The following is a 56,205-nucleotide window of genomic DNA, read 5'->3' on the forward strand; positions in this document are numbered from 1 at the left end:
CAGGGCCGCGTCCGACAGCGTCCCCAGGTCGTCGTCGTTCGTGGTCAGCTCGCTGATCCCGGTGACGAGCACGCTCATGCCCACAGCCCTTCGATCGCCTCGGCCAGCAGCCGGCCGACGTCTCCCAGAGTCTCGTGCCGGCCCTGGTGGGCCACCACCCGGCCGCCCACCACGACGGTGTCCACGTCGGACGCGCTGGCCGCGAGCAGCACCTGGTCCGGCAGCGCGCCCGCGGTGCGCGGGGTGTCCGTGCGGACGGCGACCAGGTCGCAGTGCGCGCCGACGGCGATCCGCCCGTCGCCGGTCCAGCCCAGGCTGTCGTGGCCGTGGGCGGTCGCGGCGGCGAGCAGCTCCTCGGGCCGGAACCGGCCGCGGTGGTTGCTGCGCAGCCGCTCGCCGTGCTCCAGCGCGCGCATCTCCAGCAGCGGGTCGACCACGGCGTGCTGGTCGCTGCCCAGCGAGAGGGGGCTCCCCGCGTCGGCGAGGTCGCGGGCCGGCCCGATGCCGTCCGCGAGGTCGCCCTCGGTGGTGGGGCAGAAGCAGGCCACGGTCCCGGTGTCGCCGAGGAGTTCGACGTCCCGCTCGGTGAGGTGGGTGGCGTGGACGGCGCTGGTGCGCGGGGACAGCGCGCCGGCCTCGTGCAACAGCTCGGTCGGAGTGCGGCCGTAGGCGGCCAGGCACGCCTCGTTCTCGGCCGGCTGCTCCGAGACGTGGACGTGCAGCGGCCGGTCCCGGCCCGCGCCCGCCACGACGTCGGCCAGCATCTGCCGGGGCACGGCGCGCACCGAGTGGATGGCCGCGCCGATCCGGGTCGTGGCGTCGTCGGAGAGCGCGGCGACCCGCTCGGCCCACGCGGCGGCCGTGCCGTCGCCGAACCGGAGCTGGGTCCCGGTCAGCTCGTGGCCGATCCCGCCGGCGAGGTAGCAGGTGTCGAGCAGGGTGAGGCGGATGCCGGCCTCGGCCGCGGCCTGCCGCAGGGCCTGCCCCATGGCGTTGGGGTCGGCGTAGCGGCGGCCCTCCCCCGCGTGGTGCAGGTAGTGGAACTCCCCGACGCAGGAGACGCCGGCGAGCGCCATCTCCGCGTACGCGGCCCTGGCCAGGGTGAGGTAGCTGTCCGGGTCGAGCCGGTCGGCGAGCGCGTACATGGCGTGCCGCCAGGTCCAGAACGTGCCGCCGTCACCGTGGGTCCGGCCGCGGAGCGCGCGGTGGAAGGCGTGCGAGTGCGCGTTGGCGAAACCCGGGAGGACCACCCCGGGCAGCCGCCGCACGCCCAGCGGCGCTGTGTCCACTGTGGACACACTGGCGATCCGGCCGGCGCCGTCGGTCCGGACGAGGACGCCCTCGGCGATCCCGGTCGGCAGCCAGGCCCGCTCGCACCAGAACCCGGAGCCGTTCACCGGCCGTCTCCCGCCAGGTGGGCCAGGACCGCGACCAGGGCGTCGACGCCGGCCTCGCAGTCGGCCGGCTCGGCGTGCTCGGCCGGGGCGTGGCTGATCCCGGTGGGGTTGCGCACGAACAGCATCGCCGTGGGCACCCGGGCGGCGAGGATGCCCGCGTCGTGGCCGGCGCCGGAGGGCAGCGCCGGCGCTCCGCCGAGGAGGCCGGCCAGCTCGTCCCGCAGCACCGGGTCGAAGAAGACCGTGTCGCCGTAGGACTCCTCGGTCACCTCGACCTGGCAGCCCTCGGCGGCCGCGGCCTCGCGCGCCGCGGCGGTGATGTCCGCGACCACCGCGCGCGTCGTGCCGTCGTCGGCCGCGCGCGCGTCCAGCCAGACGTCCACAGTGGAGGCGATCACGTTGGTGCCGCCGGGCACGGGCACCAGCCGGCCGACGGTGGCGCGGGCGCCGGGCAGCGCGCTCGCGGCGCTCCTGGCGGCGAGCACGAGCCGCGACGCGGGCAGCATCGGGTCGTGCCGGTCGGTGATCGGGGTGGCGCCCGCGTGGTTGCCCTCGCCGGTGAACCGGAACCGCCACCGGCCGTGCGCCAGGATCGTCGACGCCACGCCGACCGCCCGGCCCAGGTCGACCAGCCCCCGGCCCTGCTCGACGTGCAGCTCCACGAACTGGCCGATGCGGCCGAGCGCCTCGTCGTCCCGGCCCATGCGGTCCGGGTCCAGGCCGGCGGCGCGCGCCGCGTCGGCGACCGTCGTGCCGTCCCGGTCCCGCAGGCGGCGGGCCGCGTCCGGGTCGATGGTGCCGGCGAGCAGCCGCGAGCCCAGGCAGGGCACGCCGAACCGGCCGCCCTCCTCCTCGGCGAACACCACCACCGCGAGCGGCCGGGCCGGGACGAACCCGCGCGCCCGCAACCCGTCCACGGCGGCCAGCGCGGCGACCACGCCGAGCGGCCCGTCGAACGCCCCGCCGCCGGGCACCGAGTCCAGGTGGCTCCCGGTGACGACCGCGTCCGGGCCGGGCCGGCCCCACCACGCCCAGATGTTGCCGTTGCGGTCCACCTCGACGTCCAGGCCACGCGCGGTGGCCTCGCCGACGAACCACTCCCGCAGTGCCAGCTCGTCCCGGTCGAACCCGTGCCGGGAGTAGCCACCGCGCACGCGGTCGACGCCGACGTCCGCGATGGCGGCGAGCAGGCCGGTCGCCGTAGCCATCCCACCTCCTGCTGTCCGGCGCGGCCGGGACGCGCCCGGGGAGACCCCCGCGGTGCGTCCCGGCCACGTCATGGTCGTCGGGCGACCCGTCGGGTCAGCCCCGCATCGGAATGTGGACCCCGCGCTCGTCGGCCACCCGCTCCGCGCGGTCGTAGCCGGCGTCGACGTGCCGCAGCACGCCCATCGCCGGGTCGTTGGTGAGCACCCGCTCCACCTTCTGGGCCGCCAGCTCGGTGCCGTCGGCGACGGTGACCTGGCCGGCGTGGATCGAGCGGCCCATCCCCACGCCGCCGCCGTGGTGGATGGAGACCCACGTCGCGCCGGAGGCGGTGTTGACCAGCGCGTTGAGCAGCGGCCAGTCGGCGATCGCGTCCGAGCCGTCGAGCATGCCCTCGGTCTCCCGGTAGGGCGAGGCCACCGAGCCGCAGTCGAGGTGGTCGCGGCCGATGACGACCGGCGCCTTCAGCTCGCCGGAGGCGACCATCTCGTTGAACCGCAGGCCGGCCAGGTGCCGCTCGCCGTAGCCGAGCCAGCAGATCCGGGCGGGCAGGCCCTGGAACGCGACCCGCTCGCCGGCCATCCTGATCCACCGCGCCAGCGGCTCGTTGTCCGGGAACAGCTCCAGGATGGCGCGGTCGGTGGCGGCGATGTCGGCCGGGTCGCCGGACAGCGCGGCCCAGCGGAACGGGCCCTTGCCGTCGCAGAACAGCGGCCGGATGTAGGCCGGCACGAAGCCGGGGAAGTCGAACGCGCGGTCGAGGCCGCCCAGCTTGGCCTCGCCCCGGATCGAGTTGCCGTAGTCGAACACCTCGGCGCCCCGGTCCAGGAAGCCGACCATGGCCCCGACGTGGTCGGCCATCGACTCCCGGGACCGGTCGGTGAACTCGTCGGGCTTCTTGGCCGCGTAGTCGTGCCAGTCGGCGAGGTCCACGCCCTTGGGCAGGTAGGCCAGCGGGTCGTGGGCCGAGGTCTGGTCGGTGACGATGTCGATCTCGACCCCGCGCCGCAGCAGCTCCGGCAGCACCTCGGCGGCGTTGCCGATCACCGCGACGGACAGCGCGCGGCGCTCCCGCTTCGCGGTCTCCACCCGCCGCACCGCGTCGTCGAGGTCGTCAGCGATCTCGTCGAGGTAGCGGGTCTCCACCCGGCGGCGGGCCCGCTCCGGGTCGCACTCGACGACCAGCGCGACGCCCTCGTTCATGGTCACCGCGAGGGGCTGGGCGCCACCCATGCCGCCGAGGCCGGCGGTGACGGTCAGCGTGCCCCGCAGCGTGCCGCCGAAGCGCTTCTCCGCGACCGCGGCGAACGTCTCGTAGGTGCCCTGGAGGATGCCCTGGGTGCCGATGTAGATCCACGAGCCGGCGGTCATCTGGCCGTACATGGTCAGCCCGAGCGCGTCGAGCCGGCGGAACTCCGGCCAGTTCGCCCAGTCCGGCACCAGGTTGGAGTTGGCGATGAGCACCCGGGGCGCCCACTCGTGGGTGCGCAGCACGCCGACCGGCCGGCCGGACTGCACGAGCAGCGTCTCGTCCCCGCCGAGCGTGCTCAGCTCGCGGGAGATCGCGTCGAAGCTCGCCCAGTCCCTGGCGGCCTTGCCGGTGCCGCCGTAGACCACCAGGTCCTCGGGGCGCTCGGCGACCTCGGGGTCGAGGTTGTTGTGCAGCATCCGCAGCGGGGCCTCGGTGGCCCAGCTCCTGGCGGTCAGCTCGGTGCCGCGCGCGGCGCGCACGGTGCGTGGTCCCGGGGTCGTCACGGGTTCCTCCTGTCCAGAGTGGACTCGTCGGCCGGGGTGGCGGCGGCGAGGTGCGGTTCGACGGCGGCCAGCAGCGCGCCGGACCGGACCAGCTCCTCGGCGGCGGCGATCTCCGGCGCGAGGTGTCGGTCGGAGCCGGGGCCGGCGACGCGCTCGCGCAGGGCGGCGACGGCGGCCGCGGTGGCCGGCGCCGGCCGCAGCGGGGCCCGCAGGTCCAGCGCCCTGGCCGCGGTGAGCAGCTCGACGGCCAGGACGGTGGTCATGCCGTCCAGGGCCCTGCGCAGCTTGCGCGCGGCGGACCAGCCCATCGAGACGTGGTCCTCCTGCATCGCCGAGCTCGGGATCGAGTCGACCGACGCGGGCGCCGCCAGCCGCTTGAGCTCGGAGACGATCGCCGCCTGGGTGTACTGCGCGATCATGTGCCCGGAGTCGACGCCCGGGTCCTCGGCGAGGAAGGCCGGCAGGCCGTGCGAGCGGGCGACGTCGAGCATCCGGTCGGTGCGGCGCTCGGCCATGCTCGCCACGTCCGCGACCGGGATGGCCAGGAAGTCGAGCACGTAGGCGACGGGCGCGCCGTGGAAGTTGCCGTTGGACTCCACCCGGCCGTCCGGCAGCACCACCGGGTTGTCCACGGCGGACGCCAGCTCGCGGTCGGCCACCGTCTCGGCGTGCGCGAGGGTGTCCCGGGCCGCGCCGTGCACCTGCGGCGCGCACCGCAGCGAGTAGGCGTCCTGGACGCGGGTGCAGTCGGGGCCGCGGTGGCTGGCGACGATCCCGGAGCCGGCGAGCGCCGCGAACATCCGGGCCGCGGAGCGCGCCTGCCCGGGGTGCGGGCGCAGCGCATGGAGATCGGCCGCGAACGCGCGGTCGGTGCCCAGCAGCGCCTCGACGCTCATGGCGGCGGTGACGTCGGCGACGTCGAGCAGCGCGGCCAGGTCGGCGGCGGCCATCACGAGCATGCCCAGCATGCCGTCGGTGCCGTTGATGAGGGCCAGGCCCTCCTTCTCGGCCAGCCGGACGGGCTCGAGGCCGGCGGCGGCCAGCGCGTCGGCCGCCGGGACCCGCCGCCCCTCGGCGTCGACGACCTCGCCCTCGCCCATCAGCGCCAGCGCGATCGCCGACAGCGGGGCCAGGTCGCCGGAGCAGCCCAGCGAGCCGTACTCGTGCACCACCGGGACGATGCCGGCGTTGAGCATCCCGGCGAGGGCCAGCGCGGTCTCCGGTCGCACACCGGTGTGGCCGGTGGCCAACGTGCTCAGCCGGAGCAGCATGAGCGCCCGCACGACCTCGGGCTCGACGGCGGGACCGGCACCCGCGGCGTGCGAGCGCACGAGCGAGCGCTGCAGGGCGGCGCGCAGGTCCTGCGGGATGTGGCGGACGGCGAGCGCGCCGAACCCGGTGGAGACGCCGTAGGTGGGTCGTTCGCCCGCGGCCAGCGCCTCGACGTGCGCGCGGCTCGCGGCCAACGCCTCCAGCGCGGCGGGGGTGAGCTCGACCCGGGCGCCGCCGCGGGTTACCGCGAGCACCTGCTCGCGGCCCAGCGGCCCCGGACCGACGGGGACGGTCTGCTGCATGTCCCCATCCCAACCTGGGAGAGCCGCTGGCAGAAGCCCGGGTCGGGTGACACTGTCTGCGATATCAGACATCACCCGGGAGGCCCGACGATGTGCCAGCCCCAACCCCAGCCCCAACCCCAGTCCCAGTCCGGGTCCCAGTCCGGGTCCCGCGCGGCCGGGGAGCGAGCATGGGCCTGAGCAGCGACGTCCCGGCCCTGCGGCGCGGACTGGCGGTGTTGCGCCTGCTGGCGAGCAAGGCGGGGCCGGTGTCGGCCGGCGCGATCGCCCGGGAGCTGGACCTCCCCAGGTCGACCACCTACCACCTGCTGTCGGAGCTGGCCGAGGCCGGTTTCGTGACGCACCTGCCCGAGGAGCGGCGGTACGGGCTGGGCGTGGCCGCCTTCGAGCTGGGCTCGGCGTACCTGCGGCACGACCCGCTGGAACGGCTGGCGCGCCCGCTGCTGCGGCGCCTGGTGGACCGGGTGGAGCGGACCGCGCACCTGGGCGTGCTGCACGGCCCCGAGGCGCTCTACCTGGTGCGGGAGCAGCCGAGGCAGCCGCAGACGCTGGTGACCGACGTCGGCGTGCGCCTGCCGGCGCACCTGCCCGCCTCGGGCAGGGCGATGTTGGCGCACCTGCCGGCCGCGCAGGTGCGCGCCCTGTTCCCGGGCGCGGCGAGCTTCGTCGACCGGACCGGCCGCGGCCCCCGCGACCTCCCCGCCCTGCGCCGCCTGCTGACCGCGGAACGCCGCCGGGGGTGGGCGGTGGAGGACGGCTACGTCACGGCCGGCTTCGCCTCGGTGGCGGCCCCGGTGTTCGACCACGGCGGCCGTCCCGTCGCGGCGATCAGCGTGACCTTCCGGCACGCGTGCGACCCCACCGCGCCGCCGGGCGGTCCGGGACCGGAGTGCGGCGCCGAGTGGCCGGACCTGGCCACCGAGGTGCGCGCGGCGGCGACGGAGCTGACGGTTCGGATCGGGGGGAGTCCCGCGCCCTGAGCCGTGTTGGCGGCCGTGTTCCACGCCGTTCCTGGGCCGCGTTCTCGGCGGCTTTGGGGCCGTGTTCCTGCCGTTTTCCGGGCATGCCGGAGCCCGGCCGCACGGCGCGCCAGGGGCAGCGCACGTGACGCCGGTGACCGAAGACGGGACCAGGGGGGCGGGAGGCAGTGGCCGCCCCGCGGCTCACCGTCGCTGGCGCTGGTCCCGCACCATGAGGGAGACCCCGCTGCCCATCACGAGCACGTACATGCCGGCGGCGAGGAAGATCGCCAGCTCCGCCGACGCCGACAGCATGGAGCCCAGCAGCCCGACGCCGAGGCCGGGGATCACGCCGGCCATGGAGAGCTGCACCATGGCGGACGCGATGCTGCCGGGCGCGCGGACCGGCGCCTCGGACGTGGCGCGGACCCGACCGCCGCCGGGCAGTCGTACCTCCACCTCCTGCTTCTGCAGTTCGTAGAGGACGTCAGCGCGTCCTCCGGGGTCCCCCTCCGTCTGGGTGAGATCTGTTTCCACACCTTTGCTCATTGCGGCTGGTCACCTCTCGGGTAGGGCCGTGACACCGCGTGTCCAAGTACTCCCCCTACGTCACAATAGCGGGTGATGTACAACACCCGTATGCGTATCACTCGTATGTTCTATGGGCAATCACTTGACCAAGTGCGAACAACGGTGCGAACCTGTGGAGGTCGAGATCCGTAGGAGGCGCGATGGGAGCGAAGGCTGTCCACAGCGCCTGGGGACGTGAGTCGCCTCTAGTCCCAGTGGGTGGGGGTGGCTCGCACGAGGAAAGGCGAGCGCATGCCCAGGAACGCTGGAACGGTCACCGACAGGGACCGGACGACTGGCCGGGGACACGGATCTCTGGAGCGGGTGACCGTCAATCTGACGCCCCGGTCCTCCAAGGCGTTGGAGCAGACGGTGGCACTGACGGGCGACAGTAAGACGGACACGATCAACCGCGCGCTCCAGGTCTACGCGTTCCTGGAGGAGCTCATGCAGTCCGGTGGCTCCGTGCACGTGCGGCAGAGCCCCGACGGCGAGCTGCAGCTCCTGCGCATCTTCTAGGAGCGGGCCCGCCTCCGGCGGCCCGCCTTCCAGACCCGACGGAACGCGGTGCCGACGGAACGCTGAGTTCGGTGGAACGCGTGCTCGACCGAACACGTCGGCCCAGAGCCAGGACGGGGAGCGTCGCCGCGGCGCCCGCGGCGACAATCGGGGTCCGGTGCCGAAACGACGGCGGGCGCCCCGGGGCGCGTCCGGCGCTGACCTGATCGTCAGCCCGGCCGCCCGCAGGACGCCCACGCGTCTCGTCCCGCCGCTCCCCCCGGGTGGACGACCCCGCCTCCTCGGCCAGGTCCTCCGCCCCGGGCGGGAGTCGGCGTCAGAAGCCGTTCTCCTTCAGGAACCCGGACGCCACGTCCGCCACGGTGGCCTTGTCCACCTCGATCCGCCGCACCATCGCCGAGAGCTTCTCGGTCGTCAGGGCCGCGGAGACCCGGTTCACCGCCTGCCGGCCGCGGTCGTCGAGCGCGGACTGCCGCACCAGCGGCACCACGTTCTGCGCCGGGTACATCTGCTTCGGGTCGGCCAGCTCGACGAACCCGTTGACCCCGATCGCGGACGCCGTGGTGAACAGGTTCGCCACCTGCACCTGGCCGGACCGCAGCGCCTCCACGGTCACCGGCCCTGCCGGGTCGGTCGTGCGGATCTCCTTGAACACGCAGCCGTAGAGCTGCTTGATCCGCGCCTCCCAGCGACCCCGCCACTCACCGGCGGCGCCGAGCACGAGGTCGCCGCACTTCGGCCCGAGGTCGGCCATGGAGCGCAGCCCCTGCCGCTCCGCGGTCTCCTTTGACACCACCAGGACGTCCTTGTCCTCGGCCGCCGACTTCTCCAGCACCTGCAGCCCGGACGGCACCTTCTGCTGGAGCTGGGCGTAGACCTCGTCCGACTTCGCGGCGGTCGCGTCCTTGTCGAAGTAGTTCAACAGGTTGCCGGCGTACTCCGGCACCACCGCGAGCGAGCCGTCCTGCAACGCCCTGACCAGCACCTCCCGGCTGCCGATCCGAGGCCGGGTCTGCACCTGCGCCCCGGTGGAGCGCACCGCGCCCGCGTACAGCTCCATCAACAGCTCGCTCTCGGCGAAGTCGGCCGAGCCGATGGCCAGCGGGCCGCTGCCGCCACCGCCGCCGCCCTTCGTCGGGTCGCCGCCGCACCCGGCCACGACCACCGAGGCGAGCACCGCGAGCACCACCCACGCGCGCTTCATTCCGTCCCCTCCCTCATCGCGGCGTCCGCCGCGACCTCCGTTCGCCCGCGCTCGACCACCCGCGCGGGTCCCCGGCCCCGCCCGCGGGCGGCCAGCCGCAGCCCCCTCGGCACGACCGCGCGTTGCAGCAGCGCGAGCAGCAGGTCGAGAACCATCGCCAGCGCCGCGACCAGCACCGCGCCCGCGACCATCTTCGGGTAGTCGAAGGCGCGCAGCCCGTCGAGCAGGAACCGGCCGAGGCCGCCCAGCCCGACGTAGGCGGCCACCGCGGTGGTGGCCACCACCTGCAGGACGGCGTTGCGGACGCCGCCCAGCAACAGGGGCAGCGCGTTGGGCAGTTCGACCCGCCACAACCGCTGCCAGCCCGTCATCCCCATGCCGCGCGCCGCGTCGACCACGCCGGCGTCGGTGTCCTGGATGCCGGCGTAGGTGCCCGCCAGCACCGGGGGCACCGCGAGCACGGTCAGCGCGACCAGCGCCGACACCTCGCCGCTGCCGAGCACCAGGAACAGGAACGTCACCAGGCCCAGGGTCGGCAACGCGCGCATCGCGTTGCTCCCGCCCACGACCAGCACCCCGCCGCGCCCGGTGTGCCCGACGAACAGCCCGAGCGGGACGGCGACCGCCGTGGCCGCCAGCGCCGCGACCAGCGTGTACCGGAGGTGCTGGAGCAGCCGGACCGGAATCCCGTCGGTGCCGCTCCAGTGCGCGGGGTCGAACAGCCAGGAGAGGGTCACCGCGCGCCTCCCGCCCGCGCCCACGGCGTCAGCAGTCGGCGCAACCCGACCAGCACCAGGTCGACCACCAGCGCCAGCGCCAGGACGAGCACGATCCCGACGATGATCGGCGGCAGGTAGCTCGTCTGGAAGCCCGAGGTGAACAACGCGCCGAGGCCGCCGATGCCCAGCAACGCGCCCACGCTGGCGAGGCTGATGTTGCTCACCGACGCGACCCTGACCCCCGCGGTGAGCACCGGGACCGCCAGCGGCAGCTCCACCGCCAGGAACCGCCGCAGCGGGCGGTAGCCCATCGCGGTGGCGGCCGCGATCACGTGACCGGGCACGGCGTCGAGCGCGTCGACGACCGGGCGCACCAGCAGCGCCGCCGTGTACACGCTCAGCGCGGCGATCACGTTGACCGGGGCGAGGATCTGCGTCCCGATGACGCCCGGGATCACCACGAAGAACGCGAGCGACGGCACGGTGTAGACGACGTTGGCGACGCCGAGCAGGCTCGTGCGGAGAAGGGGGTGCCGTTGCGCCAGCCAGCCGAGCGGGATCGCCAGCGCCACACCGACGACCAGCGGGAGCAACGCGAGCTCGACGTGCTGGACGAGCTGGTCGACGATCAGCTGGCGGGTGCTCTCGCTGCCCAGGTAGCGGGACAGGTCGTCCAGCATCAGGCCGCGCCCCCGGCGCCCGCCCCGGCCTCGTCGCGGCGGCGTCGGATCGCGGCGAGGACCTCCTCCGCGCTCACCGCCCCGGCGTAGCGGCCGTCCTCGTCGACGACGACGCCGAGCCCGGAGGGCGAGGACAGCGCCGCGTCCAGCGCCCCGCGCAACGGCGTTCCCCGCGTGTAGAGCGACCCGCCGGGCCGCACGCCCCCACCGGGGGCCTCCTCGGCCGGGCCCGACCGGGGTGGCAGCCAGCCGCGGGGCCGGTCCTCCTCGTCCAGCACCAGGGTCCAGGCGTCCGGCGCGCGCTCCGCCGTCGCCAGCGCCGTTTCCCTGGTCGTCGGCACCTCGGCCGGCTCGATGCCCCCTCCGTCCACAAAGGACAGACGACGGTATCCCCGGTCGCGTCCGACGAAGGAGGAGACGAAGTCGTCGGCCGGCCGGGCGAGCAGCTCGTCCGGCCCGGCGTACTGCACCAGCCGACCGCCCTGGCGGAAGACCGCGACCCGCTCCCCGACCTTCACCGCCTCGTCGATGTCGTGGGTGACGAAGACGATCGTCTTGTCCAGTTCCGCCTGCAGGCGCAGCAACTCGTCCTGCAGGCCCTCCCGCACCACCGGGTCGACGGCGCTGAACGGCTCGTCCATCAGCAGCACCGGCGGGTCGGCGGCCAGCGCCCTGGCCACCCCAACGCGTTGCTGCTGCCCGCCGGAGAGCTGCACGGGGTACCGCGCGCCCAGCTCCGCGGGCAGGCCGACCAGTTCCAGCAACTCGGCCGCCCTGGCCCGCGCCCGACGCCGGGTCCACCCGGACAGCAACGGGACGGTGGCGACGTTGTCGAGCACGGTCCGGTGCGGGAACAGCCCGGCCTGCTGGATGACGTAGCCGATCCCCCTGCGCAGCTGGGCGGGGTTGACGCCGCGAACGTCCACGCCGTCCACCAGGATCGTGCCCGAGCTGGGCTCCACCATCCGGTTCACCATGCGCAGCGAGGTCGTCTTGCCGCACCCGGACGGGCCGACGAACACCGTGATCGTGCCCGCCGCCACCGACAGGTCGAGGTTGTCGACGGCGACCGTCCCGTCGTCGAACCGCTTGGTCACGGCCCGGAACTCGATCACCGAGCCCCCCTGAGGTCGTGACGGCCTCTCGCCGGCCGCCGCGGTCGGGTCGACCTTAGCCCGGATGGCTGACAACGGCACGCGCTTAGCCACCCCGCCCCGATCCGGCGCCCTGGCGGCCACCCCGTAGGGTCAAGTGCTTGTGAGCAGCGCTGATTCGCTTGAGAACGTGGCAACGCACATCGCTGCCGCCCGGGTCCACGGCCGGCGGCTCCGACACGTGGTGGCCCTGCTCACGCAGGAGTGGCGCGCCCTCGACGAGTTGGTGCGCATCCCAGCCGTTCCCCGCCGCACCGTGGAGGAACTGCTCGCCGTTCTGGGTGACGACGTGGAACAGCGGGGTGACCGGTGGCGGTTGGCTCCGGCGCGGGCCGAGGCCTACCGCGCGCGGTTCGCGCTCGACGCCCTGCCCGCGCTGGACCAGGCCGCCGCGCTGACGTCCCACACCGATCTGCTCGACCGGGTGCGGTCCGACGTCGCGGCGGTGCCGCCGCCGCTCGCCGCGCTGGACCACGTGCAGGCGACGCCGGAATCGGTGCTGCGGCGGGCTTTGTGGCTGGCCGAGAACTACGACCTGGACGGCGCCCGGCTGCTCCTGCTCGGCGACCACGACCTGACCTCGTTGGCCGCGTGCGCCGTGGCGCCCGGGCTGTCGGTCACGGTCGTCGACCTCGACGAGCGCGTGCTGGAGTTCGTGGACCGCATCGCGAGGGAGCGCGGCTACGACATCCGTTGCCTGCACGCCGATCTGCGGTTCGGCCTGCCACCGGCGGCGACCGAGTGGGCCGACCTCGTGTTCAGCGACCCGCCCTACACGCCCGAGGGCATGGGGTTGTTCGCCGCGCGCGGGCTGTCCGCGCTGCGGGAGCCGGAGCTGGGCCGCCTCGCGCTGGTCTACGGCTACTCCGACCGCGCTCCGGCGTTGGGGCTCAAGGTGCAGCAGGAACTCCAGCGGCTTGGGCTGGTGTTCGAAGCCGTCCTCCCCGCCTTCGACCGCTACCAGGGCGCGCAGGCGGTGGGCAGCGCCAGCTCGCTCTACGTCTGCCAGCCGACCGCGCGCAGCCGCAAGCTCGCGGAGCGCCCGCAGGTGGCCATCTACACGCACGGCCCGCAGTCCGTGGAGGGCGCGGGCGCGGCCGGTGAGCGGGCGCGGGCCGAGTTGGTCCGGATCGCGGCGGCGGCGGAGCACCGCGTGGAGGGCGTGCGCGGGCCGGGCTGGGACAAACCGTTGACCGTGCCGGCCGGCCAGGCCCTCGCGGTGGACGCCTCGGCCGACCCCGGGCCGTGGTTGCTGCGCACGCTTCTCGCGTCGAACGCGCGCCGCGTGGCCGTGCTGGTGGGCAACAGCCATCCGGACCTGGCCAACGAGCAGGGACAGCACGCGCTGGCCGCGCCGCTGGCGGCGAAGTTCCGGCTGCGGTACCTGCGGAGCACGCCCGAGCCGAAGTCGGCGGTGGTCGTGGCGGAGGAGGTTCCGGTCGAGTCGCTGGCCCCGGCGGACCGGGTGGTGCGCCACCTGCTCGACCGGGCGCACGGCAAGATCGGCAACATCTGGCGGGAAGCGCTGGTCGCCGCGTCCGGCGGCGCGCTGACCAAGAACGCGGCCAGGGACCGCATCGCGGCGGCGAGCGAGGCCGCGGGGCTGCGGGCGCACGAGCTCGCGGTGCGCCTCGTCGACCTGCCCCGCCACCGCCTGGGCGCGGCGCTCGCCGCGGTGCGCGACTCCCAGGCTGGCTAGAGCCGAGGTCCTTCGTGCAAGCCCTCGCGAGGAAAATCCCTCGCGAGGGCGAAATCCCCACTCCTTTGTGGACGGTGTTGTCCACAGCCTCGTGAGTTGTCCACAGGGGACAGTCGTGGTCTGGTGGCGCCCCGTCGTTCGCCGATAGGCTGGAGCGGGGCTCGCCCCCCGGGACGGGTGGGGGCTGTCCCCGGCCAGGGGTGGGAGTTCTCGGCGGTCGGGGCGTCAGCGGGCGCGGGGGACGTGCAGGGAGCCCATCCCCAGCAGGGAGCGGAACTCGCGCGCGGCGACCGGCCGGGAGAACAGCCAACCCTGGTACGCGTCGACCCCGACGCCGCGCAACACGTGGAACTGGGTCGCGGTCTCGACGCCCTCGGCCACGCAGTGCCGGCCCATCGCCCGCGCCATGTCGACCACGGCCTTGGCGACCGCGAGGTCCGCCGGGTCGTTGCCGACCCCCGAGACGAACCGCCGGTCCACCTTGACGATCTGCGCGGGCAGCTCCTTGAGCCGGGCCAGCGACGAGTAGCCCGTGCCGAAGTCGTCGACGGCGAACCGAACGCCGCGCTCCACCAGCTCCGCCATCTGCGCCCTGGTCCGCGACGGCAGGTCCACCAACGCGGTCTCGACCAGTTCCAGCACCACCCGGTCGAAGGCGACACCGCTCTCGATGACCGCCGTGCACACCGCGTCCACGAAGTCGGGGTCGCCGGGCACCAGGCCGGCCAGGTTCACCGCGACACCCACCGGCCGGCCGTCCTGCTGCGGCCACCTCGCCGCCTCCCGCAACGCGGTCCGCAGCACCCACCGGTCCAGCTCGCGCAACAGGTCGCCCTGCTCGGCCACGGGCAGGAAGACGTCCGGCGCGAGCAGGCCCCGGTCGGAGTGCGGCCACCGGACCAGCGCCTCGGCCGTGAGCACCGCGCCGTCCACCCCCACCACCGGCTGGAAGTGCAGCACCAGGCCGTCCCTGGCCAGGGCGTCCCTGAGCTGGCCCTCCAGGTGCACCTGCCGGTCGGCGCTGGCCATCAGCGCCGCGCTGGCCAGCGACACCTTGCCGGCTCCGCGCCGCTTCGCCTCGAACATGGCCGCGTCGGCGAACCGCAGCAGGTCCGCGCCGGCGGGCCGGGACCCGTTGGGCACCGCCGCGCCGATGGCCGCCGAGACGCGGACGAGCTGGCCGTGCACGGGCACGGCGGTCCGCAGCAGGCTGGCCACCTTCCGCGCCAACGCCTCCACCCCGCCGACCCGGTCGACGTCCGAGCAGATGATCACGTACTCGTCGCCGGAGAGCCGGGCGGCGGTGCACCCCTCCGGCAGGCCGCTCTCCAACCGACGCGCCAACGCCACCAGCAGCTCGTCGCCGGCGTCGTGCCCCAGGGAGTCGTTGACCCGCTTGAAGTTGTCGATGTCGCAGAACAACACGGCGACCTTCGACTCGTCGGCGTGCAGCAGCCGGCCGAGGAGTTCCTTGACGGCGGCGCGGTTGGGCAGCCCGGTGAGGTCGTCGTGCGTCGCCTGGTGTCGGAGCGCCTCCGCCGCGCGCCGCCGCTCGGTGATGTCCTGGTGCACCACCAACCAGAAACGGCGACCGTCGTCCTGCACCGACACCGCGATGTGCAGCTCGCAGTACACCGGTTCGCCGTCAGCGCGCATCAACATCCGTTGCGGGATGCGGTAACTGCGGTCCTGCCCCGCGTTGATGCGGGAAGCCGACCGGCGGCGCTCCGCCCGCTCGTCGGGGTGCGTGAGCTGTTCGGCGGTCATCCCCCGAAGCTGGTCCAGGTCGTAGCCGAGCAGTTCGCACAACGCGTCGTTGGCGTCGACCAGGCGCTCGTTGTCGTCGAACAGGCCGATCCCCACCGGCGTGATCGACACCAGGTCGGTGAACCGCTGGCTGGAGCGCTCCATGCGGGTCTCGGTGGCCCGCTGCTCGGTGACGTCCTGCGCGGTGCCGACCAGGAGCACGCGGCCGTCCGGGCCGCGCACCGCCGCGCCGTGGCACCGGAACACCCGCACCGCCCCGTCCCGCCGCACGATGCGGTGCTCGCACACGACCGACCGGTGATCCTGGCGGAGCTGCCACCACTTCTCGTCCACCCAGTCCCGGTCGTCGGGGTGCACCAGGGAGAGGTAGGTCTGGTAGGTGGTGCGCTCCGCGAGGGACACCCCGTAGAGCTCGTGCAGCATGTCCGACCACGCGGTCTCGTCGGTGTCGGGGTCCCACTCCCACGTGCCCAGGCGAGCGACCCGCTGCGCGTCGTTGAGCCGCCGCCGCTCCTCCCGGAGCTGGCGCTCCAACGCGCGTTGCTCGGTGACGTCCTGGATGGTGCCCTGCAGCCAGGCGATCTCGCCGTTCGGCCCCTGCTCGGCCCGCGCCCGCCCGACGTAGACCTGCTCGCCGCGCACCCCCCGGACCTCGACCTCGACCGTCTTGCCGTGCGGTCCCCGCAGGAGCTGGTCCCGCAGCGCGGCGATCCGGGACCGGTCGTCGGGGTGCACGCCGAACAACAGGTCCCCGAAGTCGCCGTCGGAACCGCCCTCGGCGTACAGCTCGCTCAACGCCTCGCTGCGGCGCACCACACCGGTGGCCACGTCGTAGCTCCAGCTGCCCATGCGCGCGATGCGCTGGGCCTCCAGCAGCCGGGCCCGTTCGGCGGCCAGCTCGGTCTCGGCCCGCCACTGGTCGGTGATGTCCCTGATGTAGCCGGTGATGCGGACGATCTCGCCCCTGGCGTCGCGCTTGGCCTTGGCCTCGCCCCGGATCCGGCGCAGCTCGCCGTCCGGCCGCAGCACCCGGTACTCGATCTGGATCGGCGCGCCGCTGGCCTTGTGGTCGGCCCAGTAGGCGAGCACCTGCTCCCGGTCGTCCGGGTGGATCAGGGTCAGGACCGTTTCGGCTCCCGGCTTCGCGGTTCCCGGCTCCAGCCCGAGCAGCTCGTAGTGGCTCGGCGACCAGAACGTCTCCCCGGTGGCCGGGTCGAACTCCCAGGAGCCGATCCCGGCCACCCGCTGCACCTCGTTCAGCCGGCGCTGCTCGTCCCGCAGCGCCTCGGCGGCGCTGGCCAGGTCCGAGACGTCCACCAGCGACACGATCCGGCCGCCGTCGGCGAGCGGCCACGCCACGAGGCGCACGGGCAGGGCGCCGCCGTCGACGCGGACTAACCGCGCTTCCGCGCCCTCGCCCACCACCAGGTCGTCGACCTTGGCTCCGACGAGGTCCGGCGCGGACGCGCCGGCGAGCGCGGCGAACTCCGGCGTCACGGCCAGCACGAGGCCGTGCGCGTCGCAGCGCAGCGCGGGACCCGCCGGCAGGGCGGGGCCACTCTGGGGGCACCGCGTGCCGGCCGCTCGTCCCGCGTCGCCCACCACGGGAGCGCCTCCCGTCCGCTCGACCCGGTCGGCCACGTTCCACCCCTGTCCACTCCCGGCCACCATGGCGGCGGTGGCCGGGCGGCGGCTGCCTGAGCAGTGCGCCCCGGTTCGGGCCCGGCGGCGGGCCCGAACCGGTAGGCACGCACCCTTCCGGGGGTCACCTACCCGCCATCCGTCGTACACCCCACTCGACCGCCCGCCACTGCGGACCGGCCGTGCCGACAAGTCTGGCGTTCAGGTGACGGGTATGTCCCCCGTCCGGTGAGATTGCCGATGGAATCTCAACGATTCCACCGCCGCTCAGGCTACTCCGTCCTCCCGCGCCGCCCGGGCGACCGCGGCCGCGACCGCGGGGCCGACCCGGGGGTCGAGCGGGCTCGGCACGATGCGGTCGGGGGCGAGGTCGTCGCCGACCACGCCGACGATCGCCTCGGCCGCCGCCAGCTTCATCCGCTCGGTGATCCGCCGCGCGCCGGCGTCGAGCGCGCCCCGGAACACCCCGGGGAACGCCAGCACGTTGTTGATCTGGTTGGGGAAGTCGCTGCGGCCGGTGGCCACCACGGCCGCGTGCCGGGCCGCCACGGCGGGGTGGATCTCCGGGTCCGGGTTGGACAGCGCGAACACGATCGCCCCAGGAGCCATGCTGGCGACCAGCTCCTCGGCCACCGTCGACGCCGACAGGCCGACGAACACGTCGGCGCCCTTGAGCGCCTCGGCCGGCCCCCCGGACAGCCGCCGCGGGTTGGTGCTCTCGGCCAGCTCCGCCTTGATCGGGTTCAGGCCGTCCCTGGCCGGGTGGATGATGCCGCGCGAGTCCAGCACGACCACCTCGCCGACCCCGGCGGCCAGCAGGATGCGCGCGCAGGCCACGCCGGCGGCGCCGGCGCCGGAGACGACAACCTTCAGCTCGGCGAGCTGGCGGCCGAGCACGGTGCTGGCGCCGCGGAGCGCGGCGAGCACGACGATCGCGGTGCCGTGCTGGTCGTCGTGCATGACCGGGCAGTCCAGCGCCTCCACCAGCCGGTCCTCCAGCTCGAAGCACCGGGGGGCGGAGATGTCCTCCAGGTTGACGGCGCCGAACGACGGGCGCAGCCGGACCAGCGTCTCCACGATCTCGTCGACGTCGGTCGTGTCCAGCACGAGCGGGATGGAGTCCAGCCCGCCGAACTGCTTGAACAGCGCGGACTTGCCCTCCATCACGGGCAGCGAGGCCCGCGGGCCGATGTCGCCGAGACCGAGCACGGCAGTGCCGTCGCTGACCACCGCGACCAGGCGGTTGGTCCAGGTGTACCGGGCGGCGAGCGCCGCGTCGTCGGCGATCGCCCGGCTGACCCTGGCCACGCCCGGCGTGTAGGCGATGGACAGCGCGCGCGGGTCGGTCAGCGGCGTGGTCACCTCGATCCCGAGCTTGCCGCCCTCGTGGGCGCGGAAGATCTCCTCGTCGGTGAGCTCGACGGTCGAGGTGGTGTGGTCGTTCACGGTGGTCACGGCGTCCCTCCTGCCGGTGTGGGGTGGACGGGTCGGTCCCGTCCTGGCGAGCACGCCCAAGCCGGCGTTGTCCTGCCGACGCAGCGGGGCGAGGTCAACCGGTCGACGGGCGGCCCGGGTGGGGCGACGCGCCGACGGACGCTGCGGTGCGGGACAGTCTGGCAGTTGATCACCCCGGTGTCAGCGATGCCGATCACAATGAGGACCGAATTTCCGCCCAGGTCAGAGGCGGTTTAGCAAGACGTCCGTCCGGCTTGTTGGACTCGCGGGTCAGTTTCCGCAGGCGACGGCCGCCCCGGCCGACGAAGATCATCTTGTCCGGGCCGGCTCGACGCCCTCCGCAGGTCCGATCGAGTGACACGACTTACCCTCGTCCGTTGTGCAGGTTCGGGAACTGACCATCAGCGGGGCCTACGAGTTCGCCCCGGCCACCTTCCCCGACGACCGCGGCGTGTTCACCGCTCCGTACCAGGAGTCGGCGTTCGCGGCGGCCGTCGGCCACCCGCTGCGCGTCGCGCAGACCAACCACTCGGTGTCCCGGCGCGGCACCATCCGGGGGGTCCACTTCGCCGACGTGCCCCCGGGCCAGGCCAAGTACGTGTACTGCGCGCGCGGCGCGCTGCTTGACGTCGTGATCGACATCCGGGTGGGCTCCCCGACGTTCGGGCGGTGGGACGCCGTGCGGCTCGACTCGGTGGACTACCGAGCGGTGTACCTCCCCGAGGGGCTGGGGCACGCCTTCATCGCCCTGGAGGACGACACCGTCATGGGCTACATGTGCTCGGAGGGCTACAACCCGGGCGCCGAGCACGGCATCAGCCCGCTCGACCCCGCGCTGGGCCTGCCCTGGCCGGCGGACCTCGAACCGGTCCTGTCGGACAAGGACCGGCACGCCCCCACCCTCGCCGAGGCGGCCGACGCCGGCCTCCTGCCCCGCTACGAGGACTGCCTGGCGTACTACGACAAGCTGCGCTCCTGAGGCCCGGTGGGCCGGCGCCCGCCGCCGGCCCACCACCCGCGCCAGCCCGTAGCCCGTCAGCCCGTCAGCCGCCCGGGCCACGAGTCGCGCTGGGCCATCAACCGCGCCCGGCCAGGGCCCCGCGCCTGCCCCGGTCAGCCGCCCGCCCGGAGCCGGCCCGGGCGGGGCCACAACCGCCAGCGCGCCACACCGAGCACCACCGCCGGGCCCAGCTCGCGCGAGTCCGTCGACGCGAACTCGTTGTCCCCCACCACGAACCAGCCGTCGGCCTCCGCGCGCAGCGCGCGCTTCACGGACAGCTGACCCGGCCGCGCGACCCACCGCACGAGCACCACGTCACCTGGTCGGACGACACCGTCGGGCCGGACCAGGACGACGTCGCCGTCGGCCAGGGTGGGCGCCATCGAGGGTCCGCGCACCCGCACCCGCCGCACCGGCCACGGCCCCAGCTCCCGTGCCACCGATCACCTCCCGCCTGCCGACACGATGATCCAGGAGTAGGGTCTGCCGCGTCGGAGCATCCACTGTCAGGGAGGAAAGATGCGACTGCTGTCGCGCGTCCTCGGTCCGCGTCTGGAGGCCACCGCGCACTGCGACCTCCCGTGCGGCGTCTACGACCCGGCCCAGGCCAGGATCGAGGCCGAGTCCATCAAGGCCATCCAGGAGAAGTACCAGGCCAACGAGGACCCGGAGTTCCGCCAGCGGGCGATCATCATCAAGGAGCAGCGCGCCGAGCTGGTCAAGCACCACCTGTGGGTGCTGTGGACCGACTACTTCAAGGCGCCGCACTTCGAGAAGTACCCGCAGCTGCACGACCTGTTCAACAAGGCGACCAAGACCGCCGGCGCCTCGGGCGTCAAGGGCTCGATGGACCCCGCCAAGGGACAGGAGCTGCTCGACCTGATCGCCGAGATCGACAAGATCTTCTGGGAGACCAAGCAGGCGTGAGGTCACGGCGTCGGGGTCGACCGCCCGCGGGTGGTCGCAAGTCCCCCGGCGTCCGCTGACACCCGCCGGCGCCATCCCAGGCGACCGGCGGGCTGACAGCGACACGTACGCGGACGGCCGGCGGTGCCGGGTCGGGTGGGACTCCCGACCCGGCACCGCCGGCCGTTGCCGTGTCCGGCTCCGCGCCTGGCCGACGCCGCGACCGCTACTTCTGCTCGCCGATCGCCTCACTGATGTCGTTCGGCGAGTTGAAGTTGTCACGGGACAGGTTGCGCAAGGTGTTGAGGACGTCCTCGTCGGCGCCGTGCGACTCGGCGGTGCGCACGACCTCGTCCTTGGTCGCCGGGTAGTCGATCCCACCGAGGAACTTCTGGACCTGGATCGGGTTCACAGCCATACCTCGCTGGTACCCCGGCTGGCCCCGGCCATCCCGGATGTCAGCCGATGTGGTGGCCACCGGGCCGGGTCGGGCCCGCGAGGCCAACTTACGATCAAGGGGTGGCAGCGGACAGGGAACCGGCGGTCTACCTCATCCGGCACGGCGAGACGGAGTGGTCGGCGACGGGCAAGCACACCAGCTACACCGACGTGCCGCTGACCGGCGACGGGGAGCGCGTCGCCAGGGCGGCCGGCGCGGTCCTGGCCCGGCTCCGCGGCACCGACGAACGGCCGGCCCTGGTGCTGTCCAGTCCGCGGCGACGCGCGTTGCGGACCGCCGAACTGGCCGGCCTCACCCCGGACGAGGTGACCGACGAGCTCGCCGAGTGGAACTACGGCGAGTACGAGGGGCTCACCACCCCGGAGATCCGTCGGACGGTCGACGGGTGGACGGTCTGGACGCACCCCGTGCCCGGGGGCGAGGAGCCCGCGCGGGTGGCGGACCGGGCCGACGCCGTGCTCGCCCGCGCCAGGGCCGCGCTGTCCAGGGGCGACGTCGTCCTGGTCGGGCACGGCCACTTCAGCCGGGTGCTGACGGCGCGCTGGATCGGCCTGCCCGCGACGGCGGGCGTGCACTTCGCTCTGGAGGCGGCGGGCATCGTCGTGCTCGGCCACGAGCGGGGCGTGCCGCAGGTCCGCCGGCTGAACGTGCCACCATGGGGACTCGTCTGAACGGGTGATCCGAAGGAGGTGGCCGGTGGCCGACCCACGAGTGCGCCCCGTGCGCGAGTCGGACGTGGAGCGGGTCGTCGAGCTGGTCTACGACCTGGCCGAGTACGAGCGGGCGCGCCACGAGTGCCACCTGACGCCCGACCAGCTGCGCGCGGCCCTGTTCGGCGAGCGCCCGGCGTTGTTCGGGCACGTGGCCGAGGTCGACGGCGAGGTCGTCGGTTTCGCCCTGTGGTTCCTAAACTTCTCCACCTGGCGCGGCACGCACGGCATCTACCTGGAGGACCTGTACGTCCGACCGGACCAGCGGGGGTCGGGGTTGGGCAGGGCCCTGCTGACCGAGCTGGCCGAGGAGTGCGTGCGGCGGGGCTACTCGCGCCTGGAGTGGTGGGTGCTGGACTGGAACACCCCCGCGATCAACTTCTACAAGTCGCTCGGCGCGGTGCCCATGGACGAGTGGACGGTCTATCGGGTCACCGACGACGCCCTGGCCGCCCTCGGCGCCGCCGGCCGCGCCTGACCGCTTCCGCGTCCCCGGGCGGGGCGCGCCACGAGCCGGACGGCTCCTCCTGCGAGGAGCCGTCCGGCTCGCCGCCGTTTCGGGGCAAGGACATCGTTCGGCGGAACCTACCGGCGACCGGTCGTCGCAACTCGCGCTGTCGTTTGGCAATTGCCTTGCCGGGTGGTGACAGACACCGCCAAGGTTGATCTTGTCGTTGTCACCTCAGGAAGGGACGAGCATGAGCCTCGGCAGGGGGATCGGCTCCACCGCACGAAGACTTCTCCGCGCGGCCACCGCAACGGCGGTCGCCGGCGTGGTGCTGTTGGGCGCGGCCGGCACCGGCGCCGCGGACCCGATCAACTCGGGTGGCCGCGCGGCGGACATCACGCTGGACGGCTGGCCGGACCTGGTGGCCCGCAACAAGAGCAGCGGTCGCCTGATGGTCTACCCGCACTCCGGCCGGTTCTCCGGAACCGACACGTTCCCGTCCGCGTTCACCGCCGGCTGGGGCTGGGACGGGATGGACTGGATCGGCACGGCCGACGTCAACGGCGACCAACGGAAGGACATCGTCGCCAGGACGAAGTCCGGCGAGCTCTACGCCTACCTGCACAGCGGCGCCACCAGGGGTTCGTCCATCTACACGACGAAGATCCTGATCGGCACGCACTGGAACATCAACGACCTGCTGACCTTCGTCGACATCGACGGTGACGGTCGGGAGGACGTCTTCGCCCGCCGCGCCGGCACCGGCGATCTCTACGCCTACCGGAACACCGGCTCGTTGGACACCGGCATGTTCGCCAACCCCGGCAAGCCGATCACGCAGAACTGGCAGGGCCTGCGCTGGTTCCAGTTCTCCGACCTCAACCGCGACGGCCACCTCGACATGATCGCGCACGACGGGTACACGATGTTCGTCACCCCGGGGGAGCCCCGGACCGGTGAGCAGCGGACCGGCGAGCAGCGGACCGCACCGAAGCCGAAGCTGGGCAAGATCCCCAACGCGGGACAGACCGCGCGAAGCGCCGCCGCGGCCGAGGCAACGCAGCCCGTGGTCACCGGCTGGGGCTGGGACATCGCCGACACCGTGCTGATCGCCGACGTCAACAAGGACGGGTACGAGGACCTCATCGCCCGGATGAAGGACGGCAAGCTGTACGTCTACCCGCACAGCGGGTCGCTCAACGGCACCGCGACGTTCTCCCCGCGAGTGCTGGTCGGCTGGGGCTGGGAGATCAACGACATCATCACCTGACAGTGACATGACCGAGGGGCGTGGCCGGCGACGGCCACGCCCCTCGGCGTTCTTCAGGAGGCGTTCCTCCGGCTCAGTCCTGGTTGGGCGCGTCCGGGTCGTAGGGCCCCGCGCCCACGGCCCACGCCCTGGCGTGGGTGGTGAACAGCAGGACGATGATCGCCAGGCAGAACGCGGCCACCGCGACACCCGCGAGTTGCTGCCCCGCCGACCCGAACGCGTACCAGGCCACGCCGAGCAGCACGAGTTGGACGAACAACGCCGGCGTGCGCGCCCACCGGCGGCCCCGCAGGAGGCCGACGCTCGCGGCGAGCACGCCCGCGCTCAGGACCAGGAAGTAGGCCGCGGTGCCGAGCGCGTTGTAGGGGCCGTGCTCGTGACCGCTCTGGGTGGCGAGCGCGACGGCGTATCCCACGCCGGCGACTCCCTGCAGGCCGGTCAACGCGCCGGCCGCGCGCACGCTGCGCGGCACCGGGGCGACTTCGGTGGGCACTCGACGTCCTCCTGCTCACAGGTGGCGGATGCGAAGCGCGCCACGCGGCGCGGCACGTGGGCATCCGCGATGCTATGCCCGGCGGTGAGCGGCCCCGCCCACGGCTCGGGCCACGGGATACGCGTGGATCTCCCCCGAACTCGCGGAACTGTGATCTCGCCCTCGTTGCGCCCGCCCGAGTCGGCGGTCCGCCCCCGGCCCTGACCTACCCTCGACTGGTGCGCGCCCTGCTCGTGGTCAACCCCCAGGCCACCGCCACCACCCCGGCCGGACGGGACGTGCTCGCCCACGCCCTGGCCAGCGCGGTGAAGCTGGACGTGCTGGAGACCGACTACCGGGGGCACGCGGCCGACGCGGCGCGCGAGGCCGCGGCGGACCGGTTCGACCTGGTGGTCGCGCACGGCGGCGACGGCACCGTCAACGAGGTGGTGAACGGGCTGCTCGCCGACGGCGTGCGGGACGAGGCGCCGATGCTGGGCGTCGTGCCCGGCGGCTCGGCCAACGTCTTCGCCCGCGCGCTGGGGCTGCCGCGCGACCCGGTCGAGGCGACGCACCACCTGCTGCGCGCCGTCGAGGAGCGCACCAGCCGGCGGGTGGGCCTGGGCAGGGTGAGCGGGGAGGACGAGCAGCCCGACCGGTGGTTCACCTTCAACGCCGGGCTCGGCTGGGACGCCGACGTCGTCGCCAGGATGGAGACGCTGCGGGCGAGGGGCCGGGCCGCCACCCCCTTCCGGTACGCGCGGATCGCCGTGACGAGCTACTTCCGCCTCGACCAGAAACACCCGAGGCTGACGATCGAGCTCCCCGGCGCCGAGCCGGTGGACGGCGTCCACCTGGCCTTCGTGTCGAACACCGATCCGTGGACCTATCTGGCCACTCGCGCGATGCACCTGAATCCGGGCTGCTCGTTCGACGGCGGCCTCGGTCTCTTCGCACTGCGTTCCCTGCGCATGCACACCGTGTTGCGGCACGTCGCGCAGGTGTTCCGGAACAGTGAGCCGCGCGGCAGAAACCTGGTGCGCGACGACGATGTCGGTACCATCAGGGTGACCTGCGCCCGCCCGGTCCGCCTCCAGGTGGACGGCGACCACCTGGGCGAGCGATCCGCCGTGGAGTTCTCCGCGGCGCCCGCCGCACTGCGGGTCGCGGTATGAGCAGCATGTAACTCGAAAGAGTTAGCGTGCTGTGCTCGTTGCCGTGTACACGGAGTAACGCAGGGAAACTCGCAGGTCAGGGAAGCTGATCTTTTCGGTGACGTGCCTCACCGGATCGGGGCGAAACCCTTGACATCGCGAGAGTTCGTGAAAGCATTCACAAGCACGTGAACGCATTCACAAGCACCCCGGACCACTGACTATCGGCGCATCAACGCGCCTAGCGAGGAGCAAGGAACAATGGACTGGCGCCACCGTGCGGTGTGCCGTGACGAGGACCCGGAGCTGTTCTTCCCGGTGGGGAACAGCGGTCCTGCGCTCCTGCAGATCGCCGAGGCGAAGGCCGTCTGCCGGCGCTGCCCCGTCATCTCCGAGTGCCTGACCTGGGCACTGGAGAGCGGGCAGGACGCCGGTGTGTGGGGCGGCATGAGCGAGGACGAGCGGCGCGCCCTCAAGCGGCGCAACGCCCGCACCCGGTCCCGTACCGGCGCCTGAACCCCAGCACCACGCTAGAACCCCGGAAGGGGCCGCCCCACCCCAGGGCGGCCCCTTCCGCGTTCCCGGCCCGTACTTCTCCGCCGCACCAACCGAATCCGTTCCCCGGCGACAGTCCGAACACCACCGTCGGCAGCGGACTGTCCTCTGTGGACTCGGTCGTGGACCCAGCCGCGGACTCAGTCGTGCGGCCCGGCCGTGGACTCGGTCTGGACCGCCGGCGGTCAGCGCCGGCGCTGCAACGGCACCCGCAGCACCGCCTCGGTCCCGCTGGGCTGTTGCCGCCGACGCAGGCTCAGCGAGCCCCGCAGCTCCGACTCGACGAGCGTGCGGACGATCTGCAGACCGAGCCGCTCGGTGCGCTCCAGCGAGAACCCCGCCGGCAGCCCCCGACCGTCGTCGCAGATCACCACGTCCAGCCACTTCGCCGACCGGTCCGCCCGCACCACGACCTCGCCCCGCTGCCCCGGCGCGTAGGCGTGCTCGAACGCGTTCTGCACCAGCTCGGTCAACACCATCACCAACGGTGTGGCGACTTCGGCCGGCACGACGCCGAACCGCCCCTCGCGGCGCACCGCCACCCTGGTCTCGGTGACCGCCACGTCGCTCATCATCGGGATCACCCGGTCCACCACGTCGTCCAGGTCGACGCGTTCGTCGACCGACATGGACAACGTCTCGTGCACCAGCGCGATCGAGGTCACCCGGCGCACCGACTCCTCCAGCGCCTGCCGCGCCTCCTCGTTGTTGGTGCGGCGGGACTGCAGCCGCAGCAACGCGGCCACGGTCTGGAGGTTGTTCTTCACCCGGTGGTGGATCTCGCGAATGGTCGCGTCCTTGGACAACAGGGCGCGGTCCCTGCGCTTCACCTCGGTGACGTCCCGGCACAGCACCAGCGCGCCGGCGGGCTTGCCCCTGGGGCGCAGCGGCAACGCGCGGAACAACACCGTCGCCCCCCTGGCCTCCGCCTCCATGCGCATCGAGGGCTGTCCGTCCAAGGCGGACCGGATGCGCTGCGCGACCTCGGCGGCGTCGAACGGGTCGGAGACCAGGGACCGGGTCAACGGCGCGAGATGGGTGCCGACCAGGTCGGCGGCGTGGCCCATCCGGTGGTAGGCGGACAGCGCGTTGGGGCTGGCGAACACCACCGCGCCGGCGGCGTCCACCCGGATCAGGCCGTCGCCCACGCGCGGGCTGGTGTGCACGCCGGGCGAGGGTTCCGCGGTCGGGAACGTGCCGTCGGAGATCATCTGGCACAGGTCGGCGGCGCTGCCGAGGTAGGAGATCTCCAGCGGGCTGGGCACCCTGGGCACCGCCAGGTTGGTGTCCCTGCTGAGCACGGCGACCACCTGCCGGCCCATCCGCACCGGGATGGTCTCCCGCCGGACCGGCACGCCCAGGTGCCAGCGCGGGTCCTCCTCCCGGCAGATGCGGGCCTCGGCCACCGCCCGCCGGAGCTGGGGGTGCTCCTCGGCGCCCACCACGCTGCCGACCGCGTCCTCGGGGTGCGCGGTCGGCGCGGTCGTCGGCCGGGCCTGCGCCACGCACAGGAAGCGCCCGTCCTCCGCCGCCGGCTCGTCCCCCTCCAACGGCACCCACATCAGGAAGTCCGCGAACGACAGGTCGGACAGGAGCTGCCACTCGGCCACCACGAGCTGGAGGTGGTCGACGGCGGCGCCGGGCAGGCCGGTGTGCTCGGCCAGCAGGTCGGTCAACGTGGACACGACCGCAACTTACCCGCCGCCGGCGAGTCCCCGTCTGACGTGGACTTTCGTCCGCTCGGGGCGCGTGGGAGCGGTCACACCGGCCGGTCGGCCCGCGTTCGTGGCACCACCGCGCGGCCCGCCGGCCGCACGGTCACTCCACGACGGCGATGAGGTCGCCGCGCTGCACCACGTCGCCGGCGTTGACCGCGACCCTGGCCACCACGCCACCCACCTCGGTGATCACCGGGATCTCCATCTTCATGGACTCCAGGAGCACCAGCGTGGCGTCCCGGCCGACGGCCTCCCCCTCGGCGACCTCGACCCGCAACACGTTGGCCACCATCTCGGCGTGGATCTCCTCGGCCATCCCGCGTCCCTCCGACGACGTCGGCCCCGGCCCGGTGTCCCCGTCGCGCCGGTCACCGGGCGCCGACCACGGGGGCGCTGAATCGAGCCAGAGCTCCGAATCCGCTGGCCATCCAACCACGCGGACCTGCGCGTCCGCCCTGCCAGAGCCCCCAGGACCCGACATGCGACACTGTGGGGAGGCAACATTGCCCGAAAGCGGCCACCAGCACCCCGGTGGCCGTGGGCGAGCACGAACCGAGGACGAGGAGAGCCCATGTCGAAGCGGGCCCGCAAGAAGCGCGACCGCAAGAAGCGCGGCGCCAACCACGGCAAGCGCCCGAACGCCTGAGGCGTCGCCGCGGACATGCCGAAGGCCCCGGACCACGTGGTCCGGGGCCTTCGCACATCACGGGGTTGGCGGGTGGGACGACCCGGCGGCGCCGGGAGCCGGCCCCATCGGGCCGGTCAGTCCTCGCTCAACTCCACCCGGCGGGTGCACACCTCCACGGCCGTGCCCTCCGGCAGGTGCTCCACCGTCACCTCGGTCTGTTCGAGCACCGTCCGGCGGAGGGTGGCGAGCAGCCGCTCCTTGAGCGTGTCCGGGGCGTGGTCACCCCCGCACTTCCTGGCGAGCAGCTCCTTGATGTGCTCCTCCAGGCCGTAGTGCTCCAGGCACGGCCCGCACTCCTCCAAGTGCTGCTCCAGCTTCCGCCGACGGAGCTGGTCGCACTCGTGGTCGAGGAAGAGCCACACCTCGGCGAGGACCTCGTCGCACGGCGTCTCGTGCGGCTTGCCGCAGCTCACGACGACGTCACCTCCCGTTGGCCGGCGCGCAGGAAACCGCGGTCCCGGGCCACGTCGGTCAGCAGGTCGCGGAGCTGGCGCCGCCCCCGGTGCAGTCGGGACATCACCGTACCGATCGGCGTGCCCATGATCTCCGCGATCTCCTTGTACGCGAAGCCCTCGACGTCGGCGAGGTAGACCGCCATCCGGAAGTCCTCGGGGAGCTGCTGCAAGGCGAACTTGACGTCGCTGTCCGGCAGCCGGTCCATCGCCTCCACCTCGGCGGAGCGCAGGCCGGTCGAGGTGTGGCTCTCCGCCTGGGCGAGCTGCCAGTCGGTGATCTCCTCGGTCGGCTGCTGCTGCGGCTGGCGCTGCCGGCGGCGGTAGCCGTTGATGTAGGTGTTGGTGAGGATCCGGTACAGCCAGGCCTTCAGGTTGGTGCCCTCGGCGAACGAGGCGAAGGCGGAGTACGCCTTGAGGTAGGTCTCCTGCACCAGGTCCTCGGCGTCGGCCGGGTTGCGGGTCATCCGCAGCGCCGCCGCGTAGAGCTGGTCGAGCAGGGGCATGGCGTCGCGCTCGAACCGCGCGGCGCGCTCCTCCGCCGTCTCCTCCACCAGATCCGACCTGGCGGAATCCACGTGTCCCTGGGTGCCGGGCACCGGGCTCCCTTCCCGCCGCCCCCTCGGGCCGGCGGATGCTGACGTCAGTCCCATGCCGGACGACGCATGGGTACCCGCCAAGGATACGCGCCGGTCCCCCGGCCGACAGGGGCCCGAGCCGCGCGGCGGGCGGGTCAGCGCGCGGCGCTCCACGAGCTCAGACGCCTGCTCGGGCACTGCTGTCTTCGGCACGTCGGTCACCACGTCGGAAAGGAACGCCGTACCCGCACCGGGCATTCCCGGCGCCGCGAACCCCCTGCGCCGCTCCGGGTGCCTAAGGTGATCTCCCGTGGCAGGACGGGGCACACCGGCGACGGCGCTGCTGGCGAAGCAGCGGGTTCCACACGAGTTGCACGCCTACGAGCACGACCCGAGGCACGACTCCTACGGCACGGAGGCCGCGGAGGCGCTCGGGCTGCGGCCGGAGCGCGTGTTCAAGACGCTGGTCGCGGAGGTCGACGGCCGGCTCACCGTCGGTGTGGTGCCGGTCGTGCGGCAGCTGGACCTCAAGGCGTTGGCGGCGGCCGTCGGCGGCAAGAAGGCGAAGATGGCCGCGGTGGCCGACGCCGAGCGGGCCACCGGCTACGTGGCCGGCGGCATCTCCCCGCTGGGGCAGAAGAAGCGCCTGCCGCTGGTGGTGGACGTCACCGCGCGGGACTTCGAGACGATCTTCTGCAGCGCCGGCCGGCGCGGGCTGGAGGTCGAGCTGGCACCGGCCGACCTGGTGCGCCTGACCGGGGCGGTCGTCGCGGCCATCGCCGCCTGAGCCGACGGGCGGTGCCGGCGGGCGGAGCCGGCGGCAGCCCGTCAGCCGCGCAGTCGAGCAGTGTTGGGGTCTGGTCAGTCGAGGGGCCGCAGCACGCGGTCCAGCCACTCGCCGACCACCCGGGCGACCCCCTCCGGGTCGGCCTTGAGCGAGTGGTCGCCGGGGAGCACGACGACCTCGCGGTGGTGCGCGGACCCCGGGAGGCCGAAGGGGTCGCGGTCGCCCTGCACGACGAGCACGGGCACCTCCACCCCGTGCAGCTCGTCGAGCCGGTGCTTCTCGGGCCGGCCCGGCGGGTGCACCGGGAACGCCAGGCACAGCACCGCCACGGCCTGCCCCTGGGCCGCGGTGCGGCAGGCCACCCGCGCGCCCGAGGAGCGCCCGCCGAACACCAGCGGCAGCCCGTCGAACCACCCCGAGCCCAGCGCCTCGGCCACCGCCAGCCACGCCGCGTCGAGCTGCCGCGCGGGCGCGGGGGCGCGCCGCCCGGCCACCCGGTACGGCTGCTCCACCAACGCCACGTGCAGTCCCACGTCCCTGGCGGCCCGCGCCGCCGCGACGAGGTCCGGCGCCTGGATGCCGCCGCCGGCGCCGTGGCCGAGGAGCAACGCGGCCCTGCCCTCCGGGGCGCAGTGCATCTCGACCCGGGCGGGGCCGTGCGGCGTCGGCAGGTCGATGCTGGTCATGGGTGGTCGAAGAGCGCGAGTTCCGGGGTCTCGGGCGCCGGGCGCCGGCCGCGCCGCCGGGGCTGGTCGAGCGCCGGGGCGGGATCGGCGCCCGGGTCGACCCGCGCCACGAGCTGGGGGCCGTTGTTGCGGACGTTGTTGACCGCCGACGACACCGGCCGCAGCTCCAGCGCCGCGACGAACGCGTCGTCGGTCGGGCGGAGCAGCTCCTCGACCTCGGTGCGGGCCGGGTCCAGCCAGGCCGACCACAGCTCGCGGGGCAGCATGAGCGGCATCCGCTCGTGAACGTCGGCGAGCTGCCCGACCGCGTCCGTGGTGATGACCGCGCAGGTGATCAGCGGCGGCGCGTCGTCGGCCAGGTCCGGCGGGCGCCAGGTGGTCCAGACGCCGGCCAGCACCAGGCTGGAGCCGTCGGGCGGGGTGACGTAGTAGGGCTGCCGCCGGCCGTCCTCCTTCTTCCACTCGTACCAGCCGTCGGTCGGCAGGAGGCAGCGCCGCCGGGCGAGCGAGGTGCGGTAGGCCGGCTTCTCGGCGGCGGTCTCGGCCCTGGCGTTGATCATCCGGGAGCCGACCGCCGGGTCCTTGGCCCACGCGGGCACCAATCCCCAGCGCATGACGCGGACGCTGCGCTCGGTCCGCGTCGGGTCGGGCTCGCCGTCCGGGTCCCGGGGGTGGCGCTCGACGACGGCGAGCACCGGCTTGGTCGGCGCGACGTTGTAGTCCGGACCGGGAGCCGACCCGCCCAGCGCGTCGGTGCCGTCGATGGCGTCGAACTCCGCGGCCAACGTCGCCGGATCCCTCGTGGCGGCGTACCTGCCGCACATCCGCAACCACCCCCGGGTCATCCACTCGTCCGTGTTCGGCGGGTCGCCCGCGCCGATCCGCCACCGCGCCGGCGCCCGCGGGCGCCGAAGATCATGATCGCCCACGGGCGGCCGCGACACCACGCGGACCACCCGAGCGGCCGTCCTGTGCGGGAAGGAGAGGAACGCGCCTCGCCCGCGACCGTCTCCAGTGTCCTCCCCGGCACCGACAGGCGGGGCGCCGTGCCGGGAGGGACGCGTGCGGCGCCGCCGCCACCTCCGCACGCATCGTGGCACGTCAGGCGGCCCACCGCGAGGGAGAGCGGCCGTGTGCGGGATCATCGGGGCATGACACAAGCGTGGGCCGCTCCCACCGCGGACGGACCGGTGCGCGCCACCGTGCGGGTGCCCGGCTCGAAGTCGATCACGAACCGGGCGCTGCTGCTGGCCGCGCTCGCCGACGGGCCCGCCCTGCTGCGCGCGCCGCTGCGCAGCAGGGACACCGAGCTGATGGCGGCCGCGCTGCGGGCGCTCGGCGCGGAGGTCGCCGACCGGGTCGACGGCGGCGAGGACGCCTGGCTGGTGACACCGGGCCCGCTGCGCGGTCCGGCCACGGTGGACTGCGGGCTGGCCGGCACGGTGATGCGGTTCGTGCCGCCGGCGGCCGCGCTGGCCGACGGCGAGGTCCGCTTCGACGGCGACCCGAGGGCCAGGGAGCGCCCCATGGGGACCGTCCTGGACGCGTTGCGGGCGCTCGGCGCTGAGGTGACCCCGGCCGGCGAGAACCCCGCCGGGCTGCCGTTCGTGCTGCGCGGCCGGGGTGGGCTGGCCGGCGGTGAGGTGACGATCGACGCCTCCGCCTCGTCGCAGTTCGTCTCCGGCCTGCTGCTGTCGGGGGCCAGGTACGAGCGGGGCCTCACGGTGCGGCACTCCGGCCCGCCGGTGCCCTCGCAGCCGCACATCGAGATGACCGTGCGGATGCTGCGCGACCAGGGCGTTGTGGTCGACGACAACACCCCCGACGTGTGGCGGGTCGAGCCCGGCCCGGTGCGGGCGCGCGACCTGACCGTCGAGCCGGACCTGTCCAACGCCACGCCGTTCCTGGCCGCCGCCGCCGTGACCGGCGGCGAGGTGCGGGTCCCCGGCTGGCCGGAGCGGACCACGCAGGCCGGGGACGCGATCCGCGGCATCCTCACCGAGATGGGCTGCGACGTGGAGCTGCGCGGGCGGGCGCTCGTCGTCCGCGGCCCCGGCGCGCTGCGCGGCGTGGACGTGGACCTGCGCGACGTGGGCGAGCTGACGCCGACCGTGGCCGCGCTGGCCGCGCTGGCCGACGGGCCGTCCCGGCTGCGGGGCATCGCCCACCTGCGCGGCCACGAGACGGACCGGCTGGCCGCGCTGGCCGCCGAGATCGGCGGGCTGGGCGGCGACGCCGAGGAGACCGAGGACGGCCTGGTGATCCGGCCCCGGCCGCTGCGCGGCGGCGGGTGGCGGGCCTACGCGGACCACCGGATGGCCACCGCGGGAGCCATCATTGGTCTGGTGGTCCCGGGGGTCGCCGTGGACGACGTCGCGTCCACCGGCAAGACGATCCCGGACTTCCCCGGGATGTGGGCGGCCATGCTCAAGGCGAAGGAGATCGCGGTGGAGGGTGTGTGAAGCGGCGGAGCTGGCGGGAGCTGGACGAGACCGACGTGCGGGTGCGGCCGGGGCGGGGGTCCCGCCCCCGCACCAAGCGGCGGCCGGAGCACGCGGACGCCTCGACCGCGTTGGTGATCGGGGTCGACCGGGGCCGCTACACCTGCGCGCTGGACGGCGACCCGCACCAGCGGGTCGTCGCGATGCGCGCCCGTGAGCTGGGCCGGAAGTCGGTGGTGATCGGCGACGACGTGCACCTGGTCGGCGACACCTCCGGCGAGCCGGACGCGCTCGCCCGCATCGTGCGGATCGGCGAGCGGCGCAGCGTGCTGCGGCGGACGGCGGACGACACCGACCCGTTCGAGCGGGTGGTGGTGGCCAACGCCGAGCAGCTCGTGATCGTGACCTCGCTGACCGACCCGCCGCCCCGACCGGGGTTCATCGACCGCTGCCTGGTCGCCGCCTACGCCGGCGGCCTCGCCCCGCTGCTGTGCCTCACCAAGTCCGACCTGGCCACGCCGGACGAGCTGCTGGAGCTGTACGCGAACCTGGACCTCCCGGTGGTCGTCACCCGGTTCGACGCCGAGCCGGACGAGCTGCGGGAACGGCTCGACGGGCGGGTGTCCGCGCTGGTGGGCCACTCGGGCGTCGGCAAGTCGACGCTGGTCAACAAGCTGGTGCCGGCCGCGGAGCGGGCCACCGGCGCGGTGAGCGCGATCGGCAAGGGCCGGCACACGTCGACCTCGGCCGTGGCCCTGCCGCTGCCCGAGGGCGGCTGGGTGGTGGACACCCCGGGCATCCGCTCGTTCGGCCTGGCCCACGTCACCCCGGACGACGTGCTCGCGGCGTTCCCCGACCTGGCCGAGGGCGTGGTGGAGTGCCCGCCGAACTGCGGGCACCTCGGCGCGCCCGAGGACCCGGACTGCGCGCTGGACGCCTGGGTGGCCGAGGGCCACGGCACGCCGCGTCGGCTGGCCTCCCTGCGCCGCCTGCTGCACTCCCGCACCGGACGGGAGGAGCAGGACTGATCGGGCGATGTCGGCCGGGTGTTGCGGGGCGCCGGGCGTAGCGCCGCGCCGACGCGGGTAGCTCCTCGGAGAGGAATGGGCGCCCGCTCGGGAGGAAGCCGACGATGCCTCGTGCCCGGCCACTCGCGCTGACCGCGCTGCTGTCCCTGACCGCACTGCTGCCCCTGGCCACGCTGGTCGGCTGCGCCGACCAGCCCGTCGGGGTTCCCCCGGCGACCGTGAGCTCGCCGGCGCCCCGCCCCAGGGGCACGCCGCACGAGCTGGCCGACACCGTGCACGCGGCGGTGGTCGACGAGCGCTCCGCCCGGCTTTCCGGCGAGGCGTCCGACGACGGTGGCCCGGCCCGGCTCGACGGGTCGCTGCGCTTCTCCGCCAACGGCACCGACCTGGACGTCACCGGGGACCGCGGCGGCCCCTCCGACCCGGCCGACCAGGCCAGGAAGCGGAGCAGGGCGATCACCGTCGGCCCGACGTCCTACCTCCGGCCGCCGCCGGGGACGACTCCGCCGGACCGGCCGTGGGTGCGGGTGGACCCGGACTCCCGGGACCCGTTCCAGCGCTACGCCACCCTGTACACCGCCGCCCTGCGGTCGGCCGTGGACCCCGAGCGGCTGCTGGCGCTCGCCGTGGCCGGCGGGCGGATCACCAGGACGGACGTGGAGCGCGACGACGGGGTCGAGACCGTCCACTACACGCTCCAGGTGGACCTGCCCGGCGGGACCCCGCACCCCGGGCAGGCGCCGGAGTTCCGGGCGCTGGCGGACGCGGGTGTGCGGTCGATGTCGTTCGAGCTGTGGGTGGACGGCCGCGACCTGCCGGTTCGGGCGAAGACCGCGCAGCACGTGCCCGCGCTCGGCGCCGTGACCAGCGACGTCCGCTACCGGGACTGGGGCCAGGCGGTCCGGATCGAGCCCCCACCGCGCGACGAGATCAGCAACCCCGCCTGAGACCTGACGCCGGTCGGGGGCCGCGGAACGCGGGCGGGCAGGGGTGGGCCGCCGGGAAAGACGGTGGAAAAGACGGGAGGGCCGGCCACGCCGTCCGAGGCGTGCCGGCCCTCCCCTCCCGCGACGAAGCGGGATCAGCCCGTGCCGGAACCAGTCCCCGCCGGGACCAGTCCCCGCCGGGATCAGCCCATGTGCGGGTAGGTGTGGTCGGTCGGCGGGACGAAGGTCTCCTTGACCGACCGCGGGCTGGTCCAGCGGATCAGGTTGAACATCGAGCCGGCCTTGTCGTTGGTGCCCGAGGCCCGGCTGCCGCCGAACGGCTGCTGGCCGACGACGGCGCCGGTCGGCTTGTCGTTGACGTAGAAGTTGCCGGCCGAGAAGCGCAGCCTGCGGTGCGCCTCCTCGACGGCGTCGCGGTCGGTCGCGAAGATCGCGCCGGTCAGGCCGTACTGCGACGAGCCGTCCACCTTGTCCAGCACCGCCGAGTAGTCCGCGTCCTCGTAGACGTGGACCGCGAGGATCGGGCCGAAGAACTCGGTGGTGAACACCTCGTGCGTCGGGTCGGTGCCCACGAGGACGGTCGGCTGGACGAAGTAGCCCACCGAGTCGTCGCAGGTGCCGCCGGCGAGGACCTCCAGCGTGGGGTCGACAGCGGCCCGCTCCAGCACGTCGCGGTGCTTGGCGAACGCGCGGGCGTCGATCACCGCGCCGCCGAAGTACGAGAAGTCGGTGACGTCGCCGTACCGGATCGAGTTGGTGGTGTCGGCGAGCTGCTCCCGCAGGCCGTTCTCCCACAGGGAGCGCGGCACGTAGGCGCGCGAGGCCGCGGAGCACTTCTGGCCCTGGTACTCGAAGGCGCCGCGGACCAGGCCGGTCACCACGGCGGCCGGGTCGGCCGACGGGTGGACGACGACGAAGTCCTTGCCGCCGGTCTCACCCACGATCCGCGGGTAGGAGCGGTAGGTGTCCAGGTTCTCCGCGATCGTGCGCCACAGCAGCTTGAAGGTCTTCGTCGAGCCGGTGAAGTGCAGGCCGGCGAAGTCCTGGTCGGCCAGCGCGACCTCGCTGACGGCCGCGCCGTCGCCGGTGACCATGTTGATCACGCCGGCGGGCAGGCCGGCGGCCTCCAGCAGCCGCATCGTGTAGTGCGCGGCGAGCTGCTGCGTCGGGGAGGGCTTCCACACCACGGTGTTGCCCATCAGCGCCGGCGCCAGCGGCAGGTTGCCGGCGATCGCGGTGAAGTTGAACGGGGTGATCGCGACCACGAACCCGTCGAGCGGGCGGTGGTCGAAGCGGTTCCAGACGCCGGGGGTGGAGATCGGCTGCTCGGTCAGCAGGCGCTGGGCGAAGTGCACGTTGAACCGCAGGAAGTCGATCAGCTCGCAGGCGGAGTCGATCTCGGCCTGCTGGGCCGACTTCGACTGGCCCAGGATCGTGGCGGCGTTGAGGGTGTCCCGCCACGGGCCGGCGAGCAGGTCGGCCGCGCGCAGCAGCACGGCGGCCCGCTCGTCGAAGGGCAGGTCGCGCCACGCCGGAGCGGCGCCCTTGGCGGCGCGCACGGCGGCGGCGACGTCCTCGCGGGTGGCCTGCGCGGTGACACCGAGCACGTGGCCGTGGTCGTGCGGCTGCACGACCCTGATCGCCTCCCCGCCGGCCATCCGCCGCTCACCGGCGATGGTCATGGTCAGCTCGTGCTGGTCCGCCTCGAGCTCGGCGATCCGCTTCTGCAGCGACTCCCGCTCGGGGGTGCCGGGCGCGTAGCCGTGGATCGGCTCGTTCGACGGGTTCGGAACGGACGTGACGGCGTCCATCGGGCGGCTCGCCTCCTCGGATCTGGGGAAGGTGTGTGCGCGGTGTGCGGTGCGCGAGTGGGCGCGGCTCGTGGCCGCGGCTCCACGCTCCATCCTGTCACGGTCGAAGCCGTGCCCTGGGCGTGGTCTCAGGGGCACAACGTTGCGTGTTCGGTCGGGATTCCGCAACGACCAGTCGTCCGCGTCGCTCGCGGCGTCCGAGTCCGCCTGGCTCGCGCGGGCGTCGCCATGTCGACAGGGAATGCCCAGCGCTTTGTTGGGAGATGCCATGACGTCGGACACGACGCGGGCGCGGGGCCCGTGCGTTCACGCGAGGGTTCGGCCGCTTACTCTCGGCTACGCTACGCGACATGGCGCGGATCACAGGAATCGGCGGGGTCTTCCTCCGCGCGGGCGACGCCGACGCGCTCGCCGCGTGGTACCGCGACGCCCTCGGCATCCCGCTGGCCGACCACGGCGGCGTCACCTTCCACTGGGCGATGGGGTCGACCCCGGAGCGGCCGGGCACGACCACCTGGGCCCTGTTCCCCAGCCGGTCCAGCTACCTGGGCGGACCAAACCAGCACGCGATGATGAACTTCCGCGTGGACGACCTGCCGGGGCTGCTCGCGGAGCTGCGCGCCAAGGGCGTCCGCGTCCTCGACGACTACGAGGAGTCGGAGTTCGGCCGGTTCGCCTGGTGCCTCGACCCCGAGGGCAACCGGGTCGAGCTCTGGGAGCCCGCCGTCGGCATGTGACGCGCCGCCGGCCCCACCGCCGTCCACCCCACCCCGGAACAGCCCCCACCCGTCCCGGGGGGCGAGCCCCGCTCCAGCCTATCGGCCGAGCACAGCCCGCCACCACGCCAGCACAACCCGCTGTGGACAACTCGGGAAGGTGTGGACAACTCCGTCCTCGGCAGGACGAACTTCGTCACCCGATCGAGGCCTCCGCCTGTCCTCCCCTTGTCTGGGGTCACATGAGCTCGAGCAGGAACGGCAGCTCCTGCGGCGCGTACCAGGCCAGCTCGTGGTCCTCGGCGTCACCGAGTGTGAACTCCGCGTCGGCGTCGCCCAGGTCCGCGGCGTCGATGACCGCCGCCGCCGCGCGCACGGCCGGTTCCGCGGCCTCCAGGTCGACGTGGACCGCCGCCACCACGCGCAGCGGAACCGGGCCGGACAGCCGGACCACGGCGTCGTCCAGGTCGGGGCGGAGCTGGACGTCGTCGACGTCGGCGGAGACGACGGCCCTGCGCGCCGGGGCGTCGGCGTCGGCCTCCAGCTCGGTGGCCAGCAACCGCAGCGCGGCCCTGGCCGCGTCCATCATCGCCGCGTACTCCAGCTCCTCGGTGTCGCCGGTCGCGTAGGACTCCCGCAGCATCGGGGTGAGCGCGAACGCCGTCCCCCCGACCGGGCTCAGCTCGCCGTCGGCGACCAGCCGCCGCAGCATCGCCACCGTCGCGGGCACGTAGACCCTCATGCCGACACCGTCCCCATCAGCTCCTCCACCGACTCCTCCACCATCGCCGCCAGAACGTCCACATCGGACATCCCGTCCCGGTCGGCGTTGAGTCCGAAGTAGACGCCGCCGTCGTAGGAGGTCACCCCCACCGACAACGCCTGCCCCTTCGCCAGCGGCACCACCGGGAACATCTCCACCATCCTCGCTCCTGCCACGTAGAGCGGCACCTGCGGCCCCGGCACGTTGCTGACCACCAGGTTGAAGATGCGCCGCGAGAACGAGCTGGCGACCCGTGCGCCGAGCGCGTGCAGCGTCGGCGGGGCCAGACCGGAGAGCCGGACCAGCGTGCTCGCCGCCACCGACTGGCCGGACTCCTTGTGCGCCCGCATCGCGTGGCTGACGTGGTGCAGCCGCACCACCGGGTTCGGCTCGCCCACCGGCAGGTCGACCAGGTACGCGGAGACCTTGTTGCCCGGCGGCGGCACGCTGGCGCGGTCGGCGTCCGGGTCCCGCACCGACACCGGCACCATCGCCCGCATCGTCGTGGTCGAGGTGACGACCTCGCCCCGGGAGAGCAGCCAGTTCCGCAGGGCGCCCGCCACGACGGCCAGGACGACGTCGTTGACGGTGCCGCCGTGCGCCGTCCGCACCCGGCGGTAGTCGTCCAGCGAGGTGCGGGCCACGGCGAAGCGGCGTTGCGGCGAGATCCGCACGTTGAGCGGGCTGACCGGCGCCGGGCGGGCGGCGGCGCTCACGGCGGAGGCCAGACCCCCGACGGCGTCGGCCACCTTGCGCACCGTGGCCGCCGCGTCCGCCGCTGCCGCGCGAACGTTGTCGATCACCGCGCCGGGCTGGCGCACCGCCTCGACGGCGGCGTCCAGCACGAGCTGGACCGGGCCGGGCTCCGGCTCGGGCATCCACAGCTCCTCCGGCACTTCCCGGGGCGTGGCGGAGACGTCCAGGATGACCTGGCCGATGTCGATCGCGCCGATGCCGTCGACCATCGCGTGGTGCGTCTTGGTGACGACCGCGACGCGCTGCTCGGCCAGCCCCTCCACCAGGTAGATCTCCCACAGCGGCCGGGAGTGGTCCAGCGGCCGGGACATCAGCCGGCTGACCAGCTCGCGCAGCTGCGCCTCGCTGCCCGGCCTGGGCAGCGCGGAGCGCCGCACGTGGTAGGTGAGGTCGAAGTCCGGGTCGTCGACCCACACCGGCCGGGCCAACCGGCCGGGCACGTGCGCCACCCGCTGCCGGTAGCGCGGCACGAGCGGGAGGCGCCGCTCGATCAGCGCGAGCACCCGCTCGTAGTCGAAGCCGGAGCGGGGAGGGCTCAGCACCGCCACGCCACCCACGTGCATCGGCGTGGTGGAGTCCTCCAGGTACAGGAACGACGCGTCCAGCGCCGACAGGCGGTCCGGCATGTCCCGATCCTGACACAGCGCGTCTCGCCGCGACCCCGTTCCGCAGCGACCGCCGAACCGTGCTCACCGCGCCCGGAACGGCCGCGACCCGCGCGTGACATCCTGCTCCCATGCAGGTCGAACCGTCCCCGAAGGACCGCTTCGTCACCGTCTACGGCCGCAAGCCGGTGCTGGAGGCGCTCGCCGACCCGGCGCTCGCGGTGGACAAGGTGGTCCTGGCGGACAACGCGCACGGCCCGGCGGCCAGGGAGATCATCACCGCCGCCGGCCGGCGCGGCGTGGTCGTGCGGCGGGCCACCGCGCACCGGGTCAAGGTCCTGGCCGGCAACGGCCGGCACGACCAGGGCGTGCTGGCCGACGTCGTCGCCCCCCGGATGCGCACGCTGGAGGCGGCGCTGGCCGGCGAGGGCGGACGGCCGCCCCGGAGCGTGCTGCTGCTCGACGGCATCACCACCCCGGCCAACGTGGGCATGATCCTGCGGACCGCGACCGCGGCCGGCGTGGAGGGCATCGTGGTGCCGCGCCGGGGAGTGGCCAGCATCGACCCGCTGGTCGTCAAGGCCTCGGCCGGGGTCGCCTTCCACGCTCCGGTGCTGCGGTGCGGCACCGCCGAGGAGGCGGCGACCGCCCTGCGCCGCGCCGGCTACCCGTTGTTCGGCCTGGCGGCCGACGCGCCGCGCACCCTGTTCGCCGCCGACCTGCCCCACCGCGCCGCGTTCGTGCTGGGCAGCGAGACCGCCGGGATCAGCGGGGGTGTGCGGACCGAGGTGACCGGCTGGCTCGCGATCCCGATGTCCGGCGGGGTGGAGTCGCTCAACGTGGCCAGCGCCGCGGCCGTGCTCTGCTTCGACCTGGTGCGGCGCCGCGGCGAGCGGTCGCGGGTCGGCTGAGGACGATCGGCCCCGCCGACGGGGCCGGGTGGACTAGCGTGGCGCCCGTGCGAGGACGCGTGCGACGACTCCGGGACGCGGCGGCACTGCCCGCCGTCCTGCTCACCGCGCTGGCGACGGCGCTGACCCTGACCGGCTGCGCCTCGACGATCGCGGGCGCACCGCGCGCGGCCGAGGGCGTCAGCCCGACGACGAAGCCGAGCCGCCCGAGCGCGGAGCGCTCCACCCCGCCCTCGGGCGGCGCCGAGCCGAGCAGCGGGCCGCTGGTCGGCGACGTGGTGGCCGACGAGTGCCTGCTGACCGCGGCGGACGTCAGCGCGCTGACCGGGAAGACGTACCTGGACGGCCAGAACGTCACGGTCCAGAAGGACGGGAAGGAGAACAAGTCCTGCTTCTACACCAAGGACGGGGACTTCGCGCCGAGCGGCCGCATCGACGTCTACAAGGTCAACGGGCTGACCCTCCAGGAGGCGCTGGAACGCGTCGCCAAGAACACCCCGAACAGCAAGAAGATCCAGGGCATCGGCCGGGGGGCCGTGCTGGAGCCGGACAAGGACGGCGCGCCCCGCGCCACCCTGTGGGTCGCCTCGGACAACCACCTGTCCCTGCTGTGGATCGCCGACTCCACGCCGGCGGAGGCGTCCTGGATCGACGCCGGGAACAAGCTGGCGACCAAGGCCGGCTGACCGACCGGGGCCCTGCCGGCCGTGGGCACCTGCCAGCCGGACCTCCGCCACCGGGCCGGCAGGGGCAGGGCACTGTCCCCAGTGGTCCGCCCCCAGTGGTTCGTCCGCGGTGATCCGTCCGCCGTGGCCGGTCCCCGATGGACGGTCCCCGGAGAACAGTCCCGAGTGAACTGACCTGAGCGAAACGCCCTCTGTAGACAGTCCTCTGTGGACAGTCCTCAGTGGAAGGTGAGACCGAACAGGATCTCCAGTTCCTCCACAGTGGACTGAACCCTGACGTGGCGCACGCCGACCATGCCCGCGCTCACCGCGCCCCGCACGTTGTCCGCGAGGTCGTCGACGAACACGCACGCCTCGGTCGGCAGCCCGAGACGCCGCGCGGTGAGCCGGTAGATCTCCGGGTCCGGCTTGGCCACGCCCACCGCCCCGGACAGCACGACCTCGTCGAACAGCTCGTGCCACCAGGCCGGCCACCGACGGCGCGGCACGGCCTCGACGTTGGACACCAACGCCGTGCGCAGCCCGTGCCGCCTGGCCAGTCGGAGCACACCGACCAACGGCGGCTCGCCCGACGGCTCCCGCACCCCGTCGTCGCCGGGATCGGTGAGCACGCCGGCGTAGTCCAGCACCAGCCCGGTCAGGTCCACCCGCCCACCTCACCACATCAGGTGATCTGCCGGCGACACCGCCCGAAGACGGCGTCCCGCCCCCTCTGCAACCCCGGGTGATCACGAACCACCGGGAGGGCGCGATGAGTCAGGACACCCTCGACGACGTCCGGGCCAGCGACGACGTCCGGGCCAGCACAGCACTCACACTCACCGCGGCCCCGGAGTCGGAGCCACCGCCCGACTCCGGCGGCCGCCGCCGACAACCCCAGCCCGACAGCGGTCCGGCGGCGATCCGGCACGACCTCGACACGCCGGCGACCCGCCCCACCGAGCCGGACCGCGGCCTTTCCGTCGCCGCCGCGCACCACCTGGCCCGCCTCGTGCTCGTCGCAGTGTTGGAGGTGGCCGACGGCCGCCGCAACGCGGCGCAGCTCGACAGAATCCTCACCCCACGGGCCCGCGCCGCGCTGGGCGAATTCCCCCGCGGCGTCAGCCGGTCCGGCCACCGCCTCCGGTCGGTGCGGGCGGACTCCCCGCGTCCCGGGGTGATCGAGGCCAGCGGATCGGTGTGCTGCGGCGACCGGGTGCGCGCGCTCGCCGCACGCATCGAGATCGACCCGGCCGGGCCGCGCTGCACAGAGCTCCGGCTGCTGTGACGCGGAAAGCCGTGAACGGAAACGGGCTCCCCGCACCACAGGGGAGCGGGGAGCCCGTCGAACCTCGTCCGGTCAGCGCCGGGACGTCACTGCCGACGCCGCCGCTGCTTGGCCTGCGCCCGCGCCGCGGCACGCCGCTCCCGGCGGGTGCCGGACTGGCCGCCGTCCTCGTCGTCGACGTCGCCGTGGCTCTCCACGCCACCGCCCTCGGACGGCCCGGTGAAGGTCAGCGGCTGACGGCCGGGCGCCTCCAGGCCGCGACCCCGCAGGGCCGGCGGCACCTGGTCCTCGACCGGCGGCATGCCCAGCTGGCTCATGGCCGAGCCGGCAGGGGCGTGCGCGTTGCCGGTCGGGATGATCGTGGTCTCCTCCACCTCCGAGGGCGGCTCGACCTCCGGGGCTGCCGGGGGCTCCGGCGCGGGCTCCTGCTCGACCGGCTCGACCTGGAGGTTGAACAGGAAGCCGACCGACTCCTCCTTCAACGCGTCCAGCATCGCGTTGAACATGTCGAAGCCCTCGCGCTGGTACTCGACCAGCGGGTCGCGCTGGGCCATCGCCCGCAGGCCGATGCCCTCCTTGAGGTAGTCCATCTCGTAGAGGTGCTCGCGCCACTTGCGGTCGAGCACGGACAGCACGACGCGCCGCTCCAGCTCGCGCATCGCGCCCTCGCCGACCTTGCCGTCGATCTCGGCCTCGCGCGCGGCGTAGGCGCGGCGGGCGTCCTCCACCAGGGCGTCCAGCAGGATCTCCCTGGTCAGCTCCTCCCGCTCGTCGGCGAGCTCCTGCCAGCTGACCGAGATCGGGTAGAGCGTCTTGAGCGCGGTCCAGAGCTGGTCGAGGTCCCAGTCCTCGGCATAGCCGTCGGAGGTCGCGCCGTTGACGTAGGCCCTGATCACGTCGGTGAGCATGTGCTGGACCTGCTCGTGCAGGTCCTCGCCCTCCAGCACCCGGCGGCGCTCGGCGTAGATCACCTTGCGCTGCTGGTTCATGACCTCGTCGTACTTGAGGACGTTCTTGCGGATCTCGAAGTTCTGCTGCTCCACCTGGGTCTGCGCGCTGCGGATCGCGCGGGTGACCATCTTGTGCTCGATCGGCACGTCGTCCGGCACCCGCAGCCGGGTCATGACGGCCTCGACCATCGCCGCGTTGAACCGCCGCATCAGCTCGTCGCCCAGCGACAGGTAGAACCGCGACTCACCAGGGTCGCCCTGCCGACCGGACCGGCCGCGCAGCTGGTTGTCGATCCGGCGCGACTCGTGCCGCTCGGTGCCCAGCACGTACAGGCCGCCGGCCTCGCGGACCTCCTCGGCCTCGGCCTTCAGCTGGGCGCGCATCTCCTCGACCAGCTTCGGGTACTGGGCGTTGTACTCCTCGACCTCGACGACCGGGTCCAGGCCCCTGGCCCGCAGCTCCAGGTCCGCCTCGAACTCGGGGTTGCCGCCGAGCATGATGTCGGTGCCTCGACCGGCCATGTTGGTGGCCACCGTGACGGCGCCCTTGCGGCCCGCCCTGGCCACGATGGCCGCCTCCCGCTCGTGGTGCTTGGCGTTGAGCACCTCGTGCGGGATGCCCTTGCCGCGCAACAGCTTCGAGAGGTACTCGGAGCGCTCGACGCTGGTGGTGCCGACCAGCACCGGCTGGCCCTTCGCGTGCCGCTCCTCGATGTCCTCGACGACGGCCTGGAACTTGGCCTCCTCGGTCTTGTAGACCAGGTCGGGCTGGTCCTTGCGGACCATGGCCCGGTTCGTCGGGATCGGCACCACGCCCAGCTTGTAGATCTGGTGCAGCTCGGCCGCCTCGGTCTGGGCGGTGCCGGTCATGCCGGCGAGCTTCTCGTAGAGCCGGAAGTAGTTCTGCAGCGTGATCGTGGCCAGCGTCTGGTTCTCGGCCTTGATCTCGACGCCTTCCTTGGCCTCGATCGCCTGGTGCATGCCCTCGTTGTAGCGGCGACCGGCGAGCACGCGACCGGTGAACTCGTCGACGATCAGGACCTCGCCCTCGCGGACGATGTAGTCCTTGTCCTTCTTGAACAGCTCCTTGGCCTTCACCGCGTTCTGCAGGTAGCCGACCAGCGGGGTGTTCGCGGCCTCGTACAGGTTGTCGATGCCGAGCTGGTCCTCGACGTACTGCACGCCGTCCTCGGTGATGCCGATGGTGCGCTTGCGCTCGTCGATCTCGTAGTGGAGGTCCTTGCGCATCGCGGTGGCGAGCCGGGCGAACTCCAGGTACCAGCGGGAGGACTGGTCGGCCGGACCGGAGATGATCAGCGGGGTCCGCGCCTCGTCGATGAGGATCGAGTCGACCTCGTCGACGATGGCGAAGTTGTGGCCGCGCTGGACGCACTCCTCCAGGCTCCACGCCATGTTGTCGCGGAGGTAGTCGAAGCCGAACTCGTTGTTCGTGCCGTAGATGATGTCGGCGGCGTAGGACTCCCTGCGCTGCTCCGGCGTCATCTGCGACAGGATCACGCCGACCTTGAGGCCGAGGAAGCGGTGCACCCGACCCATCCACTCGGCGTCGCGCTTGGCCAGGTAGTCGTTGACCGTGACGACGTGCACGCCCTTGCCGGAGATGGCGTTGAGGTAGGCGGGCAGCACACAGGTCAGGGTCTTGCCCTCACCTGTCCGCATCTCGGGGATCTGGCCGAAGTGCAGGGCGGCCCCGCCCATCAGCTGGACGTCGAAGGGCCGCTGGCCCAGGGTCCGCTTGGCCGCCTCCCTGGCGACCGCGAACGCCTCCGGGAGGAGGTCGTCCAGCGACTCGCCGTCGGCGTGCCGCTCGCGGAACTCGTCGGTCTTGGCCCGGAGCTCGGCGTCGGACAGCTCGACGACGTCGTCTTCCAGGTCGTTGATGTGCGCGGCGATGGCACGCAGCCGCTTCAGCATCTTGCCTTCGCCGGCGCGGAGCAGTCGGGACAGGACCATCCGGGGTCGACCTCGCTAGCTGATCGTGACGCGCCCGACACGGACGCCTTCGTCCCCATCGTACGGGCGTCAGGCCTCGATCTTCGAGAGTCCGCGCCGCCCAAAGCTGCGGAACGTGGGTCCGCCGACACGCCTCGCGGCCCCCGGGCGCCGAGGCGCCCGGGGGCCGCGAGGCCGAGGAAGGCCTGCTCAGACGAGCCTGATCACCCCGTAGTCGAAGCCCTTGCGGCGGTACACCACGCTGGGGCACCCCTTGTCCGCGTCGTTGAACAAGTAGAAGTCGTGTCCGACCAGTTCCATCTCGTAGAGGGCCTGGTCGACGGTCATCGGCTTGGCCGGGTGCTCCTTCTCCCGCACGACGCGCCCGGGTTCGACGGCCTCCAACCCGTCGTCCCACCGCTGTTCGGGCACGGTCGGCTCGTCCGTGCGAGTCTGGCTGGTCGCCGGCGCCTCAAGCACCGCGGTGCGGCCCCTGCGGCTCGCCCGCCCGCTCCCGGCCGACACGCCGTTCGCGGCGAGCGTGCCCGCCCCGGTCGCCTCGGAGACCGAGGCCGGGCGGTGTTGTCCGTAGTGGATCCGTCGGCGGTCGTGGACCCTGCGCAGCCGGTTCTCCAGCTTGTGGACCGCCACGTCCAGCGCGGCGTAGAAGTCGCCCGCGCTCGCCTCCGCCCGGATCACGGGCCCGCGTCCCTTTCCGGTGATCTCCACGCGCTGGCAGTTCTTCGCCTGCCGCCGGTTGGGCTCGTGGAACAACTCCACGTCGAAGGAGATGACCTTCCTGTCGTAACGTTCGAGGCGGGCCAGCTTCTCGGCGACGTGTGCCCGGTAGTGCTCCGGCACCTCGACGTTACGGCCCTTGACGACGATGTCCATACACGACCTCCCTCTGTGTCGTGCGGTGTTGGCAGGTCCTGCGGCACCGGGGGAGGTGGGGGGTTGTTCAGCGCTCCGCCGGCACCAGGGTCATGGGCTGATCGCCTCCTCCCCGCGACCGGGATCGCTGATTGCGGTGCACGTTAGCTCGGGATTCCGCGTTTCGACAGCCCCCGCGGCGGTCGATGTCAAGCCGCCACGCGCAGTGACCGGCCTCACCCGAAAAGCGGCAGGTCGGATCGCCTGCGCCAGCCACTCGCGCGATCGTGACACTGCGTACACCCCCGATGGGGTGAACCCCGCTCCCGCGATCGTCGCCAGCAGTGGTGCTCCCTGAGGACGCGGCCTCATGACCGGGCAACGTCCGGGCCTCCCCGCCGGTTCCCCGGGCGCGGACCGCCGGCGGCGGTTTCCCACCCCGTCGGCGGCCGGGGGCTGGACGTAGCCGCGACACCTGCTCTGCCCCACGGTCACCTCCACCTGCCGGGGAACGCACCCAACGTGGTCACGCTCCGATCACGGCGATGCGCACAGCGTGCTCACCTGGCGCCTGCGGGGCAACTACGCGGAAGCATGGAGGTTCACCAGCCATTTCGGGGTTTGACGGCGCCCGCGCCGGGTGCCGTCCCGGACGTTCCCGTCACGCTGTCGCCCAGGTCCGTACCCCCACAAGCCTTCCCCCAACCCATCTGTCGCAGTGCCGACGTGGGGCGCCCAACGGCGGACCCGCCCGAACCCGGGGTCGCCGAGGCGCGGTTCGTCCCGAATCTCACCCGGATGTCGGAACGCGGTCGGGAGGAAAGCAGTCAGATCATCGACTTCTCCCCTCCCTCGACGGCGCGCCCCGCCCGCCCGCTGACAGCAACGCGACGACGGCGGCGACGGGGATGCCGGCGGAGCGCAGCGCCGACACGCACGCGGCGGCCGTCGCACCCGTGGTGATCACGTCGTCGAGCAGCACGACCGGAGTCCCCGGGGGTGGCAGGCCGGCGGGCCGGAGCCGCACGCGCCCGGCCAGGTTGGCCGCCCGGCCCGCCGCGTCCAGGCCAACCGCGTCGACTACTCCCCGCCCGAGCCGCAGACCGGCCGCGACGACGGCGGGCCAGCCCGCGACCGCCAGATGGGCCGCGCACCGGCCGGCGAGCCGGCGAACGTGCTCTCCCCCGCGTCGCCGGGCGGCGGCCCGCCTGGACGGCACCGGAACCAGCCACCAGACGCCGTCCGCGGCCGGCCCCGCGCGCGGCAACAGGGGCACCGTCGCGGCGAGTCGCGCGCCGAACGGGTCCGCGAGGTCCAGCCGCCCCCGCTCCTTGTACGCCAGGAGGGCGGACCGGGCCGCCGCTCGGTACTCGCCGAGCGCATAGGCGGCGGGGCCGCGCGCCAGGGCCGCGCGGTGTACCGCGTGCGGCGCCGCCAGCAGCGGCTGGCAGGTCGGACACCAGGAACTGCCCGCGACCCCGCAGCCAGCGCAACGGACCGGCACCAGCAGGTCGAGAAGGCACTGGAGGATGCTCCAGCGGGCGGAGCCCGCGACCGGGGGCACGGGCCGGGTGGACGGGGCGGCGGTGTGGTGAGTCGTCATGCGGCCACCATCCGCGGGAACCCCGACAGTTCCCGGCCCGTCAGCCACGATCGGGGGAGGAACTCCCGCGACCTTCACCCGACAGGGGAAGACCGGCGCCGGAAGAGACGACCCGACCGGCTCAGCCCGGGTAGAACGGGATCGCCCCGGCCTGGGCGACGTTGCTGTCGTGCACCCGCCACACCTCGGTGTCGTCGACCGTCGTCCACAGGCCCCGGCTGTCGGCGACGACGACCTGCCGGTTCGGCGCCGCGGTCACCGCCGCGACCGGCGGCGTCAGGTTGGAGGCGTTGTAGAGCTTCCACTCCCTGCCGTCCACCGTCACCCGGACGACCGGCGTGGCGTTGCTGCTCGACCCGGCGATCACGGTGTTGGGGCCCTGCCAGTCGACGCTGGTCACCGTGTTGAGCACGTCCGGGAGCACCTTGCGGACGTTACGGACGCTGACCTCGCCGCCGTTGTCCACCACGCTGCCGAGGAACAGCCGGCCCCCGACCACCGCGGCCAGCCTGACCCCGTCCCTGGACAGCCGCAGGTCGGTGATCGGGCCGTTGTTGGTCAGCTCGGCGGCGTTCACCTGCCGGCTGCTCCACCCGCCCTGCCCGTTGGCGCTGACGCTCAGCACGGTCGCGCCCTCGGTGACCGTCCACACCTCGGTGGCACCCTTGTCGCCCGGCGGCATCCAGGTCGGGCGGGTCATCTGCCCCACCGGCTGCGTCGCCTCGCTCAACGCCTCCTCGACCCCGCCGACCCGCAACGCCACGCCCCCGCTCGCGGAGCGCACCACGGCGGCGAGCCGTCCGCCGTCCACCGACTGCGCCGCGCTGACCACGTCGTAGTTCGCGGCTGGCCCCTTGACCGCGTCCCCGCGGAACAGCGAGCGCAACCGGCCGCCCACGACGGCCATCCCGCGCAGCTCCGGGTTCGGCGCGGTGTCCGGGACGAACGGCGCGATGTCGGCGCGCCGCCAGTCCGGCTGCTCCGGCACGACCGGGACGTTCTCGCTGAGCACCTTGATCCGCGTGTTGGTCACCTTCTCCAGCGACAACACGATCTGGGCCACGATGAGCTGCCGGCTCTGCGGCGTCTGCTGGCCCAGATCGCTGAGGTTGACCAGCATCGCGCCGTCGGTGCCCTCGGCCACGTTGCTCCTGGTGCGCACCCCGTCCGGGATGGCGCTGCGCACCGAGTCCCGCAGCGCGGCGGACGGCCCCCGCAGCAGCATGTCGACCACGGTGTTGGGCTGGGCGCTCGCCGGCTGGGTCTGCACGTACCGCAGGTCGGCCACCAGCGTGTTGCGCCGGGGGTTGAGGAAGTGGACCGGGACCGGGGTGTAGTTCTCGTTGAACCCGTCGATGGTGACGACGATGCCGTCCGGCGCCTCGGCCAGGCGCCACTCGCCGTCCTCCTTCTCCAACCGGATCGGCACCTCGAAGTCGCCGGACTCGGGCAGGAACGCGTTGTCCCTGACCAGCCGGCCCTTCCACTTGCCGCGCAGCAGGACCCGGACCTGGTCCTCCGAGCGCCCGCCGTCCCGGTCGCCGGTGTAGACGGTGTCGAACTCCCTGGCCAGGATCCACACCGAGCTGTCGTCCCGCCAGTTCCCCTTCGCCCTGCGGGTCAGGTACGCCTTGGCCGCGGCGTGGCCGCCCTCGGGGTCCGCGCTGGCCTCGACGTAGCGGCGGACGAGCGTGAGCGGGTCGGCGTTGCGGGGCGGCGGCGCCGGCTGCGCCACCCGCCGGCCGTCCCCCCTCGGCCCGACCGCCTCCGGCTCCGAGCTCTCCGGGATGGTCGCGCAGCCCACCAGGGTCACGGCGACCGCGAGCAGGGCGATCAGGCGGGCCAGCGCGCCGCGCCCCCGCCGTCCGCGCACGTCCTCGGCGCCCACCCGGTCTCCCCTCACTCCTGCCAGCCCACGACCGACTCCGCCGGCTCGCCGGCACCCGCCTCCCGCTCCCCGCCGCCGCGCTGGTCGCCGGCCGGCGCCGGCGGTTCCGGCGGCAGCGCCAGCGGGCTGCCGGTCAGCTCCTCGCCCTGACGCCGGGGCAGGGTGAGCCGGAAGCACGCGCCGGCGCCCGGCTCGCCCCACGCCTCCAGCCACCCGCCATGCAGCCGGGCGTCCTCCAGGCTGATCGACAGGCCGAGGCCGGTGCCGCCGGTGCGCCGGTTGCGGGACGGGTCGGCCCGCCAGAACCGGGTGAAGACCAGCTCCTCCTCGCCGGGCCGCAGGCCGACACCGTGGTCGCGCACCGCCACCGCGACGGCGTGGTCGTCGGCGGCCAGCCAGACCTCGATGGGCTGGCCCTCGCCGTGGTCGACGGCGTTGGCCAGCAGGTTGCGCAGGATGCGCTCCACGCGCCGGCCGTCGACCTCCGCGGTGACCTCGGCCGCGGCCTCCGCCGCCTCCCCGCCGGGCGTCCGCAGGTCGATCCCGACCCCGGCCTTCTCCGCGATGGGCCGCAGCGACCCGACGACGCGCCGCACCACGCCCCGCATGTCCACGGTCTCGGCCGCCAGGTCGGCCACGCCCGCGTCCAGCCGACTGATCTCCAGCAGGTCGGTGAGCAGCGCCTCGAACCGGTCCAGCTCGTCCACCATCAGCTCGGTCGAGCGGGCCAGGCCCTCCGGGAACTGCTCGCGCGAGGCGTGCAGCACGTCGGCCGCCATCCGCACGGTGGTCAGCGGTGTGCGCAACTCGTGCGAGACGTCCGAGGTGAACTGCCGCTGGAGCTGGCCGAACTCCTCCAGCTGGCGGATCTGTCGCTGGATGCTGGCGGCCATCTCGTTGAACGACTCGGCCAGCCGGGCCACGTCGTCCTCGCCGACGACGAGCATCCGCTCGTCAAGCTGGCCGTCGGCGAACCGCTCGGCCACCTCGGCGGCCTGCCGCACCGGGCGCACCACCTGCCTGGTCACCAGGTTGGCGATGCCGGCGAGCAGCAGCAACAACAGCAGACCCACCACGACCAGCGTGTTCTGCACCAGGCTGATCGTGCGTTGCTCGGAGTCCAGCGGGAACAGCAGGTAGAGCTGGAGCGAGCGCCCCGCGCTGCGCACCGGGATGCCGACGGCCAGCACCGGGCCGCGGCCGGAGGCCCGCTCGACGGTGGAGAACTGGGTGGTGAACTGCTCGCGCTCGACCTCGCGGCGCAGCTCCGGCGAGACGTCGTTGAACGGGCCGGTGGCGGTGGGCCGCAGGCCGCCGGCGGCGCGGCGGCCGTCCACCAGCACCGGCTCGAACGCGCCGGCGGCCACGTTGGCCTGGTCGTCGCCGTTCGGGCTGGCCAGCTTGTTCACCGCGTTGGTGAGCTTGGCCTCCACGTTCTCCGAGTCCGGGTTGACCGCCACCAGCTCCCGCTCGACGGTCTTCGCGCTGGACTCGGTCTGGCTGATCGCGGCCTGCCGCTTGGCGCTGAGCAGCCGGTCGGTGATCTGCGTCTGGAGCACCATGCCCAGCACGAAGACCACCGCCGAGGACAGGGCCAGCGTGCTGACCACCACCCGGAGCTGCAGCGAGCGCCGCCAGAGCGCGCCGAAGGCGGCCCAACGACGCCTGACCTCACCGGCCAGGCGGTGGGACCGCCTCGCGATCTTGCGCGCCAGCCGTGCGCCGAACCTCCTCACCACGACCGTCCGCGACGACGACGAGCCCGTGCGGCCGGTGTCACGGAGGACCGGCCTTGTAGCCGACGCCGCGGACCGTGAGCACCACCTCGGGGTGCTCGGGGTCCTTCTCCACCTTCGACCGCAACCGCTGGACGTGCACGTTCACCAGCCGGGTGTCGGCGGCGTGCCGGTAGCCCCAGACCTGCTCCAGCAGCACCTCCCTGGTGAACACCTGGCGCGGCTTGCGGGCCAGCGCGACCAGCAGGTCGAACTCCAGCGGCGTGAGCTGGATCGCCCTGCCCTCCCTGACGACCTCGTGGCCGGGCACGTCGATCGTCAGGTCGCCGATGGTGAGCATCTCGGCCGGCTCGGAGTCGGTGCGCCGCAGCCGGGCCCTGATCCTGGCCACCAGCTCCTTGGGCTTGAACGGCTTGACCACGTAGTCGTCGGCGCCGGACTCCAGGCCGAGCACGATGTCGACGGTGTCGCTCTTCGCGGTGAGCATCACGATCGGCACGCCGGACTCGGACCGGATGGCCTTGCAGACGTCGATGCCGTTCATGCCGGGCAGCATCAGGTCCAGCAGGACCAGGTCGGGCTTGAGCTCGCGCAGCGCCGGAAGCGCGCGGGTGCCGTCGCCGACGACCGCGGTGTCGAAGCCCTCGCCCCTGAGCACGATCGTCAGCATCTCGGCCAGGGCCGGGTCGTCGTCCACCACGAGAACGCGTGCCTTCATGCCCCACATGGTTGCACTGCTCATCGTTCGGGCTTGCACCCCCCGGCCGCCGACCGGCGCCAGGCCGTGCAGGTCCCCCTGCCTCCTCGCCACAGGGCCCCCTCCCAGTTCGTCGCCCCTGGTGGCGACGGCGCCGTTCGGGCGGCGCCGTCGCGTTGGCGACGCGGGTCAGGGCGCCTGACACGTCGCGTCGCCACGCCACAGCGCACCGTCACCCGGACGACTCACGCAAGGGACTGGTCGGGTGGTCTCCGGCGGTCGGCCGCCCGCCGGGCGGGGGCGAGGGTCCTCACAGCCCCACGCGGTCGAGGAGGTCGGCGACGTCCACCCGGGCCGAGCCGTCCACCACGTGCCACGGCGCCAGCCAGCCGGCGGCGGCCAGCTCGTCGTAGACGACGCCGCACCGGGCCTGGAGGCCGCCGTCGACCTCGTAGTGGTCCCTGGCGCGGTCCGTCTCGTGGTTCGCACGGTGCTCGGCGCGCTCGGCGGCGACGGCCGCCGGCACGCGCAGCAGCAGGTGGGCGTCCGGCGTCGGCACGCCGAACCGCTCGACCTCCAGCTGGCGGACCCAGGCGACGAACTCACCGTCGGCGCCCTGGCGCAGCCGCGCGGCGCCGTAGGCGGCGTTGGAGGCCACGTACCGGTCGAGCAGCACGACGTCGTTGACGAGGAGGTCGGCGCGGAGCTGGGCGCTGGCGTCGCGCCGGTCCAGGGCGTAGAGGACGGCCATCCCGTGGACCGAGTCGATCAGGTCGCCGAGCCGGCCGTGCAGGGCGTCGCGCACCAGGTCGGCGTGCACGTCCTCGCCGTAGCGCGGGAAGGCGCGGCGCGCGACCCGCCGACCCCGCTCGGTCAGCGCCGCGGTGAGCGCGTCGGCCAGCGTGCGCTTGCCGGCCCCGTCCAGTCCCTCGATGACGACCAACCGTCCCACGTGCGGAAACGGTATCGGCGTCGACGGGAGCACGCCCACCCGGGGCGGTGACCCGACCTCGCCTGTCCACTGAGGACACTCGGAGCCGGTCAGGGCGGTGACGCTCCGCCGCGCCCGCTCTGCGCCGTTCGGGTGTTCCTTTCCCGATCTCCGGGGAGAAGTCCGTTTTCGGCCACCATCAGGCGAGGATTGCGCCCGCCCCGTCCGGCCGCGGCGACGCCGACCGCGCCGGGGACCCACGGGCGGGAGACCCCCGAGAAGACGGAGCACGACGATGGGAATCGCTGACTGGCTCAGGCGGCACTTCGTGGCCGAGCCCACCGGCCCCACGCCCGAGACCGCCCTCTCCCCGCCGCCGGACCCGTTCCGGCAGCAACCGCCGCCCAAACCCGTGGGCATGCCGTCGTCGGTCCGGCAGACCGCGCTCAGCGCCCGCACGCCGAGCGCCCTCGCCGGCGCCTGGTTCGACGCCGAGTTCGACCTGACGTGGCAGTCGCTGCCGGGCGGGGAGCAGCGGCACAGCCGGCCGGAGGACCTCGTGCGCGCCTACGCCTACGAGCTCGTCGCGCAGGTCACCGCGACGCACTCGGTCACGGCGGTGACCGCCGCGCAGGCCGAGGCCAACCGCCAGCTCGGCTGGGTGCGGGAGATCGAGGGCGTGGTGTCGATGCGGGGGTCGGTGGACCTCAGCGTCGCGCCGCTCTACCAGCAGGCGGCCGAGGAGCACGAGCGGCTGCAACGCGACCGGCAGGCCGGCCGGCTGCGCAGGGAGCTGGAGACCGAGGAGATCGAGCACCTGCGGTCGGTGGCGTTCGACCAGCTCACCAGCGCGCGGATCTGGTGGGTGCTGCGGTACCCGGAGCGGGTCGGCGAGATCGCGGAGCTGGACGGCGTGTTCGCCCGCCTGTGCGGCGTCGAGCCCGACCCGCCCGTGGCGGTGACGCCGCTGCCGCCGCGGTCCGGAGGGGCGTTCGACAGCGTGGGGTGGCAGACCCTGGAGCGGGTGGCCGCGGTCCTGGAGCAGCTCGACGACACCAGCCGCGACCGGCTCGTGGAACTCGCCAACCACGTCGCGGGCAACTTCGGGCGGACGCTGACCGACGAGCAGCGGCCGCCGGTGACCGCCCCGGAGACCGCGATGGTGGACGCCGTGCCCGACACGATCCCCACGGAGCGAACCGACCACGACCTGCCCCCGGTCCGGACGAACGGGACCGGGCCGATCGCCTGATCCACGGGCGGTCAGCCGAGGAACCTGGTGGACGGCAGCGGAACCTGGCGGACGGCGCACCGGCGGGGAACCGCCCCGACAAGCGGAGACGCCGCCGATGCTGCGTCGGCGGCGTCTCCGCTGGAGCGTGTGCCCTGTGGGGCTGGAGCCGGCGACTCGTTGCCGGCTCCGGCCACGGCCTCAGTACCGGTAGTGCTCCGGCTTGAACGGGCCCTCGGGGTCGACGCCGATGTACTCGGCCTGCTCCTTGCTCAGCTTGGTGAGCTTGCCGCCCAGCGCCTCCAGGTGGATGCGGGCGACCTTCTCGTCCAGCTTCTTGGGCAGCCGGTACACCTCCCTGTCGTACTCCTCGTGCTTGGTGAACAGCTCGATCTGCGCGATCACCTGGTTGGAGAAGGAGTTCGACATCACGAACGAGGGGTGGCCGGTGGCGTTGCCCAGGTTCAGCAGCCGGCCCTCGGACAGGACGATGATCGAGTGGCCGTCGGGGAACACCCACTCGTCGACCTGCGGCTTGATGTTGATCCGGCGGACGCCGGGCAGCCGGGACAGGCCGGCCATGTCGATCTCGTTGTCGAAGTGCCCGATGTTGCCCAGGATCGCCTGGTGCTTCATCCGGGACATGTGCTCGGCGGTGATGATGTCCTTGTTGCCGGTGGCCGTGACGACGATGTCCGCCTGCCCGATCACCTCGTCCACAGTGGACACCTGGTAGCCGTCCATCGCCGCCTGCAGACCGCAGATCGGGTCGATCTCGGCGATGATCACGCGCGCGCCCTGGCCGCGCAGCGACTCGGCGCAGCCCTTGCCCACGTCGCCGTAGCCGCAGACCAGCGCCACCTTGCCGCCGATCAGCACGTCGGTGGCCCGGTTGATGCCGTCGACCAGCGAGTGCCGGCAGCCGTACCGGTTGTCGAACTTCGACTTGGTCACCGAGTCGTTGACGTTGATCGCCGGGAACAGCAGCTCGCCCTGTGCGGCGAGCTGGTACAGGCGCAGCACGCCGGTGGTGGTCTCCTCGGTCACGCCGCGGATGCCGTCACCGATCCTGGTCCACCGGGTGGCGTCCTCGGCCAGCGACCGGCGCAGGACGTCCAGGATGAGCTTCCACTCCTCCGGGTCGTCCTCCTCGGCCGACGGGACCACGCCGGCCTTCTCGTACTGCGCGCCCTTGTGCACCAGCAGCGTGGCGTCGCCGCCGTCGTCCAGGATCATGTTCGGGCCCTGGCCGTCCGGCCAGGTCAGCATCTGCTCGGTGCACCACCAGTACTCCGGCAGCGTCTCGCCCTTCCAGGCGAAGACCGGCACGCCCTTCGGCTCGTCGACGGTGCCGTGCTGGCCGACGACGACGGCCGCGGCCGCGTGGTCCTGCGTGGAGAAGATGTTGCAGGAGGCCCAGCGCACCTCGGCGCCCAGCGCCACCAGCGTCTCGATCAGCACGGCGGTCTGCACCGTCATGTGCAGCGAGCCGGAGATCCGCGCCCCCCGCAGCGGATAGACCTCCGCGTACTCCCGCCGCAGCGCCATCAGACCGGGCATCTCGTGCTCGGCCAGGCGGATCTCCTTGCGGCCGAACTCGGCCAGCTCCAGATCGGCGACGGCGAACTCCACGCCGTTGCGCCGCTGCAACCTCTCGGCGGTCATCGCGAGCTTCCTCCACGTCGTAGGGGGCCAACCGCACCCTATCCCCCGCCACGCCGGTTGCTCCGAAAACCAGTCGCGGCTTCGTCACGTGGCGCAAGATTGGGTTCTGCCCCGTAGCGACAGCCACGATCATGCAGTTCGAGGAGGCGGCCGTGCTGGTGCCAGGGCCGGACACGCGCGTGGTGGAGCTGCGCGTCCACGGGGTGATGGGGAACACGGCGGAGTCGTTGGTCGACGCGGTCTCCGCGGTCGACGTCGACGGCGACACGGTGGGCCGCGTCGTGCGGCCGGCCGACCGCATGCGCCGGCCGGTGCCGGGTCCGGTGCTGCACGCGGGCGGGCGGCCGGTGCCGCGCACCGTCGAGGGCTACGTCTGGGGGCGGATGACCTCCGGCGGCTGGGCCAAGGCGACGTGGGCGTTGTTGTTCCCGTTCTCGCTGGCCAACGTGGCGCACTGGATGCTCCCGCCGACCAGGGCGGACCACCGGGGCAGCGTCCTGCTGGGGGCGGCGCTGCGCGGCCTGCTCCGGCTGGTCGCGGTGCTGCTGACCCTGTTGTTCGTCG

The 56,205-nt window shown here is 73.6% G+C and carries 54 protein-coding genes (2 of these 54 only partly in view); 21 read left to right on the plus strand and 33 right to left on the minus strand.

The window, feature by feature from the left end; all coding sequences use genetic code 11:
* The 5 genes from hutI to hutH all read right to left on the minus strand — a co-directional run.
* Window positions 1–78: the 5' end (the start) of an imidazolonepropionase gene (hutI, locus tag BUE43_RS24910; protein ID WP_073488075.1), read on the minus strand. 1,080 nt of this gene lie to the left of the window's left edge; only the first 78 of its 1,158 coding nucleotides appear in the window; it begins with the start codon at window positions 76–78; its stop codon lies beyond the left edge, outside the window.
* Complete coding sequence (locus tag BUE43_RS24915) at window positions 75–1,397, minus strand: formimidoylglutamate deiminase (protein ID WP_073487618.1); 1,323 nt, start codon at window positions 1,395–1,397, stop codon at window positions 75–77. Before BUE43_RS24915 ends, hutI begins: the two co-directional genes overlap by 4 nt.
* Window positions 1,394–2,605: an allantoate amidohydrolase gene (locus tag BUE43_RS24920; protein WP_073487620.1), complete on the minus strand. Its 1,212-nt coding sequence runs from the start codon at window positions 2,603–2,605 to the stop codon at window positions 1,394–1,396. The genes BUE43_RS24915 and BUE43_RS24920 overlap by 4 nt, the downstream gene beginning before the upstream one ends.
* Before the next feature lie 94 nt (window positions 2,606–2,699).
* Window positions 2,700–4,358, minus strand: coding sequence for a urocanate hydratase (gene hutU / locus BUE43_RS24925; RefSeq protein WP_073487621.1), 1,659 nt, complete (start codon window positions 4,356–4,358; stop codon window positions 2,700–2,702).
* Window positions 4,355–5,932 carry a histidine ammonia-lyase gene (hutH, locus tag BUE43_RS24930; RefSeq protein ID WP_073487623.1) on the minus strand — a complete coding sequence of 526 codons (1,578 nt, stop codon included), beginning with the start codon at window positions 5,930–5,932 and terminating at the stop codon, window positions 4,355–4,357. Before hutH ends, hutU begins: the two co-directional genes overlap by 4 nt.
* A 170-nt stretch (window positions 5,933–6,102) precedes the next feature.
* Here hutH and BUE43_RS24935 point away from each other — a divergent pair, with 170 nt between their 5' ends.
* Window positions 6,103–6,912: an IclR family transcriptional regulator gene (locus tag BUE43_RS24935; protein ID WP_073487626.1), complete on the plus strand. Its 810-nt coding sequence runs from the start codon at window positions 6,103–6,105 to the stop codon at window positions 6,910–6,912.
* A 183-nt stretch (window positions 6,913–7,095) separates the two neighbouring features.
* Here the strand turns inward: BUE43_RS24935 and BUE43_RS24940 are convergent, their stop codons facing one another.
* On the minus strand, window positions 7,096–7,440 hold the full coding sequence (locus BUE43_RS24940) for a hypothetical protein (RefSeq protein ID WP_143174365.1): 345 nt from the start codon (window positions 7,438–7,440) through the stop codon (window positions 7,096–7,098).
* A gap of 345 nt (window positions 7,441–7,785) precedes the next feature.
* On the opposite strand from BUE43_RS24940, the gene BUE43_RS24945 reads away from it, so the two are divergent.
* Window positions 7,786–7,980, plus strand: a complete 195-nt coding sequence (locus tag BUE43_RS24945; RefSeq protein WP_073487631.1) for a hypothetical protein — start codon at window positions 7,786–7,788, stop codon at window positions 7,978–7,980.
* 316 nt (window positions 7,981–8,296) lie between these two features.
* Here the strand turns inward: BUE43_RS24945 and BUE43_RS24950 are convergent, their stop codons facing one another.
* The 4 genes from BUE43_RS24950 to BUE43_RS24965 are packed head-to-tail and all read right to left on the minus strand — an operon-like array spanning window position 8,297 to window position 11,698.
* Complete coding sequence (locus tag BUE43_RS24950; protein WP_073487634.1) at window positions 8,297–9,184, minus strand: ABC transporter substrate-binding protein; 888 nt, start codon at window positions 9,182–9,184, stop codon at window positions 8,297–8,299.
* Window positions 9,181–9,921 (minus strand): ABC transporter permease, encoded by a 741-nt coding sequence (locus BUE43_RS24955; RefSeq protein ID WP_073488077.1) that lies wholly within the window; start codon window positions 9,919–9,921, stop codon window positions 9,181–9,183. The genes BUE43_RS24950 and BUE43_RS24955 overlap by 4 nt, the downstream gene beginning before the upstream one ends.
* Entirely contained in the window at window positions 9,918–10,583 is a 666-nt protein-coding gene (locus BUE43_RS24960) for an ABC transporter permease (protein WP_073487636.1), read from the minus strand. The genes BUE43_RS24955 and BUE43_RS24960 overlap by 4 nt, the downstream gene beginning before the upstream one ends.
* Complete coding sequence (locus tag BUE43_RS24965; RefSeq protein WP_073487638.1) at window positions 10,583–11,698, minus strand: ABC transporter ATP-binding protein; 1,116 nt, start codon at window positions 11,696–11,698, stop codon at window positions 10,583–10,585. Before BUE43_RS24965 ends, BUE43_RS24960 begins: the two co-directional genes overlap by 1 nt.
* A gap of 169 nt (window positions 11,699–11,867) precedes the next feature.
* Here BUE43_RS24965 and BUE43_RS24970 point away from each other — a divergent pair, with 169 nt between their 5' ends.
* A complete protein-coding gene (locus BUE43_RS24970; RefSeq protein WP_234995905.1) occupies window positions 11,868–13,436 on the plus strand; it encodes a bis-aminopropyl spermidine synthase family protein in 1,569 nt (522 codons plus the stop codon).
* 225 nt (window positions 13,437–13,661) lie between these two features.
* On the opposite strand, the gene BUE43_RS24975 is transcribed toward BUE43_RS24970, so the two are convergent.
* On the minus strand, window positions 13,662–16,844 hold the full coding sequence (locus BUE43_RS24975) for a sensor domain-containing protein (RefSeq protein WP_234995906.1): 3,183 nt from the start codon (window positions 16,842–16,844) through the stop codon (window positions 13,662–13,664).
* Between the two features lie 267 nt (window positions 16,845–17,111).
* Window positions 17,112–18,299 carry an NAD(P)-dependent malic enzyme gene (locus tag BUE43_RS24980; protein ID WP_073487644.1) on the minus strand — a complete coding sequence of 396 codons (1,188 nt, stop codon included), beginning with the start codon at window positions 18,297–18,299 and terminating at the stop codon, window positions 17,112–17,114.
* Window positions 18,300–18,678: 379 nt separating this feature from the next.
* Between BUE43_RS24980 and BUE43_RS24985 the strand changes: the two genes are divergently transcribed.
* Entirely contained in the window at window positions 18,679–19,278 is a 600-nt protein-coding gene (locus BUE43_RS24985; protein ID WP_073487646.1) for a dTDP-4-dehydrorhamnose 3,5-epimerase family protein, read from the plus strand.
* A 134-nt stretch (window positions 19,279–19,412) separates the two neighbouring features.
* On the opposite strand, the gene BUE43_RS24990 is transcribed toward BUE43_RS24985, so the two are convergent.
* Window positions 19,413–19,739, minus strand: a complete 327-nt coding sequence (locus BUE43_RS24990) for a S26 family signal peptidase (protein ID WP_073487648.1) — start codon at window positions 19,737–19,739, stop codon at window positions 19,413–19,415.
* Between the two features lie 79 nt (window positions 19,740–19,818).
* On the opposite strand from BUE43_RS24990, the gene sodN reads away from it, so the two are divergent.
* Window positions 19,819–20,226, plus strand: coding sequence for a superoxide dismutase, Ni (gene sodN / locus BUE43_RS24995; RefSeq protein ID WP_073487650.1), 408 nt, complete (start codon window positions 19,819–19,821; stop codon window positions 20,224–20,226).
* Between the two features lie 205 nt (window positions 20,227–20,431).
* Here the strand turns inward: sodN and BUE43_RS25000 are convergent, their stop codons facing one another.
* Window positions 20,432–20,623, minus strand: coding sequence for a DUF2795 domain-containing protein (locus BUE43_RS25000; protein ID WP_073487652.1), 192 nt, complete (start codon window positions 20,621–20,623; stop codon window positions 20,432–20,434).
* Window positions 20,624–20,724: 101 nt separating this feature from the next.
* On the opposite strand from BUE43_RS25000, the gene BUE43_RS25005 reads away from it, so the two are divergent.
* The 3 genes from BUE43_RS25005 (at window position 20,725) to BUE43_RS25015 (ending at window position 23,093) form a co-directional block, all read left to right on the plus strand.
* Entirely contained in the window at window positions 20,725–21,336 is a 612-nt protein-coding gene (locus tag BUE43_RS25005) for an acid phosphatase (RefSeq protein ID WP_073487655.1), read from the plus strand.
* Window positions 21,337–21,361: 25 nt separating this feature from the next.
* Window positions 21,362–21,853 carry a GNAT family N-acetyltransferase gene (locus BUE43_RS25010; protein ID WP_073487657.1) on the plus strand — a complete coding sequence of 164 codons (492 nt, stop codon included), beginning with the start codon at window positions 21,362–21,364 and terminating at the stop codon, window positions 21,851–21,853.
* A 220-nt stretch (window positions 21,854–22,073) separates the two neighbouring features.
* Entirely contained in the window at window positions 22,074–23,093 is a 1,020-nt protein-coding gene (locus BUE43_RS25015) for an FG-GAP repeat domain-containing protein (protein ID WP_073487659.1), read from the plus strand.
* A 73-nt stretch (window positions 23,094–23,166) separates the two neighbouring features.
* Here the strand turns inward: BUE43_RS25015 and BUE43_RS25020 are convergent, their stop codons facing one another.
* Entirely contained in the window at window positions 23,167–23,586 is a 420-nt protein-coding gene (locus tag BUE43_RS25020) for a hypothetical protein (protein WP_073487662.1), read from the minus strand.
* Window positions 23,587–23,804: 218 nt separating this feature from the next.
* Here BUE43_RS25020 and BUE43_RS25025 point away from each other — a divergent pair, with 218 nt between their 5' ends.
* Complete coding sequence (locus BUE43_RS25025) at window positions 23,805–24,740, plus strand: diacylglycerol/lipid kinase family protein (protein ID WP_073487664.1); 936 nt, start codon at window positions 23,805–23,807, stop codon at window positions 24,738–24,740.
* A 240-nt stretch (window positions 24,741–24,980) separates the two neighbouring features.
* Window positions 24,981–25,235 carry a WhiB family transcriptional regulator gene (locus tag BUE43_RS25030; RefSeq protein WP_073487666.1) on the plus strand — a complete coding sequence of 85 codons (255 nt, stop codon included), beginning with the start codon at window positions 24,981–24,983 and terminating at the stop codon, window positions 25,233–25,235.
* Between the two features lie 224 nt (window positions 25,236–25,459).
* Here the strand turns inward: BUE43_RS25030 and BUE43_RS25035 are convergent, their stop codons facing one another.
* Both BUE43_RS25035 and BUE43_RS25040 read right to left on the minus strand, forming a co-directional pair.
* Window positions 25,460–26,959, minus strand: a complete 1,500-nt coding sequence (locus BUE43_RS25035) for a PAS domain-containing sensor histidine kinase (protein WP_073487668.1) — start codon at window positions 26,957–26,959, stop codon at window positions 25,460–25,462.
* A gap of 133 nt (window positions 26,960–27,092) precedes the next feature.
* On the minus strand, window positions 27,093–27,308 hold the full coding sequence (locus BUE43_RS25040) for a biotin/lipoyl-binding carrier protein (RefSeq protein ID WP_073487670.1): 216 nt from the start codon (window positions 27,306–27,308) through the stop codon (window positions 27,093–27,095).
* Window positions 27,309–27,563: 255 nt separating this feature from the next.
* Here BUE43_RS25040 and BUE43_RS36040 point away from each other — a divergent pair, with 255 nt between their 5' ends.
* Entirely contained in the window at window positions 27,564–27,638 is a 75-nt protein-coding gene (locus BUE43_RS36040) for a 50S ribosomal protein bL37 (protein ID WP_143174383.1), read from the plus strand.
* A 116-nt stretch (window positions 27,639–27,754) separates the two neighbouring features.
* Here BUE43_RS36040 and rsrA read toward each other — a convergent pair whose 3' ends face one another.
* Both rsrA and BUE43_RS25050 read right to left on the minus strand, forming a co-directional pair.
* Window positions 27,755–28,093: a mycothiol system anti-sigma-R factor gene (gene rsrA / locus BUE43_RS25045; protein ID WP_073487673.1), complete on the minus strand. Its 339-nt coding sequence runs from the start codon at window positions 28,091–28,093 to the stop codon at window positions 27,755–27,757.
* Window positions 28,090–28,731, minus strand: a complete 642-nt coding sequence (locus tag BUE43_RS25050) for a sigma-70 family RNA polymerase sigma factor (RefSeq protein ID WP_073487675.1) — start codon at window positions 28,729–28,731, stop codon at window positions 28,090–28,092. The genes rsrA and BUE43_RS25050 overlap by 4 nt, the downstream gene beginning before the upstream one ends.
* Window positions 28,732–29,020: 289 nt before the next feature.
* Here BUE43_RS25050 and ybaK point away from each other — a divergent pair, with 289 nt between their 5' ends.
* On the plus strand, window positions 29,021–29,497 hold the full coding sequence (ybaK, locus tag BUE43_RS25055) for a Cys-tRNA(Pro) deacylase (RefSeq protein WP_073487678.1): 477 nt from the start codon (window positions 29,021–29,023) through the stop codon (window positions 29,495–29,497).
* A gap of 74 nt (window positions 29,498–29,571) precedes the next feature.
* Here the strand turns inward: ybaK and BUE43_RS25060 are convergent, their stop codons facing one another.
* Window positions 29,572–30,183: an alpha/beta hydrolase family protein gene (locus BUE43_RS25060; protein ID WP_073487680.1), complete on the minus strand. Its 612-nt coding sequence runs from the start codon at window positions 30,181–30,183 to the stop codon at window positions 29,572–29,574.
* Window positions 30,180–31,007 carry an SOS response-associated peptidase gene (locus BUE43_RS25065; protein ID WP_073488078.1) on the minus strand — a complete coding sequence of 276 codons (828 nt, stop codon included), beginning with the start codon at window positions 31,005–31,007 and terminating at the stop codon, window positions 30,180–30,182. The genes BUE43_RS25060 and BUE43_RS25065 overlap by 4 nt, the downstream gene beginning before the upstream one ends.
* 327 nt (window positions 31,008–31,334) lie before the next feature.
* Here BUE43_RS25065 and aroA point away from each other — a divergent pair, with 327 nt between their 5' ends.
* The 3 genes from aroA to BUE43_RS25080 all read left to right on the plus strand — a co-directional run bounded on the left by aroA (window position 31,335) and on the right by BUE43_RS25080 (window position 34,599).
* Complete coding sequence (aroA, locus tag BUE43_RS25070; protein WP_073487682.1) at window positions 31,335–32,645, plus strand: 3-phosphoshikimate 1-carboxyvinyltransferase; 1,311 nt, start codon at window positions 31,335–31,337, stop codon at window positions 32,643–32,645.
* A complete protein-coding gene (gene rsgA / locus BUE43_RS25075; protein ID WP_073487684.1) occupies window positions 32,642–33,652 on the plus strand; it encodes a ribosome small subunit-dependent GTPase A in 1,011 nt (336 codons plus the stop codon). Before aroA ends, rsgA begins: the two co-directional genes overlap by 4 nt.
* Before the next feature lie 104 nt (window positions 33,653–33,756).
* Window positions 33,757–34,599: an SCO4651 family lipoprotein gene (locus tag BUE43_RS25080; protein ID WP_073487686.1), complete on the plus strand. Its 843-nt coding sequence runs from the start codon at window positions 33,757–33,759 to the stop codon at window positions 34,597–34,599.
* Window positions 34,600–34,781: 182 nt separating this feature from the next.
* On the opposite strand, the gene pruA is transcribed toward BUE43_RS25080, so the two are convergent.
* A complete protein-coding gene (gene pruA / locus BUE43_RS25085; protein WP_073487688.1) occupies window positions 34,782–36,410 on the minus strand; it encodes an L-glutamate gamma-semialdehyde dehydrogenase in 1,629 nt (542 codons plus the stop codon).
* Window positions 36,411–36,760: 350 nt separating this feature from the next.
* Here pruA and BUE43_RS25090 point away from each other — a divergent pair, with 350 nt between their 5' ends.
* Window positions 36,761–37,147 carry a VOC family protein gene (locus BUE43_RS25090; protein WP_073487691.1) on the plus strand — a complete coding sequence of 129 codons (387 nt, stop codon included), beginning with the start codon at window positions 36,761–36,763 and terminating at the stop codon, window positions 37,145–37,147.
* 217 nt (window positions 37,148–37,364) lie between these two features.
* On the opposite strand, the gene BUE43_RS25095 is transcribed toward BUE43_RS25090, so the two are convergent.
* Window positions 37,365–37,868 (minus strand): DUF6912 family protein, encoded by a 504-nt coding sequence (locus tag BUE43_RS25095; RefSeq protein ID WP_073487694.1) that lies wholly within the window; start codon window positions 37,866–37,868, stop codon window positions 37,365–37,367.
* On the minus strand, window positions 37,865–39,271 hold the full coding sequence (locus tag BUE43_RS25100; RefSeq protein ID WP_073487697.1) for a WS/DGAT/MGAT family O-acyltransferase: 1,407 nt from the start codon (window positions 39,269–39,271) through the stop codon (window positions 37,865–37,867). Before BUE43_RS25100 ends, BUE43_RS25095 begins: the two co-directional genes overlap by 4 nt.
* 110 nt (window positions 39,272–39,381) lie before the next feature.
* On the opposite strand from BUE43_RS25100, the gene BUE43_RS25105 reads away from it, so the two are divergent.
* Window positions 39,382–40,161: a TrmH family RNA methyltransferase gene (locus tag BUE43_RS25105; RefSeq protein ID WP_073487699.1), complete on the plus strand. Its 780-nt coding sequence runs from the start codon at window positions 39,382–39,384 to the stop codon at window positions 40,159–40,161.
* Between the two features lie 47 nt (window positions 40,162–40,208).
* Complete coding sequence (locus BUE43_RS25110; protein WP_143174368.1) at window positions 40,209–40,847, plus strand: DUF3558 domain-containing protein; 639 nt, start codon at window positions 40,209–40,211, stop codon at window positions 40,845–40,847.
* 218 nt (window positions 40,848–41,065) lie between these two features.
* On the opposite strand, the gene BUE43_RS25115 is transcribed toward BUE43_RS25110, so the two are convergent.
* The gene (locus BUE43_RS25115; RefSeq protein ID WP_073487705.1) at window positions 41,066–41,494 is read right to left on the minus strand and encodes an HAD-IA family hydrolase; all 429 of its coding nucleotides are present in this window, start codon (window positions 41,492–41,494) and stop codon (window positions 41,066–41,068) included.
* A 104-nt stretch (window positions 41,495–41,598) separates the two neighbouring features.
* Between BUE43_RS25115 and BUE43_RS25120 the strand changes: the two genes are divergently transcribed.
* The gene (locus BUE43_RS25120; protein ID WP_143174369.1) at window positions 41,599–42,114 is read left to right on the plus strand and encodes an Rv3235 family protein; all 516 of its coding nucleotides are present in this window, start codon (window positions 41,599–41,601) and stop codon (window positions 42,112–42,114) included.
* A gap of 86 nt (window positions 42,115–42,200) precedes the next feature.
* On the opposite strand, the gene secA is transcribed toward BUE43_RS25120, so the two are convergent.
* From secA to BUE43_RS35350, 7 genes are all read right to left on the minus strand, one after another.
* A complete protein-coding gene (gene secA, locus BUE43_RS25125; RefSeq protein WP_073487710.1) occupies window positions 42,201–45,038 on the minus strand; it encodes a preprotein translocase subunit SecA in 2,838 nt (945 codons plus the stop codon).
* A 189-nt stretch (window positions 45,039–45,227) separates the two neighbouring features.
* Entirely contained in the window at window positions 45,228–45,911 is a 684-nt protein-coding gene (gene hpf, locus BUE43_RS25130) for a ribosome hibernation-promoting factor, HPF/YfiA family (protein WP_073487713.1), read from the minus strand.
* A gap of 811 nt (window positions 45,912–46,722) precedes the next feature.
* Window positions 46,723–47,493, minus strand: coding sequence for a ComF family protein (locus BUE43_RS25135; protein ID WP_234995908.1), 771 nt, complete (start codon window positions 47,491–47,493; stop codon window positions 46,723–46,725).
* Between the two features lie 121 nt (window positions 47,494–47,614).
* The gene (locus BUE43_RS25140) at window positions 47,615–49,381 is read right to left on the minus strand and encodes an LpqB family beta-propeller domain-containing protein (RefSeq protein ID WP_083960131.1); all 1,767 of its coding nucleotides are present in this window, start codon (window positions 49,379–49,381) and stop codon (window positions 47,615–47,617) included.
* 11 nt (window positions 49,382–49,392) lie between these two features.
* Window positions 49,393–51,117 (minus strand): MtrAB system histidine kinase MtrB, encoded by a 1,725-nt coding sequence (gene mtrB, locus BUE43_RS25145; protein ID WP_083960158.1) that lies wholly within the window; start codon window positions 51,115–51,117, stop codon window positions 49,393–49,395.
* Window positions 51,118–51,157: 40 nt separating this feature from the next.
* On the minus strand, window positions 51,158–51,835 hold the full coding sequence (mtrA, locus tag BUE43_RS25150; protein ID WP_073488084.1) for an MtrAB system response regulator MtrA: 678 nt from the start codon (window positions 51,833–51,835) through the stop codon (window positions 51,158–51,160).
* 289 nt (window positions 51,836–52,124) lie between these two features.
* A complete protein-coding gene (locus BUE43_RS35350; protein ID WP_073487718.1) occupies window positions 52,125–52,766 on the minus strand; it encodes a dTMP kinase in 642 nt (213 codons plus the stop codon).
* Window positions 52,767–53,040: 274 nt separating this feature from the next.
* Here BUE43_RS35350 and BUE43_RS25160 point away from each other — a divergent pair, with 274 nt between their 5' ends.
* Window positions 53,041–53,997, plus strand: a complete 957-nt coding sequence (locus BUE43_RS25160; RefSeq protein ID WP_073487720.1) for a hypothetical protein — start codon at window positions 53,041–53,043, stop codon at window positions 53,995–53,997.
* A gap of 180 nt (window positions 53,998–54,177) precedes the next feature.
* Here BUE43_RS25160 and ahcY read toward each other — a convergent pair whose 3' ends face one another.
* Window positions 54,178–55,641 carry an adenosylhomocysteinase gene (gene ahcY / locus BUE43_RS25165; RefSeq protein ID WP_073487722.1) on the minus strand — a complete coding sequence of 488 codons (1,464 nt, stop codon included), beginning with the start codon at window positions 55,639–55,641 and terminating at the stop codon, window positions 54,178–54,180.
* A gap of 131 nt (window positions 55,642–55,772) precedes the next feature.
* On the opposite strand from ahcY, the gene BUE43_RS25170 reads away from it, so the two are divergent.
* A protein-coding gene (locus BUE43_RS25170; protein WP_073487724.1) for a hypothetical protein crosses the window boundary here: on the plus strand, window positions 55,773–56,205 show its 5' end (the start). 2,024 nt of this gene lie beyond the right edge of the window; the window shows 433 of its 2,457 coding nt (coding positions 1–433); it begins with the start codon at window positions 55,773–55,775; its stop codon lies beyond the right edge, outside the window.

The organism is Streptoalloteichus hindustanus (assembly GCF_900129375.1).
Lineage (GTDB): Bacteria > Actinomycetota > Actinomycetes > Mycobacteriales > Pseudonocardiaceae > Streptoalloteichus > Streptoalloteichus hindustanus.

Excerpts from the sequence above, each read along its gene's own strand:
- BUE43_RS24960 (WP_073487636.1), bottom strand. The coding sequence starts at position 10,583 with ATGCTGGACGACCTGTCCCGCTACCTGGGCAGCGAGAGCACCCGCCAG.
- BUE43_RS25080 (WP_073487686.1), top strand. The coding sequence starts at position 33,757 with ATGCCTCGTGCCCGGCCACTCGCGCTGACCGCGCTGCTGTCCCTGACC.
- hpf (WP_073487713.1), bottom strand. The coding sequence starts at position 45,911 with ATGGACATCGTCGTCAAGGGCCGTAACGTCGAGGTGCCGGAGCACTAC.
- ahcY (WP_073487722.1), bottom strand. The coding sequence starts at position 55,641 with ATGACCGCCGAGAGGTTGCAGCGGCGCAACGGCGTGGAGTTCGCCGTC.
- BUE43_RS24935 (WP_073487626.1), top strand. The coding sequence starts at position 6,103 with ATGGGCCTGAGCAGCGACGTCCCGGCCCTGCGGCGCGGACTGGCGGTG.
- BUE43_RS24920 (WP_073487620.1), bottom strand. The coding sequence starts at position 2,605 with ATGGCTACGGCGACCGGCCTGCTCGCCGCCATCGCGGACGTCGGCGTC.
- BUE43_RS25100 (WP_073487697.1), bottom strand. The coding sequence starts at position 39,271 with ATGCCGGACCGCCTGTCGGCGCTGGACGCGTCGTTCCTGTACCTGGAG.
- secA (WP_073487710.1), bottom strand. The coding sequence starts at position 45,038 with ATGGTCCTGTCCCGACTGCTCCGCGCCGGCGAAGGCAAGATGCTGAAG.
- BUE43_RS25095 (WP_073487694.1), bottom strand. The coding sequence starts at position 37,868 with ATGAGGGTCTACGTGCCCGCGACGGTGGCGATGCTGCGGCGGCTGGTC.
- BUE43_RS24940 (WP_143174365.1), bottom strand. The coding sequence starts at position 7,440 with ATGAGCAAAGGTGTGGAAACAGATCTCACCCAGACGGAGGGGGACCCC.
- BUE43_RS25090 (WP_073487691.1), top strand. The coding sequence starts at position 36,761 with ATGGCGCGGATCACAGGAATCGGCGGGGTCTTCCTCCGCGCGGGCGAC.
- BUE43_RS25120 (WP_143174369.1), top strand. The coding sequence starts at position 41,599 with ATGAGTCAGGACACCCTCGACGACGTCCGGGCCAGCGACGACGTCCGG.
- BUE43_RS25060 (WP_073487680.1), bottom strand. The coding sequence starts at position 30,183 with ATGACCAGCATCGACCTGCCGACGCCGCACGGCCCCGCCCGGGTCGAG.
- BUE43_RS25015 (WP_073487659.1), top strand. The coding sequence starts at position 22,074 with ATGAGCCTCGGCAGGGGGATCGGCTCCACCGCACGAAGACTTCTCCGC.
- sodN (WP_073487650.1), top strand. The coding sequence starts at position 19,819 with ATGCGACTGCTGTCGCGCGTCCTCGGTCCGCGTCTGGAGGCCACCGCG.
- BUE43_RS25105 (WP_073487699.1), top strand. The coding sequence starts at position 39,382 with ATGCAGGTCGAACCGTCCCCGAAGGACCGCTTCGTCACCGTCTACGGC.
- BUE43_RS25030 (WP_073487666.1), top strand. The coding sequence starts at position 24,981 with ATGGACTGGCGCCACCGTGCGGTGTGCCGTGACGAGGACCCGGAGCTG.
- BUE43_RS25000 (WP_073487652.1), bottom strand. The coding sequence starts at position 20,623 with ATGGCTGTGAACCCGATCCAGGTCCAGAAGTTCCTCGGTGGGATCGAC.
- aroA (WP_073487682.1), top strand. The coding sequence starts at position 31,335 with ATGACACAAGCGTGGGCCGCTCCCACCGCGGACGGACCGGTGCGCGCC.
- BUE43_RS25065 (WP_073488078.1), bottom strand. The coding sequence starts at position 31,007 with ATGTGCGGCAGGTACGCCGCCACGAGGGATCCGGCGACGTTGGCCGCG.
- pruA (WP_073487688.1), bottom strand. The coding sequence starts at position 36,410 with ATGGACGCCGTCACGTCCGTTCCGAACCCGTCGAACGAGCCGATCCAC.
- hutH (WP_073487623.1), bottom strand. The coding sequence starts at position 5,932 with ATGCAGCAGACCGTCCCCGTCGGTCCGGGGCCGCTGGGCCGCGAGCAG.
- BUE43_RS25160 (WP_073487720.1), top strand. The coding sequence starts at position 53,041 with ATGGGAATCGCTGACTGGCTCAGGCGGCACTTCGTGGCCGAGCCCACC.
- mtrA (WP_073488084.1), bottom strand. The coding sequence starts at position 51,835 with ATGAAGGCACGCGTTCTCGTGGTGGACGACGACCCGGCCCTGGCCGAG.
- BUE43_RS25040 (WP_073487670.1), bottom strand. The coding sequence starts at position 27,308 with ATGGCCGAGGAGATCCACGCCGAGATGGTGGCCAACGTGTTGCGGGTC.
- BUE43_RS24950 (WP_073487634.1), bottom strand. The coding sequence starts at position 9,184 with ATGAAGCGCGCGTGGGTGGTGCTCGCGGTGCTCGCCTCGGTGGTCGTG.
- BUE43_RS25135 (WP_234995908.1), bottom strand. The coding sequence starts at position 47,493 with ATGACGACTCACCACACCGCCGCCCCGTCCACCCGGCCCGTGCCCCCG.